At 50.3% G+C, this 57,671-nt stretch carries 46 protein-coding genes and 1 riboswitch (1 of these 47 cut by a window edge); of the genes, 23 read left to right on the forward strand and 23 right to left on the reverse strand.

Features of this window, described 5'->3' with window-relative positions; all coding sequences use genetic code 11:
- The 5 genes from IEY24_RS04560 to IEY24_RS04580 all read left to right on the forward strand — a co-directional run.
- A protein-coding gene (locus IEY24_RS04560) for a class I SAM-dependent methyltransferase (RefSeq protein WP_188929089.1) crosses the window boundary here: on the forward strand, positions 1 to 210 show its 3' end. The gene continues 429 nt to the left of window position 1, outside the view; only the last 210 of its 639 coding nucleotides appear in the window; its start codon lies beyond the left edge, outside the window; it ends in the stop codon at positions 208 to 210.
- Positions 211 to 357: 147 nt separating this feature from the next.
- Positions 358 to 786, forward strand: coding sequence for an SRPBCC family protein (locus IEY24_RS04565; protein WP_188929091.1), 429 nt, complete (start codon positions 358 to 360; stop codon positions 784 to 786).
- 4 nt (positions 787 to 790) lie between these two features.
- Positions 791 to 1,129 carry an ArsR/SmtB family transcription factor gene (locus IEY24_RS04570; RefSeq protein ID WP_188929094.1) on the forward strand — a complete coding sequence of 113 codons (339 nt, stop codon included), beginning with the start codon at positions 791 to 793 and terminating at the stop codon, positions 1,127 to 1,129.
- A gap of 32 nt (positions 1,130 to 1,161) precedes the next feature.
- Positions 1,162 to 1,608 (forward strand): SRPBCC family protein, encoded by a 447-nt coding sequence (locus IEY24_RS04575; RefSeq protein ID WP_188929096.1) that lies wholly within the window; start codon positions 1,162 to 1,164, stop codon positions 1,606 to 1,608.
- A 95-nt stretch (positions 1,609 to 1,703) separates the two neighbouring features.
- A complete protein-coding gene (locus IEY24_RS04580) occupies positions 1,704 to 2,150 on the forward strand; it encodes an SRPBCC domain-containing protein (RefSeq protein WP_188929098.1) in 447 nt (148 codons plus the stop codon).
- A 111-nt stretch (positions 2,151 to 2,261) separates the two neighbouring features.
- Here the strand turns inward: IEY24_RS04580 and IEY24_RS04585 are convergent, their stop codons facing one another.
- A complete protein-coding gene (locus IEY24_RS04585; protein WP_188929100.1) occupies positions 2,262 to 4,646 on the reverse strand; it encodes a TonB-dependent receptor in 2,385 nt (794 codons plus the stop codon).
- A 163-nt stretch (positions 4,647 to 4,809) separates the two neighbouring features.
- A riboswitch (cobalamin riboswitch) is annotated at positions 4,810 to 4,997 on the reverse strand.
- Between the two features lie 225 nt (positions 4,998 to 5,222).
- Here IEY24_RS04585 and IEY24_RS04590 point away from each other — a divergent pair.
- Both IEY24_RS04590 and IEY24_RS04595 read left to right on the forward strand, forming a co-directional pair.
- Positions 5,223 to 6,101, forward strand: coding sequence for a helix-turn-helix domain-containing protein (locus IEY24_RS04590; protein WP_188929102.1), 879 nt, complete (start codon positions 5,223 to 5,225; stop codon positions 6,099 to 6,101).
- Positions 6,102 to 6,203: 102 nt separating this feature from the next.
- Complete coding sequence (locus IEY24_RS04595; protein WP_188929104.1) at positions 6,204 to 6,779, forward strand: DapH/DapD/GlmU-related protein; 576 nt, start codon at positions 6,204 to 6,206, stop codon at positions 6,777 to 6,779.
- 8 nt (positions 6,780 to 6,787) lie between these two features.
- Here the strand turns inward: IEY24_RS04595 and IEY24_RS04600 are convergent, their stop codons facing one another.
- A complete protein-coding gene (locus IEY24_RS04600; protein WP_188929106.1) occupies positions 6,788 to 7,531 on the reverse strand; it encodes a phage tail-like protein in 744 nt (247 codons plus the stop codon).
- 363 nt (positions 7,532 to 7,894) lie between these two features.
- Here IEY24_RS04600 and IEY24_RS04605 point away from each other — a divergent pair, with 363 nt between their 5' ends.
- Positions 7,895 to 8,866: a class I SAM-dependent methyltransferase gene (locus IEY24_RS04605; protein WP_188929108.1), complete on the forward strand. Its 972-nt coding sequence runs from the start codon at positions 7,895 to 7,897 to the stop codon at positions 8,864 to 8,866.
- A 74-nt stretch (positions 8,867 to 8,940) separates the two neighbouring features.
- Here IEY24_RS04605 and IEY24_RS04610 read toward each other — a convergent pair whose 3' ends face one another.
- The gene (locus IEY24_RS04610) at positions 8,941 to 12,915 is read right to left on the reverse strand and encodes a hybrid sensor histidine kinase/response regulator transcription factor (protein ID WP_229221351.1); all 3,975 of its coding nucleotides are present in this window, start codon (positions 12,913 to 12,915) and stop codon (positions 8,941 to 8,943) included.
- Positions 12,916 to 13,147: 232 nt separating this feature from the next.
- On the opposite strand from IEY24_RS04610, the gene IEY24_RS04615 reads away from it, so the two are divergent.
- From IEY24_RS04615 to IEY24_RS04625, 3 genes are all read left to right on the forward strand, one after another.
- Entirely contained in the window at positions 13,148 to 16,162 is a 3,015-nt protein-coding gene (locus IEY24_RS04615; RefSeq protein ID WP_229221361.1) for a SusC/RagA family TonB-linked outer membrane protein, read from the forward strand.
- Between the two features lie 90 nt (positions 16,163 to 16,252).
- Positions 16,253 to 17,932 (forward strand): RagB/SusD family nutrient uptake outer membrane protein, encoded by a 1,680-nt coding sequence (locus IEY24_RS04620; protein ID WP_188929112.1) that lies wholly within the window; start codon positions 16,253 to 16,255, stop codon positions 17,930 to 17,932.
- A gap of 162 nt (positions 17,933 to 18,094) precedes the next feature.
- The gene (locus tag IEY24_RS04625; protein ID WP_188929114.1) at positions 18,095 to 19,999 is read left to right on the forward strand and encodes a tetratricopeptide repeat-containing sensor histidine kinase; all 1,905 of its coding nucleotides are present in this window, start codon (positions 18,095 to 18,097) and stop codon (positions 19,997 to 19,999) included.
- 13 nt (positions 20,000 to 20,012) lie between these two features.
- On the opposite strand, the gene bla is transcribed toward IEY24_RS04625, so the two are convergent.
- Positions 20,013 to 20,897 carry a subclass B3 metallo-beta-lactamase gene (gene bla / locus IEY24_RS04630; RefSeq protein ID WP_188929116.1) on the reverse strand — a complete coding sequence of 295 codons (885 nt, stop codon included), beginning with the start codon at positions 20,895 to 20,897 and terminating at the stop codon, positions 20,013 to 20,015.
- 186 nt (positions 20,898 to 21,083) lie between these two features.
- On the opposite strand from bla, the gene IEY24_RS04635 reads away from it, so the two are divergent.
- The 3 genes from IEY24_RS04635 (at position 21,084) to IEY24_RS04645 (ending at position 25,347) form a co-directional block, all read left to right on the forward strand.
- Entirely contained in the window at positions 21,084 to 22,553 is a 1,470-nt protein-coding gene (locus IEY24_RS04635) for a hypothetical protein (protein WP_188929118.1), read from the forward strand.
- A 78-nt stretch (positions 22,554 to 22,631) separates the two neighbouring features.
- Complete coding sequence (locus IEY24_RS04640) at positions 22,632 to 24,452, forward strand: cytochrome-c peroxidase (protein ID WP_188929120.1); 1,821 nt, start codon at positions 22,632 to 22,634, stop codon at positions 24,450 to 24,452.
- A gap of 85 nt (positions 24,453 to 24,537) precedes the next feature.
- On the forward strand, positions 24,538 to 25,347 hold the full coding sequence (locus IEY24_RS04645; protein ID WP_188929122.1) for an alpha/beta fold hydrolase: 810 nt from the start codon (positions 24,538 to 24,540) through the stop codon (positions 25,345 to 25,347).
- A 159-nt stretch (positions 25,348 to 25,506) separates the two neighbouring features.
- On the opposite strand, the gene IEY24_RS04650 is transcribed toward IEY24_RS04645, so the two are convergent.
- From IEY24_RS04650 to IEY24_RS04695, 10 genes are all read right to left on the reverse strand, one after another.
- The gene (locus IEY24_RS04650) at positions 25,507 to 27,138 is read right to left on the reverse strand and encodes an SBBP repeat-containing protein (protein WP_188929124.1); all 1,632 of its coding nucleotides are present in this window, start codon (positions 27,136 to 27,138) and stop codon (positions 25,507 to 25,509) included.
- 32 nt (positions 27,139 to 27,170) lie between these two features.
- A complete protein-coding gene (locus IEY24_RS04655) occupies positions 27,171 to 28,052 on the reverse strand; it encodes an anti-sigma factor (RefSeq protein WP_188929127.1) in 882 nt (293 codons plus the stop codon).
- 66 nt (positions 28,053 to 28,118) lie between these two features.
- Positions 28,119 to 28,727, reverse strand: a complete 609-nt coding sequence (locus tag IEY24_RS04660; protein ID WP_188929129.1) for an RNA polymerase sigma factor — start codon at positions 28,725 to 28,727, stop codon at positions 28,119 to 28,121.
- Positions 28,728 to 28,960: 233 nt separating this feature from the next.
- Complete coding sequence (locus tag IEY24_RS04665) at positions 28,961 to 30,430, reverse strand: hypothetical protein (protein WP_188929131.1); 1,470 nt, start codon at positions 30,428 to 30,430, stop codon at positions 28,961 to 28,963.
- Between the two features lie 35 nt (positions 30,431 to 30,465).
- Positions 30,466 to 31,734 (reverse strand): caspase family protein, encoded by a 1,269-nt coding sequence (locus tag IEY24_RS04670; protein ID WP_188929132.1) that lies wholly within the window; start codon positions 31,732 to 31,734, stop codon positions 30,466 to 30,468.
- 29 nt (positions 31,735 to 31,763) lie between these two features.
- Positions 31,764 to 32,561: a hypothetical protein gene (locus IEY24_RS04675; protein WP_229221363.1), complete on the reverse strand. Its 798-nt coding sequence runs from the start codon at positions 32,559 to 32,561 to the stop codon at positions 31,764 to 31,766.
- A 107-nt stretch (positions 32,562 to 32,668) separates the two neighbouring features.
- Positions 32,669 to 34,144 carry a C1 family peptidase gene (locus IEY24_RS04680; protein ID WP_229221365.1) on the reverse strand — a complete coding sequence of 492 codons (1,476 nt, stop codon included), beginning with the start codon at positions 34,142 to 34,144 and terminating at the stop codon, positions 32,669 to 32,671.
- A gap of 36 nt (positions 34,145 to 34,180) precedes the next feature.
- Positions 34,181 to 34,717: a hypothetical protein gene (locus tag IEY24_RS04685; protein WP_188929135.1), complete on the reverse strand. Its 537-nt coding sequence runs from the start codon at positions 34,715 to 34,717 to the stop codon at positions 34,181 to 34,183.
- Between the two features lie 83 nt (positions 34,718 to 34,800).
- The gene (locus tag IEY24_RS04690; protein WP_188929137.1) at positions 34,801 to 35,925 is read right to left on the reverse strand and encodes a caspase family protein; all 1,125 of its coding nucleotides are present in this window, start codon (positions 35,923 to 35,925) and stop codon (positions 34,801 to 34,803) included.
- Between the two features lie 217 nt (positions 35,926 to 36,142).
- Entirely contained in the window at positions 36,143 to 37,033 is an 891-nt protein-coding gene (locus IEY24_RS04695; RefSeq protein WP_229221373.1) for a GNAT family N-acetyltransferase, read from the reverse strand.
- 285 nt (positions 37,034 to 37,318) lie between these two features.
- Here IEY24_RS04695 and IEY24_RS04700 point away from each other — a divergent pair, with 285 nt between their 5' ends.
- Positions 37,319 to 38,026: a hypothetical protein gene (locus IEY24_RS04700; RefSeq protein ID WP_188929139.1), complete on the forward strand. Its 708-nt coding sequence runs from the start codon at positions 37,319 to 37,321 to the stop codon at positions 38,024 to 38,026.
- Between the two features lie 69 nt (positions 38,027 to 38,095).
- On the opposite strand, the gene IEY24_RS04705 is transcribed toward IEY24_RS04700, so the two are convergent.
- Positions 38,096 to 38,518: an FKBP-type peptidyl-prolyl cis-trans isomerase gene (locus IEY24_RS04705; RefSeq protein WP_188929141.1), complete on the reverse strand. Its 423-nt coding sequence runs from the start codon at positions 38,516 to 38,518 to the stop codon at positions 38,096 to 38,098.
- Positions 38,519 to 38,857: 339 nt separating this feature from the next.
- On the reverse strand, positions 38,858 to 39,802 hold the full coding sequence (locus IEY24_RS04710) for an alpha/beta fold hydrolase (protein WP_188929143.1): 945 nt from the start codon (positions 39,800 to 39,802) through the stop codon (positions 38,858 to 38,860).
- Positions 39,803 to 40,006: 204 nt separating this feature from the next.
- On the opposite strand from IEY24_RS04710, the gene IEY24_RS04715 reads away from it, so the two are divergent.
- From IEY24_RS04715 to IEY24_RS04745, 7 genes are read left to right on the forward strand one after another with little or no spacing between them, the layout of a single operon-like run.
- Positions 40,007 to 40,390, forward strand: a complete 384-nt coding sequence (locus tag IEY24_RS04715) for an S-adenosylmethionine decarboxylase family protein (protein WP_229221383.1) — start codon at positions 40,007 to 40,009, stop codon at positions 40,388 to 40,390.
- Positions 40,391 to 40,393: 3 nt separating this feature from the next.
- Positions 40,394 to 42,277: a DUF4178 domain-containing protein gene (locus tag IEY24_RS04720; RefSeq protein WP_188929145.1), complete on the forward strand. Its 1,884-nt coding sequence runs from the start codon at positions 40,394 to 40,396 to the stop codon at positions 42,275 to 42,277.
- 7 nt (positions 42,278 to 42,284) lie between these two features.
- Positions 42,285 to 42,467 carry a hypothetical protein gene (locus IEY24_RS04725; RefSeq protein ID WP_188929146.1) on the forward strand — a complete coding sequence of 61 codons (183 nt, stop codon included), beginning with the start codon at positions 42,285 to 42,287 and terminating at the stop codon, positions 42,465 to 42,467.
- Between the two features lie 26 nt (positions 42,468 to 42,493).
- Complete coding sequence (locus IEY24_RS04730) at positions 42,494 to 42,700, forward strand: DUF350 domain-containing protein (RefSeq protein WP_188929147.1); 207 nt, start codon at positions 42,494 to 42,496, stop codon at positions 42,698 to 42,700.
- A complete protein-coding gene (locus IEY24_RS04735) occupies positions 42,701 to 44,233 on the forward strand; it encodes a polyamine aminopropyltransferase (RefSeq protein WP_188929148.1) in 1,533 nt (510 codons plus the stop codon).
- Entirely contained in the window at positions 44,230 to 45,843 is a 1,614-nt protein-coding gene (locus IEY24_RS04740) for a flavin monoamine oxidase family protein (protein ID WP_188929149.1), read from the forward strand. The genes IEY24_RS04735 and IEY24_RS04740 overlap by 4 nt, the downstream gene beginning before the upstream one ends.
- A gap of 5 nt (positions 45,844 to 45,848) precedes the next feature.
- Positions 45,849 to 46,895: a hypothetical protein gene (locus IEY24_RS04745; RefSeq protein WP_188929151.1), complete on the forward strand. Its 1,047-nt coding sequence runs from the start codon at positions 45,849 to 45,851 to the stop codon at positions 46,893 to 46,895.
- Here IEY24_RS04745 and IEY24_RS04750 read toward each other — a convergent pair.
- Genes IEY24_RS04750 through IEY24_RS04760 form a run of 3 tightly spaced genes read right to left on the reverse strand, consistent with a single transcriptional unit; the run spans position 46,892 to position 52,504 of the window.
- Positions 46,892 to 49,996 carry a T9SS type A sorting domain-containing protein gene (locus IEY24_RS04750; protein WP_188929153.1) on the reverse strand — a complete coding sequence of 1,035 codons (3,105 nt, stop codon included), beginning with the start codon at positions 49,994 to 49,996 and terminating at the stop codon, positions 46,892 to 46,894. The genes IEY24_RS04745 and IEY24_RS04750 overlap by 4 nt on opposite strands.
- A gap of 28 nt (positions 49,997 to 50,024) precedes the next feature.
- On the reverse strand, positions 50,025 to 50,786 hold the full coding sequence (locus IEY24_RS04755; protein ID WP_188929155.1) for a LytR/AlgR family response regulator transcription factor: 762 nt from the start codon (positions 50,784 to 50,786) through the stop codon (positions 50,025 to 50,027).
- Positions 50,774 to 52,504 (reverse strand): sensor histidine kinase, encoded by a 1,731-nt coding sequence (locus IEY24_RS04760; RefSeq protein WP_188929157.1) that lies wholly within the window; start codon positions 52,502 to 52,504, stop codon positions 50,774 to 50,776. The genes IEY24_RS04755 and IEY24_RS04760 overlap by 13 nt, the downstream gene beginning before the upstream one ends.
- 258 nt (positions 52,505 to 52,762) lie before the next feature.
- Here IEY24_RS04760 and IEY24_RS04765 point away from each other — a divergent pair, with 258 nt between their 5' ends.
- Positions 52,763 to 53,530, forward strand: coding sequence for a phytanoyl-CoA dioxygenase family protein (locus tag IEY24_RS04765; protein WP_188929160.1), 768 nt, complete (start codon positions 52,763 to 52,765; stop codon positions 53,528 to 53,530).
- A 47-nt stretch (positions 53,531 to 53,577) separates the two neighbouring features.
- Here IEY24_RS04765 and dgoD read toward each other — a convergent pair whose 3' ends face one another.
- The 4 genes from dgoD to IEY24_RS04785 all read right to left on the reverse strand — a co-directional run bounded on the left by dgoD (position 53,578) and on the right by IEY24_RS04785 (position 57,510).
- The gene (gene dgoD / locus IEY24_RS04770) at positions 53,578 to 54,726 is read right to left on the reverse strand and encodes a galactonate dehydratase (RefSeq protein ID WP_188929162.1); all 1,149 of its coding nucleotides are present in this window, start codon (positions 54,724 to 54,726) and stop codon (positions 53,578 to 53,580) included.
- 30 nt (positions 54,727 to 54,756) lie between these two features.
- The gene (locus IEY24_RS04775) at positions 54,757 to 55,395 is read right to left on the reverse strand and encodes an START domain-containing protein (RefSeq protein WP_188929165.1); all 639 of its coding nucleotides are present in this window, start codon (positions 55,393 to 55,395) and stop codon (positions 54,757 to 54,759) included.
- 99 nt (positions 55,396 to 55,494) lie between these two features.
- Positions 55,495 to 56,172 (reverse strand): hypothetical protein, encoded by a 678-nt coding sequence (locus IEY24_RS04780; protein ID WP_188929166.1) that lies wholly within the window; start codon positions 56,170 to 56,172, stop codon positions 55,495 to 55,497.
- 54 nt (positions 56,173 to 56,226) lie between these two features.
- Positions 56,227 to 57,510, reverse strand: coding sequence for a Gfo/Idh/MocA family protein (locus IEY24_RS04785; protein WP_188929168.1), 1,284 nt, complete (start codon positions 57,508 to 57,510; stop codon positions 56,227 to 56,229).
- Positions 57,511 to 57,671: the final 161 nt, after the last annotated feature.

A 57,671-nucleotide genomic window follows, 5' to 3' on the forward strand; every position in this document is an offset into this window, starting at 1 on the left:
TTTTCCTTTCACGTAGGGAATGAAGTGGTTCATTTTGACAAAGCTCATGACAAAGAAATAGACGTCGATTTGTTCTTCTTCAAAACGGATGACATTATAGAGTTGCTTTCTGAAACAGGTTTTAATATTGTCGACGCCATCGAGAGGCGCCCGAATGCAGCTATGGAATACCCAACCAGGCGGGGGTATATCTGGGCCGAGAAAAAGTAAGAAGCCGTTCAATCCCGAATGCCCAATGCTTCATTATAGTAAGTTCTCATAAACGCACCTTCCATTCGGCGTTGAAAAATTCTTTCGTAAAAATTTGCGTAACTCAGAAGTTACGTTTAAGTTTGCGTAACTTCAAAGTTACCCATCATGACAAAACTTATCAAACATCAGTTCTCTTTTCCCCATCCTGTTGAAACCGTTTGGGAGTATCTTACAAATTCGGACCTGCTGGCTGCATGGTTGATGAAAAACGATTTCAAGCCGGTAATCGGGCACGAGTTCCAGTTCAGAACCGGGCCGGTCGCTTCCTTGAACTTCGACGGGATTTTTTACTGCAAAGTGTTGGAGATTATTCCATTTAAACACTTGTCCTATTCATGGAACTGCGGACCGGGCGACGGAGAAATAGCCCTGGAATCCGTTGTGAACTGGGACCTTGAACGAACCGAAAATGGTACCACGCTGCATCTGGAGCATACGGGCTTTGCTAAAAAAGAGAACCTGGAGATGTACAACGGGCTACTGCTTGGCTGGGTGGAAAAACTTCAAAAGATCGCAAACCTTCTAAACGCATAAAATCATGGCGATACCAACCCTTGATGTATTCCAGGTAATTGGTGACCCCAGCAGACGAAAAATGCTGATGCTGCTGTTTGCCGGCAGCATGACGATCAATAACCTGGCCGACAATTTCGATATGAGCCGGCCGGCAGTGTCCAAGCATGTCAAAATACTGGAAACAGCGGGATTTATTTCGATCACGGATGTAGGCCGCGAACGGTACTGCTCCCTTAAAAAGGACGGATTTGATGAAATGAAAGCCTGGATATCCTACTTCGACAAATTCTGGTTAAGCAAACTGCAAAAATTGGAAGATCTGTTAAATAACAAATCTTTATTCGATGAGCCGGAAAAGTAAATGCTAATGATCAACTATTAAAAACAAACAAAATGAAAACATCCGATTTTACGGTTACTCTGCTGGTCGACCAGAGTCCCAAAGAAGTGATTGAGGCCGTTAGTAACCCCCAGGATTGGTGGTCAGGAGAAGTGACCGGCAGCGCATTGCAACTCAACGACGAGTTTTCCTACCGCTATAAGGACCTGCACTATTCCCGCCAAAGAGTAGTGGAGCTGGTCCCCGAACGGAAGGTCGTTTGGATGGTAACCGAAAGCGAGCTATTCTACGTAGAAGACAGGCATGAGTGGACAGGTACGAGCATCAGCTTCGAGGTGACCCCTCAGGACAACAAAACCGAGATCCGGTTCTCTCATTTGGGCCTGACCCCGGCGGTAGAATGCTTCGATTCCTGCTCAACTACATGGAGCCGGTTGATCAAAGAGAGCTTACATAGCTTAATAACAACCGGTAGGGGACAGCAGCTCGTTTTGGCTTAGTCTCCCTCATTTCCCGACAAGATATTCAACTTTTATTAACCCAAGCTGGCCAGGTCACAGAGAATCAGGCCGACCATCTTACTTATCCTTATGCCATGTCCAGAGATTTGAATGCCTCACTTTCGGTAGCTCAGTCTGCCCAAAATGTTTTCAACGCAGTAAACAATGTCCGTGGCTGGTGGTCCGAGCGGATCGAGGGCGTGACGGACCAGATTGATCAGGAATTTACCTACCAGCGAAAAGAGCTCCACAAATGCACCATGAAAATTGTCGAACACGTCCCCGACAGAAAGGTGGTTTGGCTTGTACTCGACAACTACTTTAGCTTTACTCAGGATCAATCAGAATGGATCGGAACCCGGGTTGAATTCGAGATATCCGAAAGTGGTGGAAAGACCGATCTCAACTTTACCCATCACGGTCTGGGACCAGAACATGAGTGCTACAACATCTGTTTCGACGCGTGGACATTCTACATTACTGAAAGCCTGAGAGACCTGATTACGAAAGGGGTTGGTCAACCCAACCCGCTTGTTGAATAGTGCTTAAAAATCAGCACATCATGAGCATAGGCATTATCTGATCCGTCGAAATGGGATTGTGCTTAACTTTCGCACTGAGCAAATTGAAGCATCACGTTATATACGAGCCACTTAAAGGTTATACCGCGCCGTAACGAGGAAGTTTCTGGTCGCCCCTGGCGAAAACTGGTTAGCGAAAATCGCATTGGCAAAGTATCTCTCGTTGAAGACGTTATTCACGTTCAGCCGCACGCCCATACGCCCTATGCGGTAACCCAACGCTGCATCAAAAACGGTGTAGGCTGGTAGCACGTAGCTATTGGAGCTGTTGGTGAAGGTTTCGTCCATGTAATTGGTACCTGCACTCATGCTAAGCCCTTTCACCACACCGTTTTGTACTTCGTAGTTTATCCATGCATTCACCAGGTTCTTTGGCGCGAATGCGACCGCTTTGCCCGCTACCGCGTTGGTTTCGCCGGATGAAAAAGGAAGGATTTTTGCATTTGAGAACGTGTAGCCAGCCGTCACATCTAGTCCCGGCAGCAGGTTGCCATTCACTTCCAGTTCAAAACCTTTGGATTCAGCCGAGCCAACGCGCTTATAAATGCCCCAGGGAAGAGCTTCGAGCTGGTTGTTTTTGCGCATGTAGTACAATGACAGATTCGCAGCCCATTTGCCCGAAAGCTCGAACCTGCTGCCGACCTCACCCTGATAACCGGTTTCCGGGTCGAATGTCTCACCGTTTGGAGCTATCCGGCGTGAAGGTTTGAAATAGGTCGAAAATGAACCGTACACCGACAGCGGGTCAATGGGCTGATAAACCAGACCTAACCGGTAAGTCACTGCCGATTTTGAAATAGTGGATTCCGCGCCGTGCTCGGTTACGTTGCGGTTGTCGTCTACCTTGTCGGTGTAATAGGTGCCATTGAACATGTCGTAGCGCAGGCCGGCAAGTCCTTTCAGTTTATCAGAAAAACGAATGAAATCCTGCACATAAATACCGTGCACATTCTCCATCGTCGCGCGGTAGTTCAGATCGTTGTGCGTTAGGTAGCCGTGGTTCAGGACGGGATTGTCAATGGAGATAGTCGCGTTAAGCGCCGGACCAAATACGTCTCCATTGTAAGTTTTCCGGTCCAGGACGCTGATTGAATAACCTGCCAACAGCTTATGCTCAATGGAACCGGTATTGAAATCCAAGGTCAGTTCTAACTGGTTTTGCCACGGTTTGGTAAGGTGGTTAAAGTAAAACGGATACGACCGCTGCAAGGAATCCCTACCCGAGTTAAAGCTCAGCTCTTCCGTGGAGAAATAGTTGATATTGTCGTCATAATACGAGAGCTGGTTCGAGAGACGGAGCTTACTTGTCAGTTGCCGCGTGTATTTCAACTGAAAATCATAGCGGGTGTGTTTCAGAAAATCCTGGGGATCGTTGTAGCGGGTGTTCACTTTCATGCCCGGCGCCAATTTGCTGCCTTCCAGCATCGGAATGCCCGCGTCGGTGTCGTACATGTCCTTATTGGCGCCAATGGTCAGGTAGAGCTGATCTTTATCTGTCGGAGTGTATTCCAATGCGAGGTAGCCATTGTTGGTATTCGAGCCTGAACGGCGGTATCCATCGGTGTCCGACATCCCGAAATCTACACGGTAGCGCAATTCGTCGCTGATCGCTCCGCCCGCACCCGCGCGGATGCGCCGGGTATTGAATGTACCATAGCTGGCCGAAAAGTCCGCTTTGAAACCCGCAGTCGGTCTTTTTCTCACAATATTAATAATCCCGCCCAAAGCCGAATGGCCGAACAATACCGAAGCGGGCCCTTTCAATACTTCGATCGACTCCACGTTGGCCAAATTGGTGTTTGGCGCGCTGGTAGAAATGTTGTGACGTTCGTCGCGCACGCCATCCACTAAAAGCACGAAATTAGAAAAACCCCGGATCGTGAAATGCTGGAAACCGCCGTAGGTGTTGTTGGCCCGCACGCCGGTCGTATTTTTCATGGCCTCGCCCAAATCGTCGATGCCGCGCTGCCCGATGGTTTTCGCCGATACTGTGGAAGTCGTGATCGGCATATCGCGAAGGGGAACATCGATTTTGTTAATGCCTGAATACGCCTGGCGTCTGGCAGTACTAATGACTACTTCGGAGAGCTCGTTGGTACTGGTATTGAGTTTATAATTCAATTCCAATGCTTGCCCTTCCTTGACCACGATGTTTTCTTTCTTCGCCTCATGGCCTACGCCGCTGATGAGAAGCGTGTAGCTTCCTGCCTGCACGTTTTTAATGTCAAAACGGCCGTCGGCGTTGGTTGCGGCTGCATAGGGAGTGCCTTCCAGACGGACGCTAATCCCGGCGACGGCATCGCCTTTTTCGCTTTGAATGGAGCCTCTTACACGTCCGGGAGCCGCGGCGGGAGCTAGGAGGGAAGCTAGCAACAATGCGTAGGCCAGCAGGAATGAAAATGTTGTTTTCTTAGCTCCGCCGTTAGTCCGCGAACAGCAGGGGGTAATTTTTTGCATACTTTTAACTAAATGGTTAGATGAGTTAAAAGCTCTTTGCAGCATTTTGAAGCCGCTTTCACAAACAAGCATGAGAAGGACGCGCCAAACAGGCGCCGGTTTTGTGTGTTTACAAAACCATGGGGAATAATGATCCAGACCGACCTGCTTTATTGCGCGAAAGCGTCGTCCACTGGAAAAGGCAGGTCTCCTGGCTTGTAACATTTATATCATCCTTCCCATCCGAGGCGGACAGTGGATCTGTTCGATATAAATTTTGGGTAGTTACTTACAGTTGCGCGACAGCTCGTGATTTACACACGATTCCCTATTAATTCACTGAAAAGCAAAACCTTTCCTGTTGGAAAAATAAAGTAAAGAACTTCTTTGGACCGCAAATATACGGAACGTATTGAACAATGTTACTTTCCCGGTGAAAGCCCGCGTTGCGGCAAACTTCCCCCAGTTGACTGTAAAACAAACCTGCCTCAGGTTCGTCCGTTTTCATGGTAGGCCTCGGCTCAGGTACAGCTTCGAGAGTGCATTTCTATTTTTGTATTGCAGTGATTAAATTCGTGTAATTCTTAATTTTGTGTTATGGAAAATACAAAGCGGCGCCGGGTTTCCGAATTCAATAGTAAACTGAAATTAAAGGGGTTTAATGTCTTTCAGATCGAGGAGGACGGCCAGGCGACCCGCGTGTACAGCCGGAAGGACTTTTACAAGATCTGCCTGACGACCGGCAAAAGTAAAATTCATTATTCCGACAGGAGCTTCGAAACCGACGGAACCGTGCTATTTTTCGGGAACCCGCATATTCCTTATTCCTGGGAGACGCTTTCAACCAGTTATGTGGGTTACACTTGCCTGTTTTCCGAGGAGTTTCTGATAGCCTCCGAACGCAATGACAGCCTTCAACAATCACCCTTTTTCAAGATTGGCGGCACGCCCATCCTGACTATCTCGGTACAGCAACGGGATTTCCTTAATTCGCTTTTCCAACGCATGATAGAGGAACAAAAAACCGACTACTCGTATAAGGACGACCTGATGCGGAACTACATCAACCTGATCATCCATGAGGCGTTGAAACTGCAACCGTCCGAAAATTACAACCAGCGAAAAAATGCCTCCGGCCGTATTGCGTCGGTGTTTCTTGAACTGCTGGAAAGGCAGTTTCCGATCGAAAGCGCGGACCGGCCACTTCAACTGAAGACGGCGCAGGACTATGCTGCCAACCTCAATTTGCACGTCAACTACCTCAACCGGGCGGTAAAACAGGTTACCGGCAAGCCCACCACCGCTCATATTACCGAGCGGATCGTGACGGAAGCCAAAGCGCTTTTACAGCACACCGACTGGAACATTTCCGAGATTGCCTACGCGCTGGGCTTTGAATATCCTACCTATTTCAACAATTTCTTCAAGCGAATGACGGGCACAAACCCGCGCGCGCTCCGAATCGAAGCGGTTTGAAATTCTTAATGATCAGTTTGATTGTTGTTACCTGACGGGCTGTCTGACGGGTATCTTTGTAGTAGGTTGTCGGCGTAGAAAGTCTACTATAAACAATACAAAATGGAAAGCAACAGTCAAGATATTTTTGACCGGATGCGGGCCGGAGAAGTGATCCGGAAAGACGATCCGGGCTATGACGACTTTGGACGGGCCGTCGCGCGAACCATCCGCTTATGCACGCAAATGAATGCCAATGTCACAGACACAGATCAGTTGCGTGAGTGCCTCAGCGAAATCATCGGCACCCCGGTCGACGAATCGACTACGGTATTTCCTCCGTTTTACACCAACTTCGGAAGGTTTACGACGTTGGGTAAAAATGTGTTCATCAATCATGCCTGCTCGTTTCTCGACATTGGTGGCATTATAATTGAGGACGATGTGATGATCGGCCCGCGTGTCAACATCACGTCGGAGAACCACCCGCTCGATCCATCTGATCGTAAGGCGTTAATCCCCAGGCCTGTGCGTATCAGGCGAAATGCGTGGATAGGGGCGGGGGCGACCATTCTGCCCGGCGTAACCGTCGGCGAAAACGCAGTAGTGGCGGCCGGAGCGGTGGTAAGCCGTGACGTGCCGCCTAACACCGTGGTGGCCGGCGTCCCTGCGAAAGTCGTGAAAGAACGATTGGTGTAATGTTAAAATCACAATTTTCGCATTGACCAGACGATGCCATTGTCCGTGCCGCCGGAGCCGAGATTAAGAGTGATGGAGAGGCCGTCGGCTTCATAATAGAGGTCCAGCACATCACCGGCTGTCAACGGGACATCTCCCGAAAGCACGACGGTACCAGAGCCCAGGATTGCTCTCAGCGATAGTACCAGCGCTACGTTTACATTAAGCAGGGGGAAATTGCCTGTCAACTTGTTGGTAACCCCGTTGGCCCTGAGGTTAATCTTCGGATCAACGCCCGCTCCAAGGCTCACCGAAACGGCCGCGGTAGTTGAATAATTAACAATGGCGGATACGTGGTAAATGCCGGTTTCGGGAACTGTATAAGCTCCTGTGACCACATTTAGCCCGGGGCCGGCGGCATATTCCTGGTTGAAGTCGTTGATTGATCCGGATGCGTTAATTGCTAATGCATTTTTCGTGGCAGTGAAGCCGACAGCATCTCCGCTATGCAGTGGTCTCCACACCACACCGTCAAAGTAATAAAATCCCGACGATCCGTTGGTTTGGTAAACGAGCAATCCGGTCGCGGGGCTGGCGATTCCTGTCCGTTCTGAGTCGAGCATCCGCGGGATCAACAGCCCTTTGGAAGTCGATTGAACATCAAGCTGTGCGGTGGGGGCTGGCGAGATGGTTCCAACACCCACTTGGGCATTTGCAGCAAATGTAAGCACGGCGAACAGGCCGGTCAGTAATAGTTGGTAGCTCTTTTTCATAGGGATAGGGATTGTCTGTTATAAGGAAGATTTGATAAGTTGATTGACAGTCAGCTAAATGTAAATAAATGCTGTAAAATTAATCTTATTTATTATAAAAATATTTCTACGTTCATATCGATTTAAAGTAGGGTGTGCACATAGGCGATGCTTCTTTGCATGGACCGTGGCGCTTGTGTGACTTATTACTTCTTCACTTTCAAACTGGCCGTAATTGCGGTGTCGGAACCGGTATTGCGCACCTTTTTTTTAAAAGCGCAACGCTCGCTATCTATTTGTTGTCCTGTATGTTAAAGCAAGAATCCTGTTTTTCGACAATTGATAGTACGCTCCACCTTCTTCCACCTTAAACAGTTGCGAGCCATGAAAGTAATATTGAAGAGAATGGTCATGCTTGTATTTGGTCCGCCGGTCAAATACATCATCTCCCAAATGGGACTACACAACGAGACCAATCAGAAACTGCATTCACTGGAACAAAGGATCCACGACATTTACCCTGACCAGTGGCGGGTAAATGAAAGCACCCTGCAGGAAATCGACAGGGTCAAGAAAGTACTTGGGCTGCCTGTGGACCTGAACACGGAGATTTCGAAAAACGATATGATGCTGCTGCATTTTATCAACAACGGTTTCAGCGTCGAGGCTGCTGTGCGAGCGTATGTGGTGAGAGGAGTGAGCTTGCTCGATATGGTCTGCAAAATAGCCGAAAAGCGGTGGGGAAGCGATTGGGCGCGGCAAGCTGCTCCATTTCTGGATTTTGCCTCGGGCTACGGGACTTTGGAAAGGCATTTGATCCATGTAATGGCGGCAGAGCACATTTACACGGCCGATGTCAAAAAGCACGGTGTGGATTTTCAAATCGACAAGTTTGGCGTCAATGGCATCCATTCGTCATTTATCCCGGAAGAGTTCCGGCCCGCGATCAGGTTTCAGTTCATCTTCGTTGCCTCGCTATTCAGCCATTTGCCCGAAGACCTCTTCCGCAGGTGGTTGACGCAGCTGTGGAATTGCCTCGCGCCGGGCGGCGTTCTCGCATTTACAGTTCACGATACATCGCTGCGTCATTCGGATGAAGATTTCATTTATTCGACGCAAAGTGAAGACAGTAACAGCGTCGTGGAGGACAGTATTAAAAATGCGAATGTTTACGGCACAACGTTTGTCAGTGAAAGTTACCTGGAACATTGTTTTAACGATCTGGGCCTGAGCAAGGCGAATTATACCCGTTACAAATTGGTCAGTTCCGGTTTGCAGGATCTCTACATTGTCAGTAAAGCATCGGTGGCGTTCGACAACATCCGGTTCAGTGTTTACGACTCGGAAACGATCTGATGACTTGAAGCCCTGTGGTCAGATCGTTTTTTGCTGCGTTCTTCGCTGATGGTTCACCAATGCCGTCTTTGAACCTACAATGCATTTACATAGCCCGAGGGGCTGACGCCGAACTGTTTTTGAAAGTCCCGCGAAAAGTTGGTGGGCACGCTGTATCCGACCATATCGGCCACCTCGTTGATCTTGTAGTTCTTCTCCGCCAGCAGTTCGGCCGCTTTTTTGAGGCGTGAAAGGTTGATCAGCTCATTGGGGGTCATATCCGAAATACCCTTGATCTTCCGGTAAAGGGTAGGGCGGCTCATATTCATTTTGGAAGAAAGCATATCCACGTCCAGGTCGCTGTCGGCGATGTGGTCGGTGATAATGGCATTGAGCTGTTCGAGGAAATCTTTGTCCGCGCGGGAAAACGCGATACCCTTGATATGCGTGAGCGGCGAGCGCGCGAAATAGTCCTTGATAATGTCGCGGTTATGAAGCAGGTTAGTGATTTGTGCTGACAAATGGTCGAGAGAAAACGGCTTCTCAATATAGGCATCCGCGCCTACTTCGAGCCCCTCGATCTTCGAACTGATCGAGTTTTTGGCAGTCAATAAAATAATGGGAATGTGGCTGAAACGGATGTCGTTCTTCATCTCGCGGCATAATGCAATGCCGTCCATCACGGGCATCATAATGTCGCTGATTACCAGATGGATGTTTTCTTCTTGTAAAAGATAGATCGCCTGCCGGCCGTCGCCAGATCTGAAAATGTTATAGTCCAGACCTAATTCGCGGCCAAGGTAACCCAGGATTTCCGTGTTGTCTTCGACGAGCAACACATTGGGCTTGTTTGGGTTAGCGGTGCTTTGTCCTGCCTCAGTTGCCTCAGCGGAAGCATCCAGGCTCTTGTGGTCTTCCTTATTCAAATCCAACTCGTAATCCTGGTGAATGGGAATGGAAAGCAGGAAAGTGTTTTGGTCAAGCTCGGAGCGTTTTAGTTCGAGTGTGCCTTTGTGCAGCTCTGCGAGCGAGCGCGCGAGCGGCAGGCCAATGCCCGTTCCCTGTTCTTTACTGTTACCCTGGGCGCGGTAGAATGGCTCGAAAATGCGGTCGCGGTCGTCGTAACCGATCGGCGGGCCATCGTTGGCGAACTCGATGTGGAATAGCAAATCGTCGCTGTTGAATGGCGAAAGCTTCACATTTACCCGGCTTTCGGCATACTTGATGGCATTGCTTATCAGGTTGCTGGTGATTTTCTTACAAGCCTCCTCATCTACAAATGCCTGCAAGGCAATGCGGGGTAATTCGAGTTTGTATTGCAGCTGCTTTTGCTCGGCTGCTGGACGGAACGTGCTGAAAACGTCGTTCAGCAACTCGTTAATGTCGGTTTTGGTAAAATTCAGGCTGTAATTGTTAGCTTCGGCCTTTCGGAAGTCGAGGAGCTGGTTGGTCAGGTCTATCAGTCGGGAGGTGTTTTTATCAATCATGTTCAAACTCTCAATCATTTCAGGGTCCGACTTTCTATTCGCCAGCAGCTTATCGAGCGGCATCTTGATCAGCGTCAGCGGCGTGCGGATCTCGTGCGCTACATTGGTAAAAAAGTCGATCTTGGCACTGTATATTTCCCGTTCTTTGCCCATTTCGATTGCCTCGATCTGCCGGCGGTTCTTCTCATCAAGCGCGAGAAAATAGTAACGAAAAATCACTACAATAATACTCACAATCAGTACCACATAAAAAAGCCAGGCCCAACCCGTAGCCCAGAACGGCGGCAGAATGGTAATGCGCAGCCTGGTTTCGCGGTTATTCCAAAGGCCATCGTTGTTGGCCCCACGGATTTTTAATGTATAATTCCCCGGTGGCAGTTTCGAAAACTGAATACGCCGGCTGTTGCTGTGGAAAGGTATCCATTCCTGCGAAAGGCCTTCCAACTGGTATTGGTAGCTGTTTTGCTCTGGGATTACATAGCTCAGTACGGCCACGTCGAAACTCACATTTGAACTCTGATGGGGCAAAATGAGCTCGCTCGCGTAAATGATCGACTGTTTCAACGGCACATCTTCCTGCCGCACTTCGACGTCGCGGTTGTTGACCTGCAAGCGGGTAATGTAAACCGGCGGCACAAATGCATTCCGGAGCAAGGCGGCGGGTTTGAAACCGACCATTCCCGCTACGGTGCCGAAATACAACGTTCCGTCGGAATCCTTATAAGACGAATTGTAGTTGAACTGATCGGTAGGCAGGCCGTTGCCCGTGTGGAAATTGGTGAATCGGTCCGAGCGGCCATCGAGCTTTGCGAGTCCCCGGGAGGTGGTGATCCAGAAATTACCTGCGTCGTCCTCCAAGACCCTGAATACCTGATTGTCGGGCAGCCCATCGGTTTTGCGATAGTTGCGGAATTGCCCGCTTTCGGGATTGTAGCGCGAAAGACCGTGCTCGGTACAGAGCCAGATGCTCTTATCGGAGCTTTGGTAAATGCTGTTGACGTAATTATCGACCAGTCCGCCGGGCCGGTCGGCGCTGTACTGCAAATGACCCTGCTTTCGGGTTTTTGGATTATAAAAAGAAACCCCACGGCCATAACTGGCGACCCATAACGTGCCTTCTGCATCCTCGTGGATACTTTGCACCTGGTGATTAAAGAACGGGATCCTGGTGAAATCGTCGGTGGCGCGGTTGTATTTGCAGAGGCCGATCCACGTACCGGCGAGGATGTCGCCTTCGCGGGTTTTATATAATGTGACAATAAAATTACTGCTCAGTGAGCGCGGGTTGTTGGAGGAATTATAGTGCCTGATGACCCGCTCGGTACGTAAGTCGATCACATCCAGGCCATGCTCGTAAGTTCCTACCCACAGCTCGTCACCATCGGCCACCATGCCGTGGAGGTTGCGGTAGGAAATGCTGCCGGGACGGCCGTCGGGCAAAAAGGCCTTGAACTGGCCAGTCCGGGTATCGAGCCGGTTCAGGCCCGCGTCCTCTGTTCCGACCCACAAATGGCCGTATTTGTCTTTCGTGATTTCGTGTACAATGCTGCCGCTAATGCTGTTGCCGGGTTTGGGGAAGAACTTGCGGAAGTTGTTGAACTGGGTTGAATAATAGTTGATCCCGCCAAATTGTGTCGTAATCCAAATGCCGCCCTCGCGGTCGCGGAGAATCGAATTGATGATGTTATCCGTGATAGAATAACGGTTAAACGGCTCCCTGACAATATGCTGTGAGCTGCCAGAGACCAGGTCGAGAATGTAAAGCCCGGATTCGGTGCCGAGCCAGAACTCCTGGCTGCTTTTTTGAAAGATTGTATGCACCTGTACGTCCTCATCGGGTTGTCCGGCGGCAGTGAGGTTACGGACCTCTTTTTTTACAAAATTCAAAAGTAAAACCTTTTTCATCGTGCCGATCAGCAACGAGGAGTCGCCGACGGCGTGCAGCGTGGTAGCGCCATAAATATCCCTGATACCCGATAATTCACCGACGTTAAAAGCTTCGAAACGGCCGGTATCCTGCTGGTAATGCCGCACGACGCCATTATTGCACGCCACCCAAACAGCTCCTGCGGGCGATACGTGGAGTGAGACTGGCTGGCCGCTGCCGAGGTCCACGCGCGCCACACGGCCGGTGCGCACATGATAGCGGTACAAGGTAAGATCTGAAATGATCCAGATGTTGCCGCTGCGGTCACCACGGATTTCCAGCACCTCGCCTGCCGGGATCAGCCCGAATGCGTCGAATCGCTCGGCGACGGGGTCGTAGCGGTACACACCATTGTGCGTACCTACCCAGAGCTTCTCGGAGGCATCTTCATATAATGCAAAAATGGAATTACTCCCGATGCTCAGCGAATCGCCGGCGACATTCTGGAAAATGCGGAAAGTGTGGCCATCGAAACGGTTGAGGCCATTGCGGCTCGCAAACCACATGAAACCCTTCTTGTCCTGGACCATTTCGCCCACGGCATTGCCAGAAAGTCCGTCAGAAACCTGGTAGTTACGAAAATAGAAAGGGATTTGCTGCGCAAAAACCCGCGTAGCGACAAGAAGGAAAAGCAGGATGGAAACAAGTGTTCTCACCAATTTAAACTACATATAAACACACGACCTGACACAACCGGCATGTAAAGATATCCACTAAAATCTTAGTTAAATCATAAAAATTTTAGGTGAGACATTTTGATTCAAAATTGAGACAAAACGATCACCCCGTTATCCACTAAACCCGGAACTTCGCAGCATTCTTAATTAATCCAATATTATAGTTAAATAATAACAACGCTGCGGAGCTTTTACCCTAACTATCTCCTTCATGGAAATAAAATTATACAAATCGACCGGCGAGGGCAGGCGCCCGCTGCCGGGACGTTCACTTGCACGGGCAACCGCATGGCTGGGCTGCCTGCTGCTCATACTTTCGGCCTGGCAAGCCAGTGCGCAGAATACCGTGCAAATTTCCGGTAAAATCCGGGATTCCAAAGACGCGTTGCCTGGGGTAGCCGTTCTCGAAAAAGGAACCAACAACGGAACCGTTTCGGAAGCCGATGGGACATTCAAGCTGCAAGTGGGTAACGCTAATGCGACGCTGGTTATCTCAAATGTGGGCTATGTAACCCAGGAGATAGGTCTGGCGGGCAAATCTTTCGTGGAAGTAAATCTGGCGGAAGACCAGAAAACACTGAATGAAGTAGTCGTGATCGGTTATGGCTCCCTTAACAAAAAGGAGGTTTCCAGCGCCATTACGCACCTTTCGGGGAAAGATCTGCTCCGTGTGGGCGGCAACAACCCGTTGATGGCCATCCAGGGGAAGGTAGCGGGGCTTTCGGTAACCAACACGGCTGCGGCTGACCCTAATTCTTCGCCGAACATACAGCTACGCGGGGCGTCGTCGAGAAGCGCCGGTCTGGGGCCCTTGTTTGTGATCAATGGCGTGCCGGGCGGTAATATCGACAACATCAACCAGAACGAGATCGAGTCCATCGACGTGCTGAAAGGCGGTGCGGCGTCGGCCATTTACGGTACGCGCGGCAGCAATGGGGTGATTGTGATCACGACCAAAAAGGGATCGGAGAACTCGCGTATATTCTATGACGGTTACACCACATTCGACTACGCTACCAATCAGCTGGAAGTGCTTTCGAAAGATGACTTCCTGGCCCACAAGCGTGGCGTCGATTTTGGCGGCAACACCAACTGGATGAACGCCGTGAAGCGCAACCCGTCGTTTTCGCACAAGCATACCCTTCAATTTTCGGGTGGTAATGGCAAGACCAACTATTTCACCTCGCTCGACTACCGCGATGCGAACGGTTTGGACCTCCGTTCGGCCAAGCGCGAATATGGGGGAAGGATTAATATTAACCACAAGACGGCCAATAATATCGTCGAACTGGCATTCACTGCTGCGCCCCGCTACACCAAAACGAGCGATGCCGATTACAGCGGTTTCAACTACGCACTGACCCTAAACCCGACGCTCTCCGTGCGCGACTCAACTGGCAAGTATGCTTATCTGACATCCGGATTTTTTGCCAACAACCCGGTTGAAGTCGCGAAGGGCGTCAAGTCCGATCGCGAGTACAAGCTGCTGGATATGAATGGTTCAGCGAAAATTAATATTCTCGAAAACCTGAATACCGTGGTGACGATCGGAGAAGTGAGCTCTTCGGGAAGAAGGTATTTCTTCACTCCTTCGACGCTGACGACCGTTATCAACGGAAGCAAACGCAACAGCGGCGAGCAGAAACTGGAAGAAAGCGACCAGAAAAGCTTTGAATGGATCGGTAATTATTACCTGGATTTGAATAAGCACTCCTTCAAGCTGCTCGGTGGGTATTCGTTCCAGTATTTTACTTCTTCCGGCTTCAATGCGAAGAATGAGAACTTTCCTTCCAATGTGTTGACTTACAATAACCTGGGGAGCGGTTTGTGGAATTTACAGCAGGGGATCAACAATGTGGGTTCTTACAAAAACTCTTCCAAACTGATCGCATTCTTTGGCCGTTTGAACTACGATTTTGACCAGAAATACTACCTGTCGGCCAGCTTGCGTCGCGAGGGTTCTTCGAAATTCGGGTATTCCAACAAATGGGGTTACTTCCCGGCGGCTTCGGTGGCCTGGCGGGCCACACAGGAAAGTTTCCTGAAAGATATTCCCTGGCTGAACGAACTGAAAATACGTGCCGATTATGGCGAGACCGGTAACCAGGATTTTGGTAATTATCTTTCGCTCGATACCTACGGCGGTTATGGCTATTATTTATACAATGGCAACAACTACCAGGTTTGGGGACCAAGTCAAAATACCAACTATGACCTGCGCTGGGAAAAGGCGGCGAACTTCAATGCCGGTCTTGATTTTGAGCTTTTCGGCAGCAAGGTTTCCGGTAGCCTCAATTACTATATCCGCACCAACAAGGACTTGCTGGGTAACTACAATGTTTCCAACCCGCCGAACATTCAGGGCCAGACGTTCGCCAACGTCGGTACCATGCGGAACACGGGTATCGAGTTGCAGTTGAATGCTTCGGTGCTGCGGAAAGGTGATTTTACTTACGACCTTGGTTTCACAGGCGCTTATAACAACAACAAATTCGTGTCATTTTCGAACGCGCTTTTCAAAGGTCAGAAGTACGTAGATGTGGTAGGTATGCCGGCGCCGGGTAGCCCGGGTACATTGCAGCGGTTGCAGGAAGATACGCGGATCGGTAGCTTCTATGCGCTCAAATCGGCTGGTGTGAACGAGCAGGGTGCTTTGCTGGTGTATAATAAAAAGGGTGAGGTGATCCCGGGCAACCAGGCGACAAACGACGACAAGCAGTTTGTCGGAAACGGCCTGCCGAAGTTTACAATGGGTATTTCCAACAATTTCAAATACAAGAGGTGGGACCTGAGCGTGTTCCTGCGCGGTTCGTTCGGCTATAAGCTGTTCAATACTTACGCATTCTACCTCGGAACACCGGCGACACAGGAAAACGCTAATGTGCTGACTTCGGCCTACGACGGCGGTAAGTATTCGAAACTGACAAGCCCGACGACCTATTCAACACTCTCGGACTACTTCCTCGAACAGGGCGGATTTTTAAAGATTGACAACGTGACACTTAGCTACACCCAGCCGATCCAGACGAAATTCCTGCAATCGGTACGCATTTATGCGACCAGCCGCAACCTGGCAACATTCACGAAATTCACCGGTGGCGATCCCGACCTGATTAATGTGAACGGTCTTTACCCCGGGGTGAACAAAAACGGCGACAATAACGGCACGCTCGATTACTATCCGTCGACAACCCAGTTGTTGTTGGGCGTTCAGCTCACCTTTTAATTTTTAGACATAATGAAAAGCATAAACATATTAAAGAATAGAGCCCTGACTGGATGGTCCCGGATCGGATGGTCCCGCATTGGGGCAGGCATGCTGTTGCTAGCAACCGTAGGCTGTACCAACCTCGACGAGCAACTTTTCGACCGGATCACTTCCGATAATTTCCTCCAAACGCGTGAAGACGTTACCCGCGACTTCCTCCGCGCATTCGAACACAGTTATTGGAGTATCCAGGGCGGTAACACGTTCATGTTGCAGGAAAACAGCTCGGACGAGATCATGACCCCGAATCGCCAGGGCGACTGGTTCGACGGCGGGCAATTCCAGCGCGTGCATTACCACACCTGGACGCCGAACGACGGCTTCACGTCCGATCCCTGGAATGCATTGTATGGCGGTGTGACGCTGGCAACCAACTCACTGGAAGATTTGCAGGGTATTAAAGATCCTTCCAGGTTTGAGATGACCCAGGCCGAGCTCGACGGAATGATTGCAGAGCTGCGCACACTACGCGCGTGGTTGAACCTGCGCCTGCTCGATTTCTACCGCAATATCGTGATCGTGACCAAGGTGAAGGGCGAGACCACCGGTGGGCCGCAGGTGACACCCCAGGAAGCATTTGCGTTCATTGAGCAGGAACTGAAAGAGTCGCTACCCAAGCTGCCGACCGTACAAAGCCTTGGAGCTAATGCGGTAGGCCGTTGGACGCAAGGTGGAGCAGCTTCGTTGCTGGTGCGGCTTTACCTCAATGCGAAGGTGTACACAGGCACCGACCGTTTTGCTGACTGTGCGAAAATCAGCCAGGAAATGATAGATGGGAAGTACGGTACCTACGCCCTGGAATCGCGCTGGGACGCTCCATTTGATTACAACAATGCTACTTCGAAGGAAACGGTGTTTGGCTTTCCGGGCAGTTTCGGGCTTACGCACTGGCAGTATGATGGCGGAATGTATTTCTGGATGCTGCCCAACCTGGCGCCAAGCTATTTCGGATTTACGGATTTTGGTAATGCCAACCCGAAATACGCAATGCAGCCCGGCCTCGATGTGGATGGAAAGGAGTATCAGCATGCATTGGGTAAGCCATTTGTAAAATTTCAAAAGTATCCGGACGATATTCGCTTGAAAAAATACAAGAATCTAGGCGATAGCAAACGCGAAGGGATGTTCCTGTACGGCTACCTGCCCTACACCAACTCGGCAGGCAAGCCCGACACGGTGCGTGGTTTCAAGGGCCCGTATCCACTCTATCTACGCGACCAGGTAGGTAAGTTCCTCGATGCGAAGCCAGGCACGTCGATTGCCGACAAAACTTCGAACATGAATAATGCGGATAACAACTCGGGTATTTTCCCGGTGAAGTATCCGTTCTACCCCAGCGAGGACCTGAATAAGATTTCTTCGGCTTATGCGGAGATCCGTTTCGCGGAAATATACTATTCGCTGGCTGAATGCAAATACCGGTCGGGTGACAAGGCTTCTGCCGCTGTATTGCTGAATGCGGTCCGTAAACGTAACTATCCAACCGGCTCGGCAAGTCTTTACAAAGCCGATGGGAGCCAGCTTACCGACCAGGAGATGATCGACGAATGGGGTAGGGAGTTCCTCGTGGAAGGCCGCCGCCGCACCGACATGATCCGTTGGGGCGTGTTCAACAAAGGCACCTGGTGGGATAAAACGGCCGATGCCGACAGCCACACCGAGATTTTCCCGATCGGGCAAACGGTGCTGAACTCGTCGCCGCAACTAAAACAAAACCCGGGCTATTAACCCAGGGTTTAAACCCTGGGTTGTCGAGGGCTAAAAATGAATAACTAAAACCGATGATAGAACACCGCTCGTGGGGCGGTGGGTGCGCCCTAAAAGGGCGCATTTTTTTTGGAATTGCAATGAAAGTTTGTAATATTTAATCAGAGTGTTTTTGGCCCTGATATGACGCAACTTGGTTCTTTGAAAGGCATTTTCATCTGCTTGATGTTGTTCCTTTGCCTTTCCCGACCGGTTGGGGCGCAGGTGGGTAGGATCCACAAGCTGCAACAGAGCCTTTCTTCAATCCGCGATAGTTCGGATTACGTCGACGTCGTCAACCGGATTTCATTGCTTTTTTATGAACAAAATGCAGATAGTACGCTCTATTATGCATTGAAGGCGCGAGAGATAGCCTTTCGCAACGATTATGCCCAGGGGCTGGCCGATGCTACCAATAACCTGGGCGTGGTTTTCGATATTAAAGGCAATATCCAACTCGCGTTGCGCTACTATAACGACGCGTATAATCAGTATGTAACGTTGGGCGATTCGTCCAACGTCGTGCAGACGCTCATGAATATTGGTTCGGTGTACAATTTCAGCGGCCGCCACGATAAGGCGCAGGCCAACTATGACCGTGCCATTGCGCTCGGTGACCGCATTGCGCATGATTCGATCACAGCGCTGGTTATCTATAACTATGTGTTGCTCTATCCTCAAAAATTCACGGCAAAGCGCCGTAATACGCTTATAGACCGGGCTTACGGCATTGCCAAAAAGTATCGGGATATCCGCCTCGAATTGGCGATCGATCAACTCAGGGCGACTGCGCTTATTGAATCGGGGCAACGCGAACGGGGCCTGACATTGCTGGAAAAGACCCTGAACAGCACACTGGCGCTGGAATTGAACTATCTCAGTATGGATATCCTGCTTGATCTGGGGGATTATTACCTCCCCAAGGACCGAGATAGAGCCATTCAATTCTATAACAAAGCGCTCGACCTGGCCGAACAAAAGAACTATCGCATGTATGCGCGCGACGTGTGCAAGAAGCTGTATGACTATTACGAGGGCAGGAAAGAAAATGCCAATGCGTTTATTTATAGCCAAAAGTTGTTAAAGCTATTCGAGGAACAGGAGGATATCAACCGCGTTTCAGGGATCGATTACATTGAGTATGCAGTAAAAGACCAACAATTGATCTCAGAGCAGTTGAAATCGAAATACAATGCGCAGCTGCTGGCGCTGGCCGTGGCCGTGTGTGTGCTGACCTTGCTGAGCATTGTCATACTTTGGCGAAACTGGAAGCTCAGCAAAAAAACCAACAGCGTGCTGACGATGCAGTTCAGGCAGCTGGAATCGACCACCGATGCATTGGAAAAAAGTAATCAGAACTACGCGCGGCTGATCAAGATCGTGGCCCATGACCTCCGCAATCCGATCGGTGGTATCAATGCGTTGTGCTCGTTGTTGCAAGAGGAGGATACGACAGCCGAAGAGGCCCGTCAATATGTGGAACTTATCCGGGAGTCGAGTACGAGCTGCCTGCACATGATCAGCGATTTGCTCCAAACCGATTTTGATTTCAAAGAAGCGGAATTACAGAAAAAGCCGGTCGAATTGTCTGTCTTCCTCGGCCATGCAGTGACCTTGCTCACATTCCGGGCAGCTGAAAAGAACCAGCGGCTTATACTCGAAGGTCCGTCGCATATGATAGTGAATGCCGACCCCGACAAGTTGCTGCGCGTTCTGAACAATCTGATTGTCAATGCGATCAAGTTCAGCCCCGATGGAGAAATGATCCGGATCAAAATGGAGCAATCGGACACTGGCGTCACCATTTCAGTCATGGATCACGGGCTGGGAATTCCCAAGTCCGCGATTCCCAATCTTTTCGACCCGTTTACGACCTCGAAGCGCCCTGGTACGGCCGGGGAGCAAGCTTTTGGCTTGGGTTTGTATATTTCAAAACAGATCGTCGAAGCGCATGGAGGGACGCTCTGGTTCGAGACGGAAGAGGGGAGCGGCACCACTTTCTTTGTTTTCCTGCCCGGAGAGAACGTCGACACACTCTCTCCGGCCTGATCAGGCGGTACGGTTATTTTTGTTTAAGCTTCTCGTCGTACTTCTTTTTCAATTCAGCGACGGCTTTGTCGTAGCCTGCTTTATCAAAAAAGGCTTCGGGGCGGTAGGGGTCGGAGGGTTTGTGTTTTTCGTGCAACGCAAACTGACTTGCATGCGACGACAGCCAGATATCGAACTGCTCGTTTTTCATTGCGGCCAATGTCTTGGCATAATCCTTGCCCACCTCGGGGTAGCCAGCCATTCCCGAGAGCTTGGTTTCATCTAAAATGCTCGGCATGTTGGCGATCAGGACTTTATAGGCCCGCTTCTCATCCCTCACCGTTAGCGAAAAGCTACTGGAGCCGGGCGTATGGCCGGGGTGGTGCAGCAGTTTTACCTGCATGGTACCCAGCTTGATAATCTCGCCATTTTTGAGCAACTGATCGGCAGTTACCGGCTCGAAACTGGCACCGTGTCCGCCCAATGCATAATCGGAAGCACCGCCGTCGGCGATGGATTTAGCGTCTCTTTCCTGGATCATCAGTTTGGCGCCGGTAGCCTTTTTAATAGCCGCCATTCCGGCCACGTGGTCGTAATGGGCATGTGTAGCGAGCAGTATTTTGATGTCTTCAAATTTAAAGCCCAGCGCCTGTACGTGCTTGCGGATAAGGGGTACCGAGCCTTCGAGGCCTGTGTTGATCAATATATGGCCTTTGGGCGTCGCAATAAGGTAGCAGGCCAAATCGTAAGTGCCTACATAATAGAGATTTCCCGCGATGCGGAACGGCCGGTAGTCTTTCGACCAGTCGGCCTGGACGAACGGGGGCTTCCAGGTTTTGTTTTGCGCCTCTGATACAAATGGAGTGAGTAATGCCCCGGCAATGAGCGTAGTTATAAGCGTTTTTTGAAGGTTCGGCATAAGATTGATGGTAAGCGCGCAAAGATAGAGGCGGGGTGACTGGTATGCAAGACGTTGTGTTGGCCGTTGACGGCCGACCGCCGCAGGCCTATCTCTTAACAAACTGATAATAAATACATAAACTCGGCGAAAAGTGAATGGCTGTTCTTTGTGAAACTATTTCACTTAATCAGTTTATCACTCACCATGAAGCCTTTATTTACTTACACCGCATTGGCCGGCATTCTTGCACTCGGGGCCTGCCAGGACCACCGCGATCCGAACAGTCCGGACATTACCCTGCAAAACCGTTCGGTGACACCCGTATTGGCCAAATTGCTCCCCGGCGCTACCAACGGACGTGTTTCGGCCAACAACGTGAAGCTTTATTCACTTCTGAGCAGCGACGACCAGCTGGAGCAATCGCCAGGCTACGTGTTTGGAGGCTCTGCCGATGGCGCCGGTCTTTTCCAGAATCCTGACGGCAACTACACGATCCTGGTAAACAATGAAGACAACTTCTCCGTGTCGCGCATTACACTCGATAAGGGTTTCAAGCCTGTAAAAGGCGAGTACATACTCAATTCCGACGGAGGAACCTGGCGTTTGTGCTCGGCTACTTTGGTGACGCCGGTCGAGCATGGTTTTGGCCCTGTTTTTCTCACGTCAGGCGAAAGCGGCCAGGAATCGCGCACACACGCGGTCAACGTAGATTCGGACGTAAGCCAGGCGAATATCTCCCGCGAGGTAGCAGGTCTTGGCCGTTGGAGCGCCGAAAACGCAGTTCCGCTTCCTAAAACTGCTTATCCCGGCAAAACGGTGATCGTGATCGGCGACGACGATTCTGATGTGAATGGTGGCCAGGTGGCCATGTATTTGTCCAATACCGTGGGCGACCTCGACAACGGCGCTCTTTACATGCTGAAACGCGCTGATAACAATCAGAAAGAAAGGGATATGCAAGTCGGTTCGACTTATGATGTGGAGTTTGTTAAAATCGGTAACCACAAGACGCTGACCGGAGCGCAGATCAACTCGAAAGTAAATGATCTGAAAGCGATCAAATTCGGACGTGTGGAAGACGTGGATTACCGCAAGGGCGGCGGCGCACAGGGCCGCGAGGTGATTTTTGCCGTGACAGGCCAGGACAACAGCGGCGTGAACGCTGACTATTCACGTTCGAAATACGGTCGTATTTACCGCGTTGTGCTCGACGCGAACGACCCTACCAAAGGTAAACTGGAAGTATTGCTCGACGGCGACGACCGTAACGGCATCGCCAAAACTTTCCAGAACCCGGATAACGTTTGCGCAACCTTCGACTACGTCTACATTATGGAAGATCCGAATGGTTATGGCGACGAAAAGCATGATGGGTATGTATATCAATTCAACCTCAATACCAAACAACTGACCCCGGTTCTCGAAATAGATCACCGTCGTACCGAAGCTGATGCCGCCAAATACAATGTTGGTGGTACTTCTGCATTCGGCTCATGGGAAAGCAGCGGTATGATCGACGTCTCGGACGTTACCGGCCGAGCCAACACATTCATGCTCGGCATTCAAGCGCATACCTGGCGCGGTGACAAATACAAGGGTGTCGACGGCGGTTCTGTCCGTAAATCGGAGAACCAAGCCAGCCAACTGATTTTGATTGAAGGTCTGCCTCGTTAATTACATAGTTTTCAGACTCCTGGCCGGAATTTTCGGGCCAGGAGTTTTCCTTTTGAAATAATACCCACTCCCTGCACCATGCTGAAATTCGAACGTAACCCCAATTCATTCGTTTACCGCCACAGGAGGTTGCTGTTTTCAATCTTCCTGATCATCGTCATCCCGTTGATCGTCTGCCTCATCTGGTGGCTCACGAGCCCTAAGGCGGCTCCCGCGACAGAGGTAAAACGGACTTTCATGCAGAATATAGGATCACTCGATAGTGCTGTGAGCCGCTTGGAAGCCGATATTCGCGCAAAACGTCCGGCCGCTATTCAGGAATCGTTCAAGCGGGCCCGTATTGCCTACAAGCGTGTCGAATTTATCTCGGCTTATTACAGTCCCGAAACCACCCGCGCCCTCAATGGCCCGAATATTCCCGAAGTAGACGACGACCTGCGTGTGAATGAACCACAGGGTTTTCAGGTTTTGGAAGAAATGGTGTTTCCCGAAGTGGCGACGGATGGCTATCCTGCGATGCTGCACGCAGCCAACGTGATTCGCGCAAACGTGACCCGGCTGCGAAAGGTATCAGAAACCAACGATCTCACAGACAGCCATATATTCGATGCGATGCGCCTGGAAATTTTCCGGGTTATTTCAATGGGCATTACCGGGTTCGATTCTCCGGTCGCATTCCACTCTTTGCCCGAAGTAGCGGCGGCCCTTGGAAGCGTACAGCACCAATTGGGCCACTACACCGCCGATAATGCATTAGCGACTGAGCTCGACAGCGCCTTCAATGCCGCCATCGTGTATGTGGGCAAATCGCCGGATTTCAACGCTTTTGACCGGCTGGAATTTATTAAACAATATGCCAATCCGCTCAGCAGCAGCCTGCTCGATGCACAAAAGGCACTGGGTATTCCGGTTTTTACAGAAAAAAGATTGCTAACCCCGGCCGCGCGCACACTTACGGATTCGGGGGCGTTTAATGCCAATTACTTTGTCAACTTTGAAGAGCAGGCCATGACCACCCAGCGTGTTGCGTTGGGTAAAATGTTGTTTTTTAACCCAATCTTATCCAGTAATTCGGGCCGCACGTGCGCTACTTGCCACCAGCCCGGCAAAGCTTTCACCGATGGCGAGCCGAAGAGCTTTGCGATCGGTTTCAACGGTGTGCGGGTCAGTCGTAATGCGCCTACCTTATTAAATGCTTCGTTTCAGGCCGTGCAGTTCGCTGATTCGCGCGTAACCTTCCTGGAAGACCAGGCCAGCGACGTGATCCGCAACCCGCAGGAGATGCATGGCTCGCTCCCCGACGCTGTGGCCGCACTGCGCAAGCAAACCGAATCGCAGCGGCTGTTCCGGGAAGCCTATTCGGACGGCGTCACCGAAAGCAACCTCAAAAATGCTATCGCGAGTTACATCCGGTCACTTTCTTCGCTCGATTCACGCCTGGATCGTCATTTTCGTGGTGCTGAAAATACATTGACCATGGAGGAAAAATCGGGCTTCAACCTATTCATGGGGAAAGCCAAATGCGCAACCTGCCATTTCTTTCCGCTTTTCAACGGCACCGTGCCGCCGAGCTATCTCGAAACGGAAAGCGAGGTGCTCGGCACGCCGGCCACGGCAGAAGGGAAAACGGTCGATCCCGATGTTGGTAAATTTGTGCTCACAAAGCGTGAGCCGCACCGCTATGCATTCAAAACGCCTTCTGTCCGGCACGTAGCGCTCACTGCGCCTTACATGCATAACGGGGTTTTCAAAACATTGGAAGAAGTGGTCGATTTCTATGATCGTGGTGGCGGGAACGGTTTAGGTTTTAATCTGGAAAATCAGACATTGCCCTTCGACAAGCTCAGTTTGACCGATTCCGAGAAGAGGGCGTTGGTATCGTTTATGAAGATTTTGTAAAATACAATTCCATTGCTGACAATGGGTTGTCATTCTGACGCGGTTTCTTTGAAGTAAATTAATATTTACTTCAACCAACAACCCTATGAAAACGATCATCAGCAACGGTACACCCATCAGCTACAACACCTACGGCAGCGGCCCCGCTACATTACTTTTCGTGCACGGCTCTTTCATCGATCAGACTTACTGGAAGGAGCAGGTTTCTTTTTTTAAAGAAAAATATAATGTTGTGACTATGGACCTGGCCGGTCACGGCGAGTCGGGAACCAACCGCGAAGTGTGGACACTTCAAGAGATGGCCGAAGATATTGTGAACCTCATCAAGGAGTTGAGGCTTGAAAACGTGATCCTGGTCGGGCATTCGCTTGGTGCAAACCTCATACTTATGGCCGCAAGCGCGTATCCCGATCCCATTATCGGCTTCATCGCCGTCGACAATTTCAAAAACCTGGCAACTCCGCTACCGCCTGAATACGAAAGCCAGGTGGACGAAATTATCGCCAACTCAAAAAAGGCTTACGCTGAGACCAATGAGCATTACGCCCGGATGGTTCTCCTGACCGAACAGACACCCCAGTGGATCACCGACAAGATTGTAGCCGCCTACCGCAATTCCTACGAGCCGATGGGCCAGCAGACTTTACCCCAATTTTTCACCATGGACCGCATTGAGCGGGCCGTATTGCCATCGGTAAAACCCAGAATAAACCTCATTAATGTCAGCTATATGCCTACCAATGTAGCTGCTTTGGAACAGAATGCCGTCAATGGCTTTGCATTGATCGAAATCGCAGGCACCTGCCATTACCCGATGCTCGAATCGCCCAAGGCCTTGAATGAGGCGCTGGACGAGGTGATCGACGGCGTGCTGGAAGCGAAACTCGCAATATAACAGCTGCCATATCGGGCGCTGCAATTGGAGACGGGTCGATTGTAACAAAAAGTCAGGACGGTCGTCTATGCATTGTCAAGTGTAAGCAATGGCTTCACAACCCAAAACAAAAGAGCAGGCGTTTCGGCTGCTCTTTTTTGATGTTTAGAGAAATGGATTTTAGAGCTTGTAGCGGACGATGAAAGTGTTTTTAATATCCGGTTTGCTTTCCAATTGAAAAGCCTTGAAGCTCGCCACTCCGTGGAACCAGCCCGCTGCATACACATAGCCGGATTTGGTAACGCAAATCTTGTTGAGGCGATCTTCCAGAGTTCCGCCTGCTTTGGCAATAAAGCTGCTGGCTCGGTCAAGACTATTCGGATCGAGCTCCGTAATGATGATATCGGTACTTCCCAACGAAGACAAGGCCTTACCCCTCAGCATAGGAAACTGGGCCGAATTCGCGAATGATCCGCCCAGAACTATGTTACCGGTGCTGGTCAGTGCAATTCCGCCGTGATAGTCTTTGTTGTCATCGATAAAACCATTACTGCCATTCTGTATTTTGCCGTCGGCGTCCCATTTGAGCAAGTAAACGTTATCATCCCCTTTACTGCTTAGCGGAAACTCTTCCAGGGTACCGCTATGCATTCCCGTTACAAACACATTTCCGGAACGATCGACTTCGATATCGTAAGCGAAGTCATTACCACCGGAACCTATGCGACGCAACCATTGGAAACCGTTAATTGGACTCCATTTTGCAACAAAGGCATCTATTACATTGACAGCGGCAAGTGGCTTTAAAGGACTTGGAAAACTGACCGTTTTGAGAAAGAAACCTGTGACATAGGCATTACCGTCCAAATCTACCGCAATGGCCTCCGGTATTTGTATGTCGTCGCCGTCAATCATCATCGGCTCGTCGAAAGCACCCGTATCGGCATTGACTAGTACAAAAAAGCCATCATGACCATTGGCTTTCAGCGGGAGCGGCCGGTTGAAATCGATGTTTTCGGTCGCCAGGTCGCCTTGAACCCTGCCGATCAGGTACAGCTTAGGTCCTTCACCAGCATGATAGAACGCCAGCGACCGTCCCTGGTCGCTCGCTGGTCCGCCGAACGTTTTGACCCAATCCCGAGCGCCATTCGCCTTGATTTTTGTAACAAAACCATCCTCGCCACCTTTGTACGAATTGTTCCATGCCGACACCTCACCACCAATAAACCCAGTTAGATAAACGTTATTTTCCTTATCCAGCGCTATGGCATTGCCGTGATCATCTTTCGGACTGCCATCAGTATACAACCACAAACACCGGCCGGTGCTGTCAAATTTTGCCGCGAAGAAATCTTCCCCACCTTTCGATTGCAGGACATGTCCATTCCCAAATTCGACCCGACCTGCGGCAGTTCCCGAAACATAAATGTTTCCGTCGTTGTCGGATACAATATCGGTCGGGAAATTATTATCACCAGAAAGGCTGAATGGCTTTACGTGATCGATATGCACAGCCTGCGTGCTCCCGCTGCTGCCGCCGTCGGTGCCCTTGACGATTAATTTTACCTGATAGGTGCCCGCCGCCGAGAAGTTGTGCTTTACCGATTGTCCGCTAGCCATTGACTTGCCGTCGCCGAAGTCCCACTGCGTGCTTGCGGCATTCAACGATTCGCTCGTGAAGGTGATTTCGCATGGATATGTGCAACCGCCTTCGGGTGTGTATGTAAAGCGAGCTAGTGGTTTTTGGGGTGTTTCGATGTGGCAGGCGATGGCAATCGACGCTATCAGAATATAGGTAAAAAATCTCTTCATGAATCAAACGTCAGTAGGGAGGTATTGTAAAGTTACTGGATTTTCGTGAGTAATTCCGCAGCCTGTTTACTGTTCGGATTTTCGGGGTCAGCCACGACTTTTTTCAGCTCTTCGACACATTTTTTGAGGTCGTTCTGTTGCAGGTAGGCCAGGGCAATGTACCATCCGGCGACGCCCTTGACTTGCGTGAACCGGCTGGTTTCTACTTGCCTAAATTCCTGCAAGGCCGTTTCACTGTCCCGCGCCGCGAGCAGGCGGATGCCCTGGTGAACGTGAGCGGTGTCCGAACGCCATTGTTTGAGAGCGGACGGGCTCAGGCCGAGTTTTTCCTTCGAGAAAGGACTTTCCAGCTCCACTTTTTCGTTGAAATAATCGGCAAAAAATTCGGTTTTATTCACAGTAGCCGGGGCTGTCTTCGACTTTTTCTGCTCAGTAGGGACCGTTTTTACAATTCCTGGTTTGATCGTAGGCTGTATTTCCGTGGTGGTGTCCGGCCCGGTCGGCTTTTCGGCTGTTGTTACCTCGGAGATTATCGGGGCGTCATTAGGCACGGAGCTGAAATACCAGGCAAGGCCGATAGCGACGAGAATGCTTGCCGCTGCCGCAATGTACGGCCAGCGGATCGCCAGGCGAGTCTCCGGGTTCAACGGGATAGTCTGGCCGGGTTGCGGATCGACTTGGCGCGCACCAGCCGGCAGCACGCCTTCGTTTTGCAGCTGGGTATGGATATCCTTAAACAGGTTCCTATATTCATTCGCTTTCAATCCGTTACGAATGCGCCGTTGCGTAGCGACTTCACCGGCCAGGGCTTCGTCCGAATGCATCCGTTTTTCGAACTCCGTACGTTCTTCGGGCGTACCTTCGCCGCTTAGGTACCGATGGATTTCATGAAAAATTTCTTCCGACAATTCCATAAGTCAAATCGTGATTCGCTGGTAATACTTTACTGGTTGATACGTGTCATCCGCCGATTCTTATCACTACAAGTGAAATTTTTCTCGCAGGTACTTTGCACATCTGAATCTTTTTACCGTGGCAGATGCCTCTGTCATGCCCAATTCTCCCGCAATATCCCGTAACGAACGGTCCTCGATATAGAACCACCGCAACACTTTCCGGCAATCTTCCGCAAGGAGTTGAAAAGCACGGTCGAGTTTCCTGAAAATCCAGCTGCGTTCGTCTTCATCGTAGTCTTGGGAGATGTTTTCGGCAAGGTCGTTTCCGAATGCATCGCGATCCTCGTCCAGGTCTGCTATGCTATCCAGGCTCACTTCACCGCGGCGGGCAGCCACACTGAGGCTCTTTTTCCATTGGTTGATGTAAATGCTCTGAAAGTAAGTCGTAATGCGCGTTTCGTCCTGATAAACAAAACTGCGATCCCGTATTTTGCTTACGAAGATGGCCAGGCACTCTTGCAAAAGATCCTCCGCCTGTTCCTGGTCGCTGCCTCGTTTCACTACATGGGGAATGCATTGCCGGTAGGTTTGAAGGTATAGACAAGTGAACGCCTCGTGTTTTTCGAGGAGCAGTTCTTCATAAAATAAAAGGTCAGAATCACGGTATCGTATGCAGGAATCTTGGGGTGCCATTCATCTCGATATTTATACAAAAAAACAAAAAAGAGCCGGTTCGGGAAGTTTGTGGAGAAACAAATTGAAAAAAGTTGCAGAATGGTGATAAGGTTTCCGGCATTGCGCAGATAAACAACCGATCCCGAAAATCAGAAAGCCGATCCAGGCATTATGATCGGCGAAGGTTTTCGGGCTGTGGGTTATTACAAGGAGAGAGAGCCCGACGGTTTCGACGGGCTCTCTTTTTTAGTTTAAAGCTTCTTTCTTCGCGGCTGTGTAGTGATGGGAATCGTTCTTTTTGCGATTTTTTGGCTTTGCCCGTTTCCGGCGGTCAGCTCGACGATGTTTTTCAGGTCGTCGAGGATAAACGTGAACCCGTTTAGCGACCGGGTTTTTTCAATGGGTTTGAATTTTCCTTCTGTGGCATAGGCGAACAGCATTTCAAACCCGAAAGGCGCCGCGCATTCGAACTGTTCTGGCATATAAATCCATTTGCCTACCGCTTCGGATGTGATGGTAAAATCCTCATTTCGCAATTGTACAATATTTTTGGAAGCATCCTGGTAAATCATTCGGACGGTGCAAGGCTTGTTAGCGCGAACTTTCAACGTCATGATGTCGCCCTCCCGGTAGGATTGCGGGCCGTATCCTTTGTCGGTACTCACTTCCAGTAATAATTCATCTTCTTTGGCCGCAGGCTGAACCTTGTCGGCCGAAGTCAGGATCGCCTGCACACGCGAGGCGTCTTCAATGAGCTTTTCATCAGGTTCTATTCCTGCATTCGGCACATTGGACAGCAATATTTCCGAAGAAAGAACAAAGCCGGTGGCGTGGTCGAGGCCATCAAAGAGTTGTACGCCGACTTTTAGAAAGTTCCCCGATTTATAATACCGGCCTTTCAGTTTGAGCAACGTTCCGGGGCTTGTGCTACCGGTCGGGTCGGTCTGGATATTGCTGCTCATCCGTGCCAGCGACGATTTTAGCGTGCCGGTTAGCTGTTTTGAAAAATCATTGGAGATTCCCAGGCCGTCGAATGTGATTTCTTCAATAAAGAGCTTCCATACATCTTTTTCCGGAAGGGAATGGATGATTTGCCCCGCGAGTTTGTCGATCACTTCCGGCAGGGTAAGCAATTCGAGCGGGTTTCGCTGGTCGGTTAGAGAAACCGTGGCGTTACCTTTGTCTTTCAGATCAGTGTCCATGAATCCTATCCTGGCCTCCGTCACCTGGTTTCCATCCATTTTTAGAAACACACCTGCCCGGCAGGGGACATTTTCCAGTTGCAGATGTTTCTGACCCCGATAGCTGCCGAAAAGCGATTTTTTACCATAAAACAACACCAGATACCCCTCCGGTATCGATTGAAACCCGGCTTCTTCCCACTCAAAATGCCAGGAAAGGCCACCTTTTTTATAGCCAATGAACGCGATCCGTTTGTACTCCTCGAAATCGATCGTTTTGGTGCCCTTATTACCGGGTATCAGGTCGTTTTCAAAACGGGCATCACGGCGTAGGGTCGCATACATCCGATCATTAGCTTCGTCACGCTCCTCGCGGTCGACGATATAGGGATTGGTAAGCAGGCCGAATGCCGATTCAAAGTCTTTCAGGACCTGTTTGACACGCTCCGCCGACTTGATCTTGTAATAGGGGCTGAGCGTCTGCCCGATTGAGCAATGCAAAGGGAAAATAACGAACAGGATGATCAGCAGCCGTTTCATAGCGTTTTTGTAGTGGATGAGCTGGCTGTTTAATGCTAGTTGGGCTGGTGCAGGATCACTTCGCGGGTGAGCAAGCTGTTTTCCATCGGAATTTGTTGTCTGTTGGTCAACTCCATTACGCGTATACGCACCGTGCGGAAAATGTCTTCCAGGCGAAGGCCCGGCACATCGAGCGCTTTCAGGAGCTCGGCGGTATACGGGCTGTTTTTACCCTCGCCGTCCAGCGCAGTGAAGCCTGGTTTGGTGGAGAACGTAATGAGGGTGCCGGCAGGTGCGCTCATACCCGCAAGGCCCTTGCTACCCGAGCTGCGCGTCCAGCTATGGCTCAATGGGTTGTCGCGGCAGGCGTCGAGGATCATAATATTGGTCCGCTGGGAATTTTCATCCGCGACCGCCATCTGATCGAGGATATCGTCTGCCGAAACTGCCAGGACTTTCAATTCAGTTTCTGTTTGGGGGCTGATATCGACCGGCATCAGGTAATTTTTACCGGCTATCTGCATGCCGTGGCCTGCGTAATAGAACAAGGCGACCTCCAAATCCTGGCTCTGGACGCTACTACCGAATTGCGCGACGGCAGCGCGTAATTCGCCTTGACTGGCGTCGATACGCTCGATAACGTCGAACCCGAGCCCGGTGAGTTTTTGCGTAATGGCCCTGGCATCATTTTCAGGATTTTGCAGCTTCGGACTGGCCTGGTACCCTGAGTTACCCACCACGAGTGCAATGCGCTTTTTAGCCTTCTGGTAAAAGATCGACCAGGTTTCGGAATAACCATCCCCCTTGCTATTGTTAGCGAGGAGCCTGACCGTGTTTTTTCCTTCGCTCAGTACAATTTGAGGAGAAATTAGCTTACCTCCCACACAACCTTGCTCCTGGGCAGGCATTGTTTTGAACGATCGTGTAGCAACCGGATTCACCGTGCCGTTGACTTCGACCCGGATATTTTCTGCTTCATTCAATACACATGCATTCAACCTGACTTCCGGCTTTTCGCTGTGCGTAAGGTTCGTTAACCATTTTATTTCAGGTTTTCCACCTCGATTGAGTGGATTGAAAACATCCCTGCTGCCATTTTTATAAATTATCTCCGCAATGTCAGCCACCGGCATTGAAATCAGATTTTTGCCATCCACTGACCGGTACTTTACAACATCGGGATAAACTTCCCTGATTTCCACTACTTTCCTGTCGCGGGATGTTAAATAGATCGTATCTGCCGACGCACTGCTTTGGCAAGCCGATACCGGTTTGACATTGATAGCGGTACAGGCAAGTGCGAGGATTATAAAAACGTGCTTCATAACGTTGAACAGGTGGTGATGAAAGAAGCTTAAAACGAAAATGCGATCGTGAGACCGGTTGCCCTGCGCGACGGTGAGTAAAATGGCTGGAAAGATAACTCCTTTTTTTTCTGAGCGAGTTCCGAGCGCGTCTTTCTGGTCAATCGTAAGTTTTTAAGACCTATCCATTCCAATGCAAGTCCTCCCGCGACGGCCGCGGCCCCGAAATAAATGCCCGGCGTGGCAAATGCACCAAAGCTTTCCTTCTTTTGAAGGTCGCCGGTGGGTGGGGAGCCTTCGTAGTTAGCCTTATACCAAGCCGTGTAGGCGTCGTTTGTCTTCCTGATTTCGCTTGTGTAGGAATTATAATCCTTTCCCAGCTTGATAAACGTAGCTGCGCCCGCGACCATTGCAGCTGTACCGGCTGCGAGGTAAATGTTACTCCGTTTTTTATATTTCAAAGCATTGCTTTCCAAAAGTTGCAGATCGACTGCTGTTGTCTCATTTGCTTGTTCCCTGGCAAGTTTGAGGGGTTTTTGCTCTTGGCCCGCACCAGCTTTCTCGTATTCAATTTTCGAAACCTCTGAATGAAAAATGAAATAGTCCGGGCCGGTTGGGTTGCTGAACCTTTTATAGCGAATGTATTTTGAATCGGTACCCAATACTTTCGCATGGATCTCCTGTCCGTCTTTACGAATAATCTTGTCCTGTGCACTGGCCGCGATCGAAAACATGATGCCCAATAATACAACCAATGCGGGCACAACCATTCCTTTCCGTACGGAAGTTGTTTTGCCGGAACAAAACCTGGCGCCTGTGCTTTGACTGGTATACAAAGACTTGTCCAAAACGAAGGGATTAAAAGTGGTAATCGGCTTTAAAAATAAGTAATTGAAAGCAAATCGGGTTAAAATATTATCCAAGGTAGGAATTGCCGCCGGATAGGAGGGGCACGCTATCGGTGGACGATCTTCACCAGAATAGGTACTACACTTCCCTTTCGTCCACCCTTGACTTCGTAGGCTACTTTTCCCGGTTGGTAGACGATTTCCCTGGACGGAATAAACTCTTCACCCAACGCAGCATAGGCTTTCTGAACGATCGTACCCGCTGCATTCTTGACTTTTGCGGCCAGCTCTTCCAGGTTCAACTCGTTTTGAGAAATAAATACGATGAAATAATCCTCTCCGCTTACTTGGTCGAGCGTAAAAGAGGAATGCAGCGACGGCATCACAACGGAGCTGTTCGCCGGCACAACAGCGCTCGTTACCAGCTCTTCCGAAGTGTAGGGGAAAATGGCCGAGACGCGGTTTTCCTTGTCAGAGCCGAGAATGTAAACGTACGACTGCCTTGTATTGTTGACGATCATTTTAAACCGTGTTCCGGAAGCATAAGATCTGTTCATCGCGTAAGTGAGTATTTCGGCATGGCCGGCCGGCCGGGCCGGCGTGACCTGTGCGCTCTCGTCCACCGTCGAGTGCACGGCCATCGCCTCGTTCCCAAGCACGAAATCGACATCTCCTTTGAGAGTTACTGCCTGCGCGAGAGGTTTGCTAATGTTTTCAGAATAAATTTGATACGCATTTTTTGCGAAGCGGACCAGGTCGCTGTACCGGGCCCAGGTGTAGCCGTTGCGTCCCCAGGCTTTCCCCCAGCTGTTGGCAATCAGGAACGAGCCTTCACGAATGTGATCGTCATAACCTACCACCGCCATCGAATGGCCTCCGACGGCATTGTCGGTCGTTTCACCAGGGGCGGCCTGCCAATGACCACTTGCTTCATCAACAAACGAGGGCGGCACCAGCATTCCGATCAGCACTGCATTTTTTCCTTCAACCAGCGCCGATTTGATGGCATTAATACGCTGCTCGGGTGTGCTGTCGGCGTCCTTCGGGCTGAATAGCGTGGCATAGTCGCCGATTTTATAGCTGGCAGCTTTCTCGTCGCATTGCTCATACCGGGCATCGCAGTTTCCCGGCGCACAGCTCATGAATGCGGCGCCTTTCGTCTTCATCACTTCCAGGGCGTCTTCGAGAAAAATCCCTTCTGCGCACCCATTGTCCTTGCCTGATTTGAGCTGGCCGTAGAGCCATCCGGGGGAGAATGCCGTAGCCGAAATCTTCTCCGGTTGGTTGCCGATACCCAGTTTGCCCGCTTCCATGGCCGTGCGCATGTAATACGCGGCCGACCATCCTACGCAAGTGCCGTCCATGCCCTGGTCACCGATCTCCGGGAGTTGGGGCCGGATGTCAAACGATTCGGGTAGCGGGCTTTTAAGTAAAATATCGGGCGATTTGCGGGGAAGACGGAGGTATTTGGAGTCATCCATTTTTAAACCCATGCCGCGTCTTTGCACCTGCGAGTAGGAAGGCCGCAGGACAGCCAAGTACGCAAGTGCAGACAATGCGGCGATTTTGATGGTAAACCTCATTTAGGTCGATCGGTTTGGGTAATAAAATGGCGCGGTTCAAAAGCCTGGGATCGGGACGGTATCCTTGACGGTAATATCGCCGAAGAAAATTTTCAGGTCTTCCCTGCCCGCCTGCGCGTATACGGCCGCGCTCTGCGCTGTCACACGGATATCCTTCCGGTCGCGACTGCCGTAGACGAGATTACCTTTCTTGTCCATCCCTTTGAACTGCTGGTAATAGGTAGCGATGGCGCGGTAGTCTCCACCGGTTCCTTTCTCGAATTCTGAAACGACGGCAGCGTCGTATGAGGTAATTTCCACCTTGTCGAACTTTACATTCATCAGGTTTTTGAAATAAATCTTCACCGGGACGGACGATACAGTGCCATTCCTGCGCGATACCTGTACACGCGGCGGCCGTCTTTTGCCGTTCTCTAAATGATCTTTTTCGAACAGACCGACGGCCAGCTCCACCGCCTGCTCGCGTTGTTCAATGGAATTGCTTTTATCGGCAATCAGGGAAATGTAAAGTTGCAGGTCGTTTACGCGTTGCCCGGTTAGCTTGCCGAACTCCATCAGTCTTTTATCGTCCATAACGGGTTGGGCGCACAGCCGCCCGAGGCCGAAAGCGAGGACGAATAGGAGAGTGAAATATCTGGTCATGTCAGTATGATGGCTTACTGCGCTTTGCGGATTTCCTGCAAAGTTACGGTGTCGTAGGTGCATCCGTTTCCGAGCGATGAAAGCCGCTCTACGAAGTTGAACTCGTCGATCAGCGGCGCTGTGTTGATGATCCTTTTGAGAAAATGGTCGATCGGCTGCGTTTCCACGGGCTTTTCGGGGTCGTTCACATAAATACTCACCTTCGCTGACGGCCCGAAAAAGCCCTTTTGGCCCAATTTGCTGAGCCGGCTGCGGTCGGCAAAACTCAATTTTTCATCGGCAAGCACGTTCAGGAATTTGTTGATTTCCATAAAGCTGGCTTCCGGGCAGGGCAATGATGTTTTCGGAATGCTGCTAATCCACTGCGAATGATGTTTCAAGGAATCAGGTAAGCTTTTCAGACTTGCCTGCAAGCGGTTTTCCGCATCGGCGAGCAGCGTTTCCCACGAAACATGCGTGTTATGGCCCTCCGCGTAGGCGAGCGCCTGAATCCAGGTATTACTGTAAAAACTACCTTCATTGGGGTGAGCGGTAGCCTTTTCGCCCTTCCTGGCGCTGCTGATCAGCAGGTCGCCGTTCGCTTCCAGGAAGAGCTTACGGGCGATCTGGGTATCGTCGGTCACTCTGATTCCTCTCACAACCGGCCGTGCCGTGCGCATGGTGCGGGTGCCAGCGAGCAGGTTATTGCAGCAGTCGCCCAGCGTTAAACAAAAACGCGGCTTCTTTTCTTTCAGCAGCCGGTGAACGGTTTCCAGTTCAAGGTTTTCATCTTTAAGATAAAGAATAGGGAAATTGCTTTTTTCGGCATTTGTATTGATTCCGTGGCCGGTATAGTAAAAGAAAATAATGTCTTCCGGCTTGCATTGTATTTTGGAAATAGCCTCCTGAATACCGCCTTTTCCGAATTTATCCTGATTACAAGTGATTTCCCGGTAATTATATTCGATTTTTTTAGAGATGTGCCGCAGCGTGCCTGACATTTCTTCAAGGTCCTTTTCACAACTCGCTCCCAGCGACGGGTCTTTGGTGTCGGCCACAAGTATGGCGTAAAAAGATTGTGCATTGCACAACTGGCTGATCGTCAACATTATCATCGTCAGCCGGATCACTCGTGCCTTGATTTTCGGGAGAGATATCATGCTAATGACGTTTCGGGTATTACAGTAACGTAGGGCATAAGCTATGTTATGAGCAGTCGATCAAACTAATTTGAAGCTAACAAATAAACAGTGAATTGATTAAATTAAATGAATCACTGCAAGTATTTTTTGTGCTGCGCATCGGTGGTTCAAAGGATCGAACGGAAGGTGATAATTAACGCAGATACTTAAATGACTTATTGGAACAGTCGTATTCCTAACCCTTTTCCGGACCAGAACTGGCCCAGATCAATTCCGGGGAATCATTTAATTTCTTACCCCTGTACATTCTGATAAACCGCCTTTGTTCTTCCAGGCCATTGGACCTGGCCCAGCGCAATGCGGCCTTATTTGGAACAGGGATATCTGCAAAAACGGGCATCCCGTTGAAATGGTGCAGCATCACGTCGCTGATCTGGCGGCCAGCCTCCGGTGTAGAGGCGATGACCGGACCGAGCTGTACGGCATTACGGCCTTTGCGGGAGCATGCATAGGCGAGGCCGTCTTCAAACATAGAATAGTAGCACGCACTGGACCGTAGCAATGCATGCAGGAATACCTCGCGGTGGGTATCGGTAATGCGCAGGTCGAGGTCGAGAATCGGAGAGGCGGGCGTATCCAATGTCCAGGGCATCGCTTCTTCGTCGATCTTGTCGGGCATTTTGGCGACCCCTTTCATTCTTACCACTTCATATTCTTCCTGAAACCCCAGTTTTTCATAAAGTCCTTTTCCGAAAACGGTGGCGTCCAGACGCAGTGTTTCAATTCCAAGATTGTCCAAATGGCCGATCGCGTGCTCCATCAGCTTTTTGCCGATGCCCTGGTTTCGCGCAGAGACGTCGACAAGGACCATGGCAATCCAGGCAACCCGCCCGAAAATGCAGGTCGTAACGGTGCCGGCCGGCGCTCCGGCGACCGGCGTTCCGGCGACCGGCGTTCCGGCGACCGGCGTTCCGGCCCGCGTGGCGACAAAACATCCCTCGGGATGCAGCGCCATTGCCCGATGCCAGTCCGCTTCCAGCTGGTTCCAGCCTGCTTGCTGCACTAGTTGCATTCCGAACGGCACGTCGGTAAGCTGCATTTGTCTGATGGTAACCGGATTTTCCAATGATTCTCGTGTTATGCTGTCCTTCGGGTCGATATTTGATTAAAATCTAATCACTTTCAACGGGTCTTCCAAATCACCCGGAAGGCACTAGCCGTTTGATAGTACATTCCTATCGGTTGGTCAATAAGCGGGAGTTATGATAGGGTTTCATCAAAGAAATAATATAAGCTACGCCGTTCATTGTCAGGCGGGCCGAGCCGGGTACGAATAACTTTCGTGAGGGTATTCCAACCAAATCAACCGGGTTTTGCGTCACTTAGCTGATTTAAAACCAAATAACAGCTCATGAAAAAGTTCGCTTTAATGCTAGGGTTGCCGTTCCTGTTTCTTTCCTGCAGTGACGATGACGGCGCCGTGGTACTGCCTCCGAAGATGGAGCTCAACGATCAGTTTAACAGTGACAAACAGGGATGGACGGCAGGCTTTTCTGACTATCCTGTGAAGATGGATTCGGACTGGAAGCTCGAAGAAGGTATTGCCAGTTTGCCTGCGCCGCTCGATACCCAGAAAAAAGGTTTCCGCATTTCGGGCAACAATCACAGCGACGACCTGTTCATGTATTTCAAAAAGAAAATGACAGGCCTGAAACCAAACCAGGAATACAATGCAGCATTTACGCTGGAATTCGCCTCGGATGCGCCTTCGGACGGCTGGTTGGGCGTAGGCGGAGCTCCTAATGCGGTGAGCGTCGGCATTGGCGCGGTCCCCATTGAGCCCAAAACGACGGTCGATAACCTGGACCATTACCGGATGAACATCGACAAGATCCAGCAGAAAAATGACGGCAAGGACATGAAGGTGATCGGCGATATTGGTAACGGAACCGACAAAGTAGGCTATAAACTGCTCACAAAAACGGGCGAGTTCAAAGGCAAAACCGATGCAAACGGGAATCTGTGGCTGATTTTTGGTACCGATTCCGGCTTTGAAGCGACTACCACGTTGTACTACACTTCCGTGAAAGTGAAACTGACGGAAACGACGACGAAGTAGCATTCATTTTATTCAAAGTTCAGAGAGGAGGCAGCTATTCAGGTAGATGCTTCCTCTCGTTTCAGGTCCTTAAAGTATTTTGTGCAGGATCATTTTGATCACCAATGTTGAATCGGGATGGACGTTGGGCGGGTAACCGGTCCTCTTTACCAGGTAGGGGGGCGCGACGATCTTTTTAATTTCCCCTTCCCGCATCCCGACGAGCGCCTCGTCGACTGCCTTCGTAGCCTGGTTGCCGCCAATCAGCACCTTCACGGGTGTAGAGCTGTTTTCATTGGAATACAATACTTCCCCGTTACGGTAGCTCGTCGTTTCAAAAAGCAGGATCTGCTGGCCGGTTCTCGCCTTCGGACCATGGCCTTTCTTTAACAGGGTATATTGAAGGCCGGATGGCGATTGTTTCATTTTGCCGGTGGAGCAGGAAATCAGCAGGATCGCCAGCGAGAAGAGCTTAACTGTTTTGGCCAATGGAAATGGGTAGGATCTATACATATTGTGATTGTTTTACAGCGTTCAAATTGAGCTGTTGCGCTACCTAGTTCGAATATTTGACAGCCCGCACATACAATCCAAAGTCCTTCCCAAGTCCGCAGCGCATGTGCGTGCGATCGACTACGTGTAGCCCGCGACCCCAAAGAACAGGCCCTGGTTTTCCATTGGCATCTTTATGGATTTCGTCAGTGGCTTCGTCTCCGACTATTCTGCTTCAAACATATTGGTTAGGTGATTGCCTGTTCGTACAGTGGTTGTAAAAGTTTGTAAAGCACTTGTAAAAGTTAACAGTCAGGTTTATTTGGTTTAGGTTAAGAGAGGTAATGTGTTATTTGTGAATCAATTGTCAGACGACTTTAACCATTTCTTGATTGCTTCAAGAAATTTCACCTGCTGATCGATAAAGACTGTATGCGAGCAGTTATCAAGATAATTTAACCGTTTCGTGCCTGTAATCCTTTGCAAATCGACGATTTGTTCTTTCGAATAAAGGCCGTCTTGCTTGCCGTAAATCGCGTAAATAGGTATTTGGGCTTGTGCAAGTTTCTGCAATACGGGAGTTGTATCGATGTTTTTCCGCTGTTCATTTTTCCAGAGCATTTCAACCGCGCGGTCATTTTTGATGTAACGAGTAATCAATGTATCTGTTTTGTAAGTCGAATAGAGGCGCAGCGCCTCAGGGTCGGGATTTTGCAGACTAAAAAAGCCATTTCTGGAAGCATGTGCGAAAACTTCGGTCCGGTAGACAAGGGAATTGGTGTCCAGTGCCCTGATTTTCTCTAATGCACGGAGATTAGCCGTTTCATTATGGATTTGGTAAATGTGCCCCACTGCGTTGAGAATGGTGTTGTAGGAGGCTTGCTGGGAAATCAATGCGCTCGCAAGGATGATGGATTTGACTTTCTCTGGGTATTTTTGAGCAAAAAGGGTAGTAACAAGCCCACCAAAACTGAATCCGATCAAGTGGGCACGTGTAAGTTGATACTTTTGATAAATGCGGTTTAGATCTTCGAAGAACTCTTCATAATTCATTCGAGCAGTGCTGTCTGCGGACCTTCCTTCACCTCGCCGGTCGTAAATCACTACATAAAATCCTTCATTAGCTAACTTTTGAGCAGTAGTAGCCTCAAAATAGACAGAACTGCTTCCCGGGCCACCATGGAGGAATATGATCGGTTCATCGCTTGCTATCCCAAAGCTTTTGGAATAGAGATATTGTCCCTTGGCTGAAAAAGTAAGTAGAGACGCTATTACAGCGATAAACAGTCTTATTAGTAAACGCATATAGTTAAAAAATGGTAAAGTTAAGGTATCCGGAGATGCAAGTAGCCCAATTTCTATACTGATTTATCCATTCCAATATCTTCGCTAATATATGGCGTTAGGCATCGCCGCGCCGCCATTTTATCCCATTATGTACCCGATAGTTTCGCACAAGCGACCATTTAAATAAATTACGCCTTGTGCATTGGCGGGTTTTTTATAAAATTGCCTACTATCATAGACCTGACGCTATTGGAAACTTATACTCCCGGACTCCATCTTATAGCCACGCTTCATTCGGACAAAACGGCCCTACTGGACGAGCATACTGGTTTTAAGGCTCTGGCCGACGATCTTACCGGTGCATTTGACCTCCAGAAACTGGGCGAAGTTTACCACGATTTCAAACCAGGCGGTTTCACGGGCATTATTTGTCTGAGCGAGAGCCATCTTTCGGTGCATACCTGGCCGGAGTTTAACAAAGTCAACCTGGATATTTACCTCAGCAATTTCCAGCGCGTCAATAACGGCACGGTGCGTGCTATTTTCGACCACATTACAGCCTATTTTGAAGCAAAAGTGGTTTCTGAACATCAAATCATTCGATAAGCGATGGGAATTAGCAAACTTGCAACTTGTCCATCCTGCGGCAAACCTGTGTATTTTCAGGGTGCCAACAATGTGGCCGGCTGTGGCTGCGAGAAAGTGTGGTATCGCTCGGGTGATGAGCTGAAAGAAGTGAAAATGGAGCTGGTTCGTGGTTCGTCGGATATTATCCAGCCTGGTACCAGCGGAAGCTGGAAGGCGATCGCGTTTATCGTTACCGGTAGGCTGCGGGTGCTCTTCGAAGATCAGGCTTATAATTACTGGACGCTCGATTGTAACGATGGCTTCACCCGCCATTTGGCGGAAGGCTATGGAATGTATACGATCTGCGAGGCGCTGCCATTCAAGGATGCGACGATCGCCCGGAAGTTCAAGGCCGACGCACAAGGGCTGACCCTGCCCGATGATCGCGAGTTTTCGGTCACGGCCCGTAACGAAAGCCGCCTGATAGAGGTAGAAGGCAATGTATTTGTGCAAGGCCTGCCGGATCGGTTCAACAGCATCGAAGCGGTTACTGACGCTGAACGCGTGGAGCTGGTAGCTTACAGCGAAACCGTCGCGGTGGCATTTGCCTGCTATGAAGTGGAACCTGAACTGCTTTTTCTTAGCAATGTGCGGGAAGCTGAGCCGGAGGCGAAGCTATTTACCTGCCGCAATTGCCATGCAGAAAACCACATACTGACTTATCCATACAGCCACAGCTGGGTTTGCGCCAAATGCGAAACCCGGCACTCGTACACGGGCGGGCAACTGGCGACACACGGCGGCCAGCACACGCATGATCATGAATTTTGCTTTGATATCGGCGAGCGGATTTCGCTCGAAGGTGGTGATTACCAGGTGGTGGGACTTGCTTATAAGTACGACACCGATTCGCGCACCGATTACTGGCACGAATATACGCTTTACAGCAGGTTGCACGGGTTTATGTTCCTTACCGAGTCGGACGGGCATTGGACCTCCCTGAAAGAAACGCGGCATACCCCGAGGCCGGGTGATTCCCGCCTGCACCGTATTGCGTTTGATAATCAGCAATTCCGGCGATACTCCAAATACCACTACCGCATGCTGTATGCGTTGGGCGAATTTCCCGGCGATGTGTTTTCGAGGCATGAGGACATAGAATCAATGGACTATATCGCTCCGCCGGAGATACTGAGCGTCGAGAAGGACCACAAGAAACGGCTGACCTGGTTCCGGGGTAAATATGTGCCGCGCGGGGTGATTGCCGCACAAACCCATAACCTGCTTCCGCAGACGGTGGGCATTGCGCCTGCACAGCCACCGAGGGTCAACGTAAGTACGGAAACGATTGTGAAATCGGGCGGCATCGCTTTACTGCTCGCCATGCTGGTCCAGATCCTGACGGGTAGTATGCACAGCAATAGGGTGATTTTTGATTCGAACTACAATTTTTCAGATTCGCTTAATACACAGCTTTTCATTTCTGAAAAGTTCGAGCTGGAAAAGCAGAGCAGTAATCTGGAACTGGATTTCAAGGCACCTCTGGAAAATACCTGGTTAGAGCTGGGCGTAACACTCGTCAATGCGGTGAATGGCAGTGAGTACAGCGCCGAACAGGGGATCGAGTTTTATTCCGGCTATGAAGACGGCGAACGCTGGACGGAAGGAGATCGGGAAGAAACCATCCATTTCACCAAAATACCTGCCGGAACCTACTTTCTGCAAATGACCGCCAGCCGGGATTCGAATATGTACACCCGTGCTGGTATATTCACGACAAAGCTCGTGTATGACGCCACCACTTACAGAAATATCTGGATCGTCGTGATACTGATTCTTCTGGGGCCGCTGGTAATGGGCATCATGCGGTATTACACCGAAAATGCGCGTTGGGGAAACAGCGAGTTTGCCAATTCATCAAAATAGAACGAGCATGAAAGAAACTTTGAAAGAACTCCTGCCCATGAAATGGTACTTTCTGTACGTGGCGGCACTGCTGGCCTGGCTGGCGTATGCCAACCTTGTGGGTGACCGGATTTTGTCGTTTGGAAATCAGGAGCAATGGAGCTCCGGCGGGAGCAGCTCGCATAGAAGCGGCATCATGCACCATAAATAGTCATTAAAAAACCTAAACATATATCGATGCAACAATACATCATCAGTTCGCTCGTGTACTCGGGCATTGGGATATTGGTCCTGTTTATCACGTTTGCGGCCTTTGAAATACTCACACCGAAGCACAACCTGCGTCGTGAGATCATGGAAAACAAGAACGTGGCCCTGGCCATATTCGCCGGCTTTTTCATGCTCGCGATCGCCATTATCATCGCGTCGGCAATTCACGGGTAGATGAAAAACACGGCAGGCAGGAATAGTGCGCAGTGGGTGTTGCTCGTGGCGGTGTTCATCATCGCCACCTGCGGGTTGATCTACGAGCTGGTTGCGGGTACGCTGGCCAGTTACCTCCTGGGCGACAGCGTCACGCAGTTCAGTATCATCATCGGCGTGTACCTTTTCTCAATGGGGATCGGCTCGTACCTCTCGCGGTTTTTCAATGATCACCTGCTCGAATGGTTTATCAGGATAGAGCTGCTGGTGGGGCTGGTGGGCGGTTTTAGCGCGATCCTGCTGTTTTTTGTATTCCCGCTCGCAGTCAGCTTTCAGCCCGTGTTGTACGCGCTGGTGGGGGTTACAGGCACTCTGGTCGGGATTGAAATACCCCTTTTGCTGCGGATTTTGAAGGATAAGGTCGAGTTTGCTGAGCTGGTGAGCCGGGTTTTTACTTATGATTACATCGGTGCATTGCTGGCGTCGCTGATCTTTCCGTTGGTTTTTGTGCCGTACCTCGGACTGATCCGGACGAGTTTGTTCTTTGGTTTACTGAATGTGGGCGTAGGATTGTATCTCTGCCGCTATTTCGCAGGCGAAGTCCGGGGCGTGAGGGTGATCCGTTTCGGGGGCGTCATGATCCTGATCGCTGAGGTGGCGGCATTCATTTTCTCGGAGCAGATTATGAGTTTCAGCGAAACGCTCGCCTACAATGATCACGTCGTTTATTCCACCTCTACACCTTACCAGCGGATCGTGATTACCAAGAACAGGCACGACCTCCGGCTTTACCTGAACAACAACCTGCAATTCAGCTCGGCGGATGAATACCGGTACCACGAGGCGCTCGTGCATCCGGCCATGGGAGCGTCGGGGATGCCGCGTAATGTGCTCATTCTGGGCGGGGGTGACGGGCTGGCGGCACGGGAGATATTGAAATACAAATCAGTTAAAAACATACAGCTGGTAGACCTCGATCCGGTGATGACTAAACTGTTCACGGAGCAGGATATTCTTTCGGAAATTAATAAGCATTCATTGAAAGACCCGCGGGTCACCGTTACCAATGCGGATGCATTTATCTGGTTAAAAGAGAATAAAAAGCAGTTCGATTGCGTCGTAATAGACTTTCCGGACCCTTCCGGGTTTTCTGTCGGTAAGTTGTATACGACCGCTTTCTACCGGCTTTTAAAAACGGCAATGACGCCGCATGCTGTCGCCGTGGTACAAAGTACATCGCCCTTTGTGGCGCCAAAGAGCTTTTGGTGTGTCAACGAAACACTCAAAGCGTCCGGATTTCAGACCATTCCTTACCATAACTATGTGCCGTCGTTTGGCGAATGGGGTTATATAATGGCCTGTATTCCTGATGATTTCCACCTTCCGGTCACATTCCCCATCGAGAAAAAGTACATTAGTGCGGCTGTGATGGAGCAAATGCTGCAATTCCCGGACGATATGCTCGCGCACGAGCCCCTCGAAGTGAACAAGCTGAATAACCAGGCGCTGGTAAATTATTTTGAAAAGGAGTGGGGTAAATACCTGGAACAATGAAAAGGGGCGAATTTATCAGACTGACCACGGGAATGGCTGCTGCCGCTCCGCTCTTGCACGCCTGCGAGGGGAAAAAGGCCGGTGCTGCAACTGCCATTCCGGGGAAGATCGTGGGGGCGTCGGCTGCGGCCGGGCATTTGCTCCGCGACCGTGCATTCAATGCTCCTGGCGAATTTGAACCGAAGGACGTCGTGATCATCGGTGCGGGCGTGAGTGGGTTATCGGCGGCAAGGTACCTGATGCAGCACGGGGTAAGCGACATGGTTGTACTGGATCTGGAAGGGCAGCCCGGCGGTAATGCGGCTTCGGGCGGTAATGCATTTTCAAAATATCCATGGGGAGCGCATTATGTGCCGGTCCCGAATAATAATTTGACTGAATACCTTTCATTTTTGGAAGAGGCCAAAGTGATAACCGGCTATGATGGTGCAGGTTTGCCGGTGTATGATGAGTTTTACCTGTGCCATGATCCCGAAGAACGGTTATATATCAATGGGCACTGGCAGGAGGGACTGGTACCGAATTTCGGTCTGAATGCAGCGCAATTAGCGGAGTTCAGGCAATTTTTTACACTAATTAATCATTACAAAAACCTGAAAGGCGCAGACGGGCTGGAAGCGTTCAGTATTCCGGTGGACATGTCGAGCCGTGACGAATCGCTGCGTGCACTCGATCGCATGACGATGAAAGAATGGATGGACAGTCGCCATCTTACAGGTGAATACATACGCTGGTATGTCGATTACTGCACTCGTGATGATTTTGGCACGCCTTTAGACCTGGTGAGTGCCTGGGCGGGCATCCATTACTTCGCTTCGCGAAAAGGGAAGGCCGCTAATGCAGCATATAACGACGTGCTTACGTGGGAGCACGGAAACGGTTTTCTGATCGACGCGCTACGCAAGGACCTCGATGGGAGGGTAGTAACCGGCGCATTGGCGACTTCCGTAAAAGTGGGCCCGGAGGGTGTAAAAATCGGCTATCTCGATGTTGCCACCCGGCAGGTTAAGGGCCTCGAAGCCAGGCATTGCATTATGGCGGTACCGCAGTTTGTAGCCGCACGCCTTCTGGGAGACACAGAGCGAGGGAAGACGGTAACCGGGCATTTTCATTATACACCGTGGATGGTGGCTAACCTGACCGTGAAGGACCTGCACGAACGGGCCGGGCAACCTGCCAGCTGGGACAATGTGATTTACGGAAGCCCTTCGCTGGGTTATGTGGACGCCACGCACCAACAGGTACAACAGCAAAAATACCGGCGCAATCTTACTTATTATCTCCCGCTCACCTACGCGCCGCCCGGGATCGCACGAAAGGAAGCCTACCACGCGGAACATGCATTTTGGTCAGAGAAAGTGCTTTCCGACCTGCAACGCGTACATCCCGATATCCGCGAGCAAACCGAGCGTATCGATATCATGCTTTGGGGCCACGCCATGGTGCAGCCGCGTCCGGGAATGATCCACGGCGATCTGCGGCAAGCCCTTTCGGAGAGTATCGGCACAGGGATTCATTTCGCGCATACCGACCTGGCCGGCGTGAGCATATTTGAAGAAGGCTTCTACCAGGGCCTTAAAGCCGCGAAAAAGATCCTGAAACAAACCTGACCGCCATGGAAAAGCAGCCATGGCTGGGCAAGCCGCTGACCGACATTGTTTTCATCCTGGCTCCGCCGTTTCTGAGTTTGCTGGTGGTGATTTGCTTTCCCGAAATTTTCCAGGACAATACCCATATGCCCGACGCCTGGTGGGTCGTATTGATATTGCTCATCGACGTCGCACACGTATACAGCACGCTCTATCGCACGTACCTGAACAGGCAGCTCTACAACCGTTTCAAGCCATTGCTGATCGGTATACCGGTATTGGCGCTGGTGCTGGGTTCGGGTATTTACCTGGTAAGCGGGCTTTGGTTCTGGCGCATCCTGGCGTACCTGGCGGTTTACCATTTTGTGCGCCAGCAATACGGGTTTCTGCGCCTGTACAGCCGTTTCGAGCGTACGCCCGGCTGGTACCGGCAGGTAGATCAGTTCGTGGTTTACTATGCGACAATTTACCCGTTGCTCTACTGGCACCTGCACGGCGGCCGGAATTTCAACTGGTTTATCGAAAACGAATTCCTGATTTCCTCCTCGCAACCGGCGCTGAGAGTCGCTTCCGCATTGTATTGGATGATGTTGGCTGCTTATGCATGCAAGGAAATCCACTACTGGTGGCATTTTAAAAGCCTTAATATCCCGCGCATTGCCGTCATTACAGGCACTTTGGTGTCGTGGTACTTTGGTATTGTATATTTCAACGGCGACCTGGCATTTACGCTGCTGAACGTCGTCAGTCACGGCGTTCCCTATATGGCGCTCATCTGGATATTCGGGCAGAAGGAGGCTGCACGGCCGGGATCGGGGAGGTGGTTGCCGCTTTTCTTCGGACGATACGGGATGGTACTCTTTCTCGGGCTGATCTTCCTGCTGGCCTGGTTTGAAGAAGGCCTTTGGGATTGGACCGTCTGGAAAGAGCACCGCAGTCTTTTTTCCTTATTCCATCAATTTCCGATAGCATTCGGCAAACCGGCCCTGGCATTGATCGTACCACTGCTGGCCGTTCCGCAAATTACCCATTACGTGATCGACGGTTTTATCTGGAAGAAGGGGCAGCATTAGAGCTTCACGATTTTTTTGACAACACGCCCGTTCATGCCTGAATAAATGAGCATGTATTCGCCAGCGGGCAGCTTGCTCACGTCAAGCCTTTTGCTTTTTCCTACGGCGGTTTTTAGCTGTTCATAACCTTTCGGATCCAGGATCCTGATCACCCCGCCTTCTTTCAGATCGATATTAAGTTCGTGAACGACCGGGTTGGGGTAGGCATTGAGCAGCACATCGTCGGGCAGATTACCACCGCGGCCGGGCATTTCGGGCCGGATAACCACGAGCTCGTCACCATTGTCGGGGGTGAGGGACATCTCGTCCATTTTCCAAACCTGCAGGCCTTTCGAGTACGTAAATGCCACTGCGAACACACTTCCCCTATAACGGAAGACTTCCTGTAAGGTGATACCCTCGGCGCCCCTGACGATTTCGGGATAATGAAACAGCGAATCGCGGTCGAACCTGGCAAGTTCAAATCCGGTGGTTGCCGTGTAGAAGGGCGTGTAATTCGGGTCAGACCCGCCACCGAAATCATACCAGCCTGGCACTTCATATTTTTTAACCGGGGTATTGCCTTCTACCGAATACACGGTGGTGGGGGTAGTGGTGCCGCTTTGGTCGTATGCCAAAGCAAGGTCTCCGTCCAAAATTCTGGTCACGACAAAGCCCACCGGGAAATCCACGCGTTTTTCTTTGGCCAAATCCCACAGGATCTGATGCGGGTTATTTCCTATCTCACCGAATAGCAGCCGGTCGCCAGTCCCGGCCATAGCGAACTCGACCGGTTGGTCTTTGAAAAGCTCCGAAATTTTGCCGCGTTTCAGGTCATATATATAAATTGAATTGCCTGTATTACCTTTTGCTTTGATCAGAATGCCCTGCGGAATCACAACCATATATTCAACATCCCCAGTGACTTCCCGGCTGATAACGGCGTCGTTGTGCACGATCACCACCTGCCGGGCGCTCCGAAGGATTGCTGTACTACCCGTGAAGGGATCGATGGGTTGGACATTGGTAAACTCACCGAGCAGCTCAGCAGTACTTGCCTTGTAAATTTTGACGTCGGGCCCGCTCATCGTACCGGCGATCAGACAGTCGCCGTTACGGAAAAGGTAAGTCATAGGACCGGTGTAAAGGCGGTTGACCTTGTCCGAACCGGCGTCGGTATAGCATACATCATGGAGTTGCCCGCTGCTGTTGCGCAGCATATAGACGATCCGGTTGTCGTAAATGATGTGGTTTACGGCATCTTCACCCCCCTTGTTTAGCTCGATCAGTTTCAGCTCGCCGTCCTGGAATTTGTAAACCATGTCATGGCTTATCCCGTTTTGGATCGAGTAATGGATCATGTAAATATCATTGCCGGTGGTGCGGAATTCGCGCTGTCCGAACCTGGCATTATCGATTTCCCAAACCTTTTCCAGATCGGAAACAAGGCTTACCTTTTTGTCGGCAGCAATGAGATCGAAGACAACCATCCGGTTATTGGTGATCACCTTGTCCACAGACGGCCAGCCTTCGGTAGGGTATAAATAAATTTCGCGGGTTCCGGCCTTGGTACCGTCTGTTTTGAAGATCCTGAGGCCTTGCGGACTGGTCGAGGTGAAGACGATCTGGTTTCCAACCCTCATCGAATCCGTGGCCATCTTCCACGATACCACCAGTCCATCGTACGACAATAATTCGGAAGTCGTTTTGCCGTCACTAATCCACAGTTTCCCCGAGCCTTGCTCGTCATTATTAGTCCAGAAAAGCAGCTTGTTATTGAAGATAGTTCTGTAATCAAGGCCTTTTGCGGCATAAATGGGACGGCGGCTTATCAGTGGCAGGCGGAGCGTGGTACCGGTGATATACACATTGTCGGAGAGTTCATATTCTTTATCCGCAACTTTGACTTTTTGAACCCGATAGGGAAGCTGCTCCACGGAAATGGGTTTGTTTTGAGCTACGTCGTAGGTGCATTTGGCGTAGCTGTAACGGAGCTCGAACACATCCCGCGACTGGGGAATAATCTTTATCCCACGCCCGGTGATCTCCCGCGGCAGGCTCGGAGAAATGCGTTTCGTGTTCTTTTTGAAATCAAAAACACCCAGGTATGCCGAATAAATGCTCTCGTAACCAAAAAGAGTCGTGAAAGTCAGTTGGTCGCCTTCAATGACGAAATCGGTATGGAATGGACCCTCACTGGATCCCGTCGGAGTGCCTTCGTACAGCTTACTGGTTACGATGTCGGCGACCGTTTCCCAGTTCTGGCCTGCTATAACTTTGAAGATTTTCAATGTCACGTTATTGTTGAAAAAGCCTCCGTCGTTGATCAGGAAAAGCGCTCCTGCCTTGTCCCTTAGCATAAGCGGTGCAGGCCCGCGGTTCCAGTCGTACGTTTTGGGGTTCTCTGCCCTGTTAATCGCCGCAACCACCAATTTTTTTTCCGTATTACCCGCGTCGACGGCGATGTATTCATAACCATTTTGCTTTTCCACGATAATTTCATTGAGTGGCAGTCCAACGTGACTTGCAAGGGTGCGTACTTCGCTGTCAAATACTTTTAGCGTCCATTTTTTCGCCGTCGAATCATGCACGCCATAATAGAGATTCCCACCAGAATACCTGAAAGTGGTTGCATCTTCATTCAGAAAATCGGTTTGCCCGTTCGTATCCAGCCAGGCAAATGCAAACCGCTGTGTATTATTGTTGCGAAAAGCGACGAGCAGCTTTCCCGATACGATGTTGAGGTTCAATGTGCTGTCGGAACGAAACAGTTTTTGTGTGCCCGACGAAGAGCCATCGGTCTTCCAGATTTCATGCCCGTTGGCAACGAAGTACAAAAAGTCCCCGGCCTTTGTGAAATCGGAAGAATAGGAGTTTTCGTAGCCAGGCACAATTTCTTTTAAAAGTTTTGTATTCGCCTTCGTCCCGTCCGAAACCCAAAGTTCATTCCCGGTTGCGGGAGTAAACGAAGAGAAAATCATGCGGTTGCCGATCTGCGATTGGTATACCGGATTAAAAGCCTGTTTATCTTCGCTGTTAACGAATTTCGTAATCTGTTTCTGGGCTAAACAGCATGTAGCCGTCAATAATGCCAGGTGAACGATGTAAATGTATTTTTTCATAGCTAATAGTTGATGATATTATGAATTGTCAGGTAAATATTTCTTTTAAGAGATGTTTTCGCTGTTTGCTGATCATGGCCTGATGATTACCCTCCATTAACAGATATCCGCCGTCTTCCTTTCTGAAAGATACGATCCTGTTTTTATTAATCAAATACGATTGATGTGTTCTCACAAAGCCATAATGTTCAAGAATATTTTCGTATTCTGAAATAGGTTTGCTGACCGTTATTTTTTTGTTTCCTGTTAGATGAAAAGTGGTATAGCTATTATCCGATTTGCAAAAAATAATATCATCTATTAATACATAATGAATTTCATTGGCTTCGGCCAATGCGATTTTTTTCTGTCGCTGGGAAGGCAGGTTTTCGAACGACTGGATCAGCATCGCGATCTGTGCGCTCTGGTCGCGCTCTTTCCTTTTGTCAGTCGCTTTCCTGACGGCTTCTGTAAGCTCGAGGTGGTCGAGCGGTTTGAGCAGATAGTCCGTGGCCGAAAACTTAATAGCCTGAATGCCGTACCGGTCATACGCCGTCGTGAAAATGATACTTCCTTGGTAATGATTGAGTTGTTTCAGCAGATCGAAGCCTGTTTCATTTTGCAAACGGATATCCAGGAACAGGATATCCGTTTGCTGCCTAGCCAAAAATTCGTGCGCCTCGCTCACGTTATGCGCGTAACCCGTCACTTCCACCTGCGGACAATGTGTCTCCAACGCGAGGCGCAGGTTATGGACGGCCTGGATCTCGTCGTCCAGGATAAAGCAGCGGATAGGGTTCAGGTGAGCCATTTCAACAGTCTGATTTCCGTGATAGTCCCGGCACCGGGGCTGGATTTGGTTTGGAGGATAATTTGCATGGCAGGCAACTTCTCGTTGATTAATGCAATGCGTTTACCTGTTAACGAAAGCCCATGTCCGGTTGCTTTTACCGATGCATCAAAGCCAATTCCATTGTCCCCAGTCGCTACAATAAGGTCGGTGGCGTCGCAACGGATGGTAACGGTGAGTGTCGGGTTTCGCACGGTGTCCGCGAGGCCGTGACGGATACTGTTCTCAATAATCGGCTGCAAGAGCAGCGGCGGAAAGTCGATGGAATCGAGGTCGTTCCCGCATTCATTTCGAAAGGAATAGGTAAATGTCTTCCGTTTCTGTTCCAATGCAATATACTTTTCTTCAATACTGATTTCTTCTTTAAGTGAAACCAGCTCTTTCCGGCCGCTATCCATGATCGTCCGCATAAAAGTCGCAACCTCGGTAATGTATTGATTGGCCGCCTCCGGGTCGTTTTGCCGGATCAGCGATTGCACGGCATTGAGTGAATTGAAAAGAAAATGCGGGTTCAATTGCCCGCTAAGCAATTGCAGCTGGTTTTCTATTTCGTTTTTCTTATTGTTAAGACGTACAAGCTGCCTTTTATGGCGTTGTTTTTGAATAAAAATAGCCAGTAGAGCGATGATGATGATACCTAATATCGGCAGTGCGATGTTAACCCAGCCCGCGTGCAGAGGTGTTACGTCGACCGTTACTTCATGAATGCTTTCCGGCTGGTGTTTATACCGGAGGAAAATTTTGACAGTATTACCAGGCTTTGGTTTGTCGAGGTAAATGTAGGTGTAGCCGCTTGTGAATTTTACATTATTTTCGCCCCCGAGTCTTCGCCAGTTCTCAGGCTTCCCGATGGCGTATTCGATCCCGCTGTTCTTCGGCGTCCGACCAAAAAAATTATATTGTTCATGGTTTGAAAACCGCAGCAATGCTGAATGGCCTGCAGCTATTTCGAAATGGTCGGCCTGGGGACCCTGCTTTGTGTAGGCCTTGTTGATTTCGGTGTTTAAAATTTCTTCAAAGCTCTTATCCGACGAAAAATCGACAAAATTGAAATAATCGGGGACACTGCGTACGCGGGTGATTGAGAAATGGTATACGTCTGCCAAGGTATTTTTGTCTCTGAATTCGACGTTCAGCGAATCGTTGAGCCGAAGCTCGAACTTACCAGCATGATAGTGCTCGGCAGGCGTAGTTTTGACGTTATCAGGCTGGTCGCGGAAGGAGTTCAGATCTGCATGGCCAATATAAAAATCCGGGTCGTTTTTAAGTGAAACCACGTTGGTCCAGTCATTATTCAACTTGCCATTCAGCAAAGTCCTGAACTGCAAATCTTTGAAATCAATGTGTGGGATCGAGTCGCCCCTGCGGGCAAGCACCTTGCCGAATGGGTAGAAATCGAGCGAGAAGCCAGCCATTGATATAAAAAACTTCGAGGGATCGACAGTCGAAAGTTCTCTGGTCAAGGTTGCATCTGTGTACAGGAACTGGTTCTCGTGATTAGGCGTGAGGAAGGAAACCTTTTCGGGGCTCGCAGTGACATTTCCGGCCATAGTGAAAATACAGGAATCGCATACAATCCCATTGTGTATCTCTTTAATGGCGAGGATATTATTGGTGCCGTACTGGCCGCGGGTGATCACGGGAATAAAAAGCAATATAAGCAGGGCTAGTGTTTTCATGTTATGAGACGGTCTGGTTATGTCGCAAATACGTGACCGCATCTGACAGCCCGCCAGCTAAAACTGAACATGGCGCTTTTGGATTTGAATTCGGGACATTATCAGGCTAAACTAGAAAGCAAAATGCCTAAATTTGTAACCATGAGATTCGCACCTACACTCTGACACTCCTTACCGTGCAGCCGTTGCACGTCCTCCCCGGTTTCGGGGCCGGGATTTTATTACCCCAATTTTCAATTCATTACTTATTGAAATCTTATGGAAGGAATACTGAGTGCACAACAAATAGATCAATTCATTACCCAGGGCTTTATCCGCATCGATCACGCATTCTCTGGCCAAATTGCAGCCGAGGTAAGGGATATTTTATGGAGCGACCTCGGCCTCGACCGGTATGACCCTGCCACATGGACAAAACCCGTGATCAGACTCGGGATGTACGCACAGGAGCCATTCGTCACCTCTGCCAATACGCCGGTATTGCATGCTGCCTTCGATCAGTTAGTTGGGCCGAGCAAATGGCTCCCTTGTCGTAGTATGGGCACATTTCCGGTTCGTTTCCCGGTGGAGGAAGAACCCGGCGATACAGGCTGGCACGTCGACGCCAGCTTCCCGGGCGATGATCCGGCCAATTTTTGGGAATGGCGTGTCAATGTAAATTCGAAAGGCCGCGGGTTGCTGATGCTCTTCCTGTACTCGGACGTGGGCGAGCGCGATGCGCCTACGCGTATACGTATAGGTTCGCACGCGGACATCGCGCGTGCATTGCTGCCCGCAGGCGAGGCAGGACTGTCATTTATGGAGATTGCCGGCAAGCTGGATGCCATGCCCGAAAGGGAGATCGCAATGGCAACCGGCAAGGCGGGTACGGTTTACCTCTGCCACCCGTTCATCGTCCACGCGGCCCAAACACACCGCGGTGCTGAGCCGAAATTTATGGCACAGCCGCCGTTGTTGTTGCGGGAAGACTTGTCTCTTGACGGTATCTCGCCTGTCGAAAGGGCAATTAGAGTGGCATTTGGTTAGATGGAGGAAAGGGAGGAACCTCCATCCTCCCTTTCCTCCCCTTTATTCTACCACTCCGCCGCGCTACCGTCCTCATGTGTCCATAACGGGTTCTTCCAGTTATGGCCGATAGCTGCCATTTTCCGGACCTGCGCTTCGTCGACTTCGATGCCGAGGCCGGGGCCGGAGGGGATATTGACGAAGCCGTCTTGATAGTCAAATACCGTTCTGTCACTCAGGTAGTCCATCAGGTCACTGCCCTGGTTGTAGTGGATACCAAGGCTTTGTTCCTGAATGAATGCATTGTGGCAAGTCGCATCCACCTGTAAGCATGCGGCCAACGCAATAGGGCCGAGCGGGCAATGCGGCGCCGCGGCCACGTCGAACGCCTCGGCCATGGAAAGTATTTTCTTGCATTCGGTAATGCCGCCTGCGTGGGAGAGGTCGGGCTGAATAATGTCTGCATAGCCGTGCATGAGCAGATTTTTGAAATCCCAGCGGCTAAACATCCGCTCGCCCGTCGCGATAGGAATGGAAGTATGTGCGGCGATTTCACGTAAAGCCTCGTTATTCTCCGACAGCACTGGTTCTTCGATAAACATCGGCCGGAACGGTTCCAATTCTTTGGCAAGTACCTTGGCCATCGGCTTGTGCAGGCGTCCGTGAAAATCTACGCCTATTTCCAGTCCGTAACCTAGTTTCTCGCGGATCGATGCCACCCTTTTGATAGCCAGATCGATCTTTTCAAATGAATCGATGTACTGCATTTCATTGGTTGCATTCATTTTAATGGCTTTGAAACCGCGGTCGAAACATTCTTGCGCTGCTCCCGCCACTTCATCCGGCCTGTCGCCGCCGATCCAGGAATACACTTTGATCTTATCGCGGCATTTGCCACCGAGCAGTTGATAAACAGGAGCATTAAAGAACTTGCCTTTGATATCCCACAGCGCCTGGTCGATCCCCGCGATGGCGCTCATCAGGATCGGTCCGCCGCGGTAAAAGCCGCCCCGGTACATCGTATTCCAATGGCCTTCGATATCGAGCGGGTCTTTGCCGATGAGCGATTCCATGAGCTCGTGCACCGCTGCCGCCACTGTGGCAGCTTTGCCCTCGATCACCGGCTCGCCCCATCCGACAATGCCTTCATCGGTTTCAATTTTCAAAAACAACCATCTGGGAGGTACCTGGAACAGCTCGTAACTTCTGATTTTCATTCTATTTTTCTTTTACATTGTATAACCCTGCTAATTGGCTATAAATGTAAGGGAGGCATTTCTATATTTCGGCAATTTGAGATGCTGTTTCATACTTTTAAATGTCTCCATAGGCCCCTCTGCGGCAAATGCATTCACTGCCCAGGCCGGCAAATAGCCTCCCGGATCGGTATGCAGCATGTATTCTATGCGTACCTTCCCGGCGGCCGGCGTGAGTACCCAGCGACCTTTCGAATCACTGACCCTGACCACATTCTTTTTGACAGGCACCATGCCGGCCACAACGGGCCCGTCGATAGTGACCGCTTTTGTTACCGGATCTTGCCGGGTAACCAGGTGTGCCACAAAATCGCGGTTATCGAGCGGCCACGGCAGGCTTATTTCAGAATGATAATATAAATCAGTAGGGGAGACCCGTTTGAGAAGCGTGCACGACTTGGTCTTGTAAACCCAATGCGTGCCGGCCTCTACATCGAGCAGCAGCGCAACCATCTGCGAGAGCGATGCATCCACCACGCAATCTACCTTGATAGCCTTTATTTTCGATTCAGGAACCGCTGAGGAATAGATACGGATCTGCTCCTCGTCGGCGATGAGCTTCCATTTGGGTTGGGCTAATGCCGGCAGTGAGCATGCACCGATGAGGAATAATAGGATGAATTTTTGCATTTGTTGGATGAAGTATGGTTCAGTTGCCTGCTTTGTTTTTTAGTAGGACAACCTAACTTCTACAACCCCTGCGAAATGCATTAAATTCCATGCATACGGTTAATCAACGACGACCAACCGCTGCGGAAATTTCATGCCCTTGATTTCGATTTCATACTTACCGGGTTTGAGCTCCCGGTCGATTGGCGAGTAGAGTGTGATAGCAATGCGATTGGGCTCTTCGGCACGGCAACCGGTGAGACAGGCGCCATCAGCATAAATTCGTGCACTGCTCTTTCCATCTTCACTTTTGAAGGAAATCACGTCAATGCGTTCGTTATTATAAAGATTTTTAACCGGCAAGCTCATCTTCAAAACACCGGTTTTCCGCGAGAATGTAGTTTCCTCATAAATGTCCTGGGGCGCGAGCGGCCCGGTAGGGACAATATGCAGTACATAAGTAGCGGTTTTCGTCTGGTTACCGATGCGCAGTATAGGAGTTTCTGTCGGCTTAATACAGAAACAAAAAGCAGAAATATCGATCGTGCCGTCTGAAAGCAAACCAATAGCCTGCGCTCCTTCCGTCAATTTCATGACCGGTTTCAGGCCACCGTCCAGCACAGCCGGCATCCTGACGGTAATCACCGAATTGCGGGCATCAAAAGTCACGTTCTTGTCGGGTAAGCCCTCGAAAGAAATACTTTGGATCGCAGGCATATCGTCAACCGGCGCAGACGAATCTTTGCAGCCGAATAACAAAGTGCTGAAAATGGCAGAAGCTAGCAGGAGTTGTCTCATGGCAATGGCTGTTTATCTATTGCCAATATACAAAAATATCTATCAATGGTTACATTAGGTGAGGTCCCATTCTTTCCGGGGCTTGCGGGAAAGCAAACGGTTCGCTTCTTTGTCGCCGCTAAACTTTTCCTTCTTCGCATTCCACGTCAACTCCCGTTTCAACCGATAGGAAATCAGTCCCAAATGCATTGGAATGGTCATTTCGCGCGCATAGGCGAGGTTGGACTCCGGTTGCTTGCGAGATTTGACGCAGTCGAGGAAGTTCTGCTGATGCCCGGGCGAGCGCGGATTGGTAATGGGCACGGAAGCAATGTCATTCATCTTCTCGCCGTTGATCGTCAGCTCGCGGGTGTTGTAATCGCAAATGAGCGTGCCCTTATCGCCTTCAAAGAATGCCCCGATGCCGCGGTCGGCCGCGCCGGGCACGTCGGGTGGGTTGGACGACCAATACACTTTCAAACCATCAAATTCATAGTCGACGTCGAGCGTTTTGGGCGCGTCGGCGATGCCTTCGTAGGCGGTGCCCCGTGCGTTGATTTTCGTCAGGCCGGTCGGATGGATCGCCGAATACATCACGTCGGCAATATGGCACCAGAAATCCGCAAACTCACCGCCCGAGTAGTCGAGGAAATAGCGATAAGTGAAGTGGCATTTCTCGGGAATATACTCGGTAAACGGCGCAGGGCCAAGCCACATGTCCCAATTCAAGGTTTTGGGAACCGGCTGCACCGTAGGCGAACCCAACTCTTTGGTACTTGGCTTCTTCCACAGCCGCACCGTATGGACCTTGCCAATCGAACCTGACTGAATCAGCTCCACAACCCGGTGGAAATTGTCGCCCGCATGGATCTGGTTACCCATCTGGAAGATCCGGTCATGCTTTTCTAGCTGTTTGAGCATCATTTTGCCTTCTTTCAAACAGTATGAAAGCGGTTTTTCGCCATACACATCCTTTCCCGCCTGAAACGCCAGCGTGGCGATCTGCGCATGCCAGTGATCGGGCGTTGCCACGGTAATGGCGTCGATATCCTTCCTTTCGAGAATGCGCCGGAAATCACCGTAAGTATCCACCTTGATACCCGGCTTCATCGCTTCCAGCCGCTGCTTTGTCTCGCCCAGATGCAGCTCATCTACATCGCAAAGCGCAACGATCTCCGCATCGGGCAGATCGGCAAACCACTTCATATGGTTATTCCCCATCCCACCCAAGCCGATGTGCGCTATGCGCACGCGATCGCTCGGCGCAGCACGCGTGATCAAATTTGGTAAAACGGTAAGACCGAGGGTAGTAAGCCCGGCTGTTTTAAGGAATTCGCGGCGGTTGGTGGATTGGGGCATGATGATTGGTTTAGGAAGTTGGTGGCAATAAAAGGTGTGGGTGGGGGAATGTTACTGGTTTTTGGAAGGAAAGGGAGGGGAGGAAGGGAACTGCGCACTAAATTGCCGTTCAACCAATGCGGATCCAACTGTAAAATAACTTCCTCCTCCCTTTCCTCCAT

The organism is Dyadobacter endophyticus, from assembly GCF_014641595.1.
Classification (GTDB): Bacteria; Bacteroidota; Bacteroidia; order Cytophagales; family Spirosomataceae; genus Dyadobacter; species Dyadobacter endophyticus.

Excerpts from the sequence above, each read along its gene's own strand:
- IEY24_RS04750 (WP_188929153.1), bottom strand. The coding sequence starts at position 49,996 with ATGAAAAAATACATTTACATCGTTCACCTGGCATTATTGACGGCTACA.
- IEY24_RS04755 (WP_188929155.1), bottom strand. The coding sequence starts at position 50,786 with ATGGCTCACCTGAACCCTATCCGCTGCTTTATCCTGGACGACGAGATC.
- IEY24_RS04575 (WP_188929096.1), top strand. The coding sequence starts at position 1,162 with ATGAAAACATCCGATTTTACGGTTACTCTGCTGGTCGACCAGAGTCCC.
- IEY24_RS04565 (WP_188929091.1), top strand. The coding sequence starts at position 358 with ATGACAAAACTTATCAAACATCAGTTCTCTTTTCCCCATCCTGTTGAA.
- IEY24_RS04740 (WP_188929149.1), top strand. The coding sequence starts at position 44,230 with ATGAAAAGGGGCGAATTTATCAGACTGACCACGGGAATGGCTGCTGCC.
- IEY24_RS04705 (WP_188929141.1), bottom strand. The coding sequence starts at position 38,518 with ATGTATAGATCCTACCCATTTCCATTGGCCAAAACAGTTAAGCTCTTC.
- IEY24_RS04775 (WP_188929165.1), bottom strand. The coding sequence starts at position 55,395 with ATGCAAAAATTCATCCTATTATTCCTCATCGGTGCATGCTCACTGCCG.
- IEY24_RS04635 (WP_188929118.1), top strand. The coding sequence starts at position 21,084 with ATGAAGCCTTTATTTACTTACACCGCATTGGCCGGCATTCTTGCACTC.
- IEY24_RS04640 (WP_188929120.1), top strand. The coding sequence starts at position 22,632 with ATGCTGAAATTCGAACGTAACCCCAATTCATTCGTTTACCGCCACAGG.
- IEY24_RS04645 (WP_188929122.1), top strand. The coding sequence starts at position 24,538 with ATGAAAACGATCATCAGCAACGGTACACCCATCAGCTACAACACCTAC.
- IEY24_RS04710 (WP_188929143.1), bottom strand. The coding sequence starts at position 39,802 with ATGCGTTTACTAATAAGACTGTTTATCGCTGTAATAGCGTCTCTACTT.
- IEY24_RS04605 (WP_188929108.1), top strand. The coding sequence starts at position 7,895 with ATGAAAGTAATATTGAAGAGAATGGTCATGCTTGTATTTGGTCCGCCG.
- IEY24_RS04725 (WP_188929146.1), top strand. The coding sequence starts at position 42,285 with ATGAAAGAAACTTTGAAAGAACTCCTGCCCATGAAATGGTACTTTCTG.
- IEY24_RS04785 (WP_188929168.1), bottom strand. The coding sequence starts at position 57,510 with ATGCCCCAATCCACCAACCGCCGCGAATTCCTTAAAACAGCCGGGCTT.
- IEY24_RS04745 (WP_188929151.1), top strand. The coding sequence starts at position 45,849 with ATGGAAAAGCAGCCATGGCTGGGCAAGCCGCTGACCGACATTGTTTTC.
- IEY24_RS04585 (WP_188929100.1), bottom strand. The coding sequence starts at position 4,646 with ATGCAAAAAATTACCCCCTGCTGTTCGCGGACTAACGGCGGAGCTAAG.
- IEY24_RS04670 (WP_188929132.1), bottom strand. The coding sequence starts at position 31,734 with ATGAAGCACGTTTTTATAATCCTCGCACTTGCCTGTACCGCTATCAAT.
- IEY24_RS04765 (WP_188929160.1), top strand. The coding sequence starts at position 52,763 with ATGGAAGGAATACTGAGTGCACAACAAATAGATCAATTCATTACCCAG.
- IEY24_RS04730 (WP_188929147.1), top strand. The coding sequence starts at position 42,494 with ATGCAACAATACATCATCAGTTCGCTCGTGTACTCGGGCATTGGGATA.
- IEY24_RS04685 (WP_188929135.1), bottom strand. The coding sequence starts at position 34,717 with ATGGACGATAAAAGACTGATGGAGTTCGGCAAGCTAACCGGGCAACGC.
- IEY24_RS04615 (WP_229221361.1), top strand. The coding sequence starts at position 13,148 with ATGGAAATAAAATTATACAAATCGACCGGCGAGGGCAGGCGCCCGCTG.
- IEY24_RS04665 (WP_188929131.1), bottom strand. The coding sequence starts at position 30,430 with ATGAAACGGCTGCTGATCATCCTGTTCGTTATTTTCCCTTTGCATTGC.
- IEY24_RS04690 (WP_188929137.1), bottom strand. The coding sequence starts at position 35,925 with ATGATATCTCTCCCGAAAATCAAGGCACGAGTGATCCGGCTGACGATG.
- IEY24_RS04620 (WP_188929112.1), top strand. The coding sequence starts at position 16,253 with ATGCTGTTGCTAGCAACCGTAGGCTGTACCAACCTCGACGAGCAACTT.
- IEY24_RS04590 (WP_188929102.1), top strand. The coding sequence starts at position 5,223 with ATGGAAAATACAAAGCGGCGCCGGGTTTCCGAATTCAATAGTAAACTG.
- bla (WP_188929116.1), bottom strand. The coding sequence starts at position 20,897 with ATGCCGAACCTTCAAAAAACGCTTATAACTACGCTCATTGCCGGGGCA.
- IEY24_RS04595 (WP_188929104.1), top strand. The coding sequence starts at position 6,204 with ATGGAAAGCAACAGTCAAGATATTTTTGACCGGATGCGGGCCGGAGAA.
- IEY24_RS04655 (WP_188929127.1), bottom strand. The coding sequence starts at position 28,052 with ATGGAATTGTCGGAAGAAATTTTTCATGAAATCCATCGGTACCTAAGC.
- IEY24_RS04625 (WP_188929114.1), top strand. The coding sequence starts at position 18,095 with ATGACGCAACTTGGTTCTTTGAAAGGCATTTTCATCTGCTTGATGTTG.
- IEY24_RS04720 (WP_188929145.1), top strand. The coding sequence starts at position 40,394 with ATGGGAATTAGCAAACTTGCAACTTGTCCATCCTGCGGCAAACCTGTG.
- IEY24_RS04570 (WP_188929094.1), top strand. The coding sequence starts at position 791 with ATGGCGATACCAACCCTTGATGTATTCCAGGTAATTGGTGACCCCAGC.
- IEY24_RS04700 (WP_188929139.1), top strand. The coding sequence starts at position 37,319 with ATGAAAAAGTTCGCTTTAATGCTAGGGTTGCCGTTCCTGTTTCTTTCC.
- IEY24_RS04760 (WP_188929157.1), bottom strand. The coding sequence starts at position 52,504 with ATGAAAACACTAGCCCTGCTTATATTGCTTTTTATTCCCGTGATCACC.
- IEY24_RS04580 (WP_188929098.1), top strand. The coding sequence starts at position 1,704 with ATGTCCAGAGATTTGAATGCCTCACTTTCGGTAGCTCAGTCTGCCCAA.
- IEY24_RS04600 (WP_188929106.1), bottom strand. The coding sequence starts at position 7,531 with ATGAAAAAGAGCTACCAACTATTACTGACCGGCCTGTTCGCCGTGCTT.
- IEY24_RS04680 (WP_229221365.1), bottom strand. The coding sequence starts at position 34,144 with ATGAGGTTTACCATCAAAATCGCCGCATTGTCTGCACTTGCGTACTTG.
- IEY24_RS04735 (WP_188929148.1), top strand. The coding sequence starts at position 42,701 with ATGAAAAACACGGCAGGCAGGAATAGTGCGCAGTGGGTGTTGCTCGTG.
- dgoD (WP_188929162.1), bottom strand. The coding sequence starts at position 54,726 with ATGAAAATCAGAAGTTACGAGCTGTTCCAGGTACCTCCCAGATGGTTG.
- IEY24_RS04780 (WP_188929166.1), bottom strand. The coding sequence starts at position 56,172 with ATGAGACAACTCCTGCTAGCTTCTGCCATTTTCAGCACTTTGTTATTC.
- IEY24_RS04650 (WP_188929124.1), bottom strand. The coding sequence starts at position 27,138 with ATGAAGAGATTTTTTACCTATATTCTGATAGCGTCGATTGCCATCGCC.
- IEY24_RS04660 (WP_188929129.1), bottom strand. The coding sequence starts at position 28,727 with ATGGCACCCCAAGATTCCTGCATACGATACCGTGATTCTGACCTTTTA.